Annotated in this window: 44 protein-coding genes and 13 pseudogenes (1 of these 57 running past the window's edge); 25 read left to right on the plus strand and 32 right to left on the minus strand. The window is 68.7% G+C overall.

The window, feature by feature from the left end; translation table 11 throughout:
• Positions 1-472 precede the first annotated feature (472 nt).
• Both ACWD4O_RS42760 and ACWD4O_RS42765 read left to right on the plus strand, forming a co-directional pair.
• Positions 473-1,738, plus strand: coding sequence for a hypothetical protein (locus ACWD4O_RS42760; RefSeq protein ID WP_451288456.1), 1,266 nt, complete (start codon positions 473-475; stop codon positions 1,736-1,738).
• Positions 1,735-4,392, plus strand: a complete 2,658-nt coding sequence (locus ACWD4O_RS42765; protein ID WP_451288457.1) for a Helicase associated domain protein — start codon at positions 1,735-1,737, stop codon at positions 4,390-4,392. Before ACWD4O_RS42760 ends, ACWD4O_RS42765 begins: the two co-directional genes overlap by 4 nt.
• Positions 4,393-4,538: 146 nt before the next feature.
• On the opposite strand, the gene ACWD4O_RS42770 is transcribed toward ACWD4O_RS42765, so the two are convergent.
• The 4 genes from ACWD4O_RS42770 to tap form a co-directional block, all read right to left on the minus strand.
• The gene (locus ACWD4O_RS42770) at positions 4,539-5,474 is read right to left on the minus strand and encodes a Shedu anti-phage system protein SduA domain-containing protein (RefSeq protein WP_451288458.1); all 936 of its coding nucleotides are present in this window, start codon (positions 5,472-5,474) and stop codon (positions 4,539-4,541) included.
• Positions 5,475-6,041: 567 nt separating this feature from the next.
• Positions 6,042-6,755 (minus strand): TIGR02391 family protein, encoded by a 714-nt coding sequence (locus ACWD4O_RS42775; protein ID WP_451288459.1) that lies wholly within the window; start codon positions 6,753-6,755, stop codon positions 6,042-6,044.
• Positions 6,756-6,872: 117 nt separating this feature from the next.
• Entirely contained in the window at positions 6,873-7,430 is a 558-nt protein-coding gene (gene tpg / locus ACWD4O_RS42780) for a telomere-protecting terminal protein Tpg (protein WP_365611784.1), read from the minus strand.
• A gap of 10 nt (positions 7,431-7,440) precedes the next feature.
• Positions 7,441-9,663 carry a telomere-associated protein Tap gene (tap, locus tag ACWD4O_RS42785; RefSeq protein WP_451288460.1) on the minus strand — a complete coding sequence of 741 codons (2,223 nt, stop codon included), beginning with the start codon at positions 9,661-9,663 and terminating at the stop codon, positions 7,441-7,443.
• A gap of 269 nt (positions 9,664-9,932) precedes the next feature.
• On the opposite strand from tap, the gene tpg (ACWD4O_RS42790) reads away from it, so the two are divergent.
• The gene (tpg, locus tag ACWD4O_RS42790) at positions 9,933-10,487 is read left to right on the plus strand and encodes a telomere-protecting terminal protein Tpg (protein WP_451288461.1); all 555 of its coding nucleotides are present in this window, start codon (positions 9,933-9,935) and stop codon (positions 10,485-10,487) included.
• Positions 10,488-10,506: 19 nt separating this feature from the next.
• Here the strand turns inward: tpg (ACWD4O_RS42790) and ACWD4O_RS42795 are convergent, their stop codons facing one another.
• Positions 10,507-11,193 (minus strand): hypothetical protein, encoded by a 687-nt coding sequence (locus ACWD4O_RS42795; protein ID WP_451288462.1) that lies wholly within the window; start codon positions 11,191-11,193, stop codon positions 10,507-10,509.
• On the opposite strand from ACWD4O_RS42795, the gene ACWD4O_RS42800 reads away from it, so the two are divergent.
• Entirely contained in the window at positions 11,180-11,314 is a 135-nt protein-coding gene (locus tag ACWD4O_RS42800) for a hypothetical protein (protein ID WP_451288463.1), read from the plus strand. The genes ACWD4O_RS42795 and ACWD4O_RS42800 overlap by 14 nt on opposite strands.
• Positions 11,315-11,349: 35 nt before the next feature.
• A complete protein-coding gene (locus tag ACWD4O_RS42805; protein ID WP_451288464.1) occupies positions 11,350-12,036 on the plus strand; it encodes a TniQ family protein in 687 nt (228 codons plus the stop codon).
• 1,193 nt (positions 12,037-13,229) lie between these two features.
• Here the strand turns inward: ACWD4O_RS42805 and ACWD4O_RS42810 are convergent.
• Positions 13,230-14,090 carry a zinc finger domain-containing protein gene (locus ACWD4O_RS42810; RefSeq protein ID WP_451288465.1) on the minus strand — a complete coding sequence of 287 codons (861 nt, stop codon included), beginning with the start codon at positions 14,088-14,090 and terminating at the stop codon, positions 13,230-13,232.
• Positions 14,091-15,061: 971 nt separating this feature from the next.
• On the opposite strand from ACWD4O_RS42810, the gene ACWD4O_RS42815 reads away from it, so the two are divergent.
• Entirely contained in the window at positions 15,062-16,708 is a 1,647-nt protein-coding gene (locus ACWD4O_RS42815; protein ID WP_451288466.1) for a hypothetical protein, read from the plus strand.
• 41 nt (positions 16,709-16,749) lie between these two features.
• Here ACWD4O_RS42815 and ACWD4O_RS42820 read toward each other — a convergent pair whose 3' ends face one another.
• Positions 16,750-19,278: an NB-ARC domain-containing protein gene (locus ACWD4O_RS42820; protein ID WP_451288467.1), complete on the minus strand. Its 2,529-nt coding sequence runs from the start codon at positions 19,276-19,278 to the stop codon at positions 16,750-16,752.
• Positions 19,279-19,730: 452 nt separating this feature from the next.
• Here ACWD4O_RS42820 and ACWD4O_RS42825 point away from each other — a divergent pair, with 452 nt between their 5' ends.
• Positions 19,731-19,922, plus strand: coding sequence for a hypothetical protein (locus tag ACWD4O_RS42825; RefSeq protein WP_451288468.1), 192 nt, complete (start codon positions 19,731-19,733; stop codon positions 19,920-19,922).
• 34 nt (positions 19,923-19,956) lie between these two features.
• Here the strand turns inward: ACWD4O_RS42825 and ACWD4O_RS42830 are convergent, their stop codons facing one another.
• Positions 19,957-20,787: a hypothetical protein gene (locus tag ACWD4O_RS42830; protein ID WP_451288469.1), complete on the minus strand. Its 831-nt coding sequence runs from the start codon at positions 20,785-20,787 to the stop codon at positions 19,957-19,959.
• Positions 20,788-21,536: 749 nt separating this feature from the next.
• Here ACWD4O_RS42830 and ACWD4O_RS42835 point away from each other — a divergent pair.
• The 7 genes and pseudogenes from ACWD4O_RS42835 (at position 21,537) to ACWD4O_RS42865 (ending at position 27,379) form a co-directional block, all read left to right on the plus strand.
• Positions 21,537-22,742 (plus strand): NAD(P)/FAD-dependent oxidoreductase, encoded by a 1,206-nt coding sequence (locus tag ACWD4O_RS42835; RefSeq protein ID WP_451288470.1) that lies wholly within the window; start codon positions 21,537-21,539, stop codon positions 22,740-22,742.
• Positions 22,739-23,659: an RNA polymerase sigma-70 factor gene (locus tag ACWD4O_RS42840; protein WP_451288471.1), complete on the plus strand. Its 921-nt coding sequence runs from the start codon at positions 22,739-22,741 to the stop codon at positions 23,657-23,659. Before ACWD4O_RS42835 ends, ACWD4O_RS42840 begins: the two co-directional genes overlap by 4 nt.
• Before the next feature lie 1,056 nt (positions 23,660-24,715).
• A pseudogene (locus ACWD4O_RS42845) lies at positions 24,716-25,100 on the plus strand (NF041680 family putative transposase); the annotation flags it as partial.
• A 174-nt stretch (positions 25,101-25,274) separates the two neighbouring features.
• Positions 25,275-25,520: pseudogene (locus ACWD4O_RS42850) on the plus strand (PadR family transcriptional regulator); the annotation flags it as partial.
• A gap of 80 nt (positions 25,521-25,600) precedes the next feature.
• Positions 25,601-25,780: pseudogene (locus ACWD4O_RS42855) on the plus strand (DUF1048 domain-containing protein); the annotation flags it as partial.
• Positions 25,781-25,856: 76 nt separating this feature from the next.
• A complete protein-coding gene (locus ACWD4O_RS42860) occupies positions 25,857-25,991 on the plus strand; it encodes a hypothetical protein (RefSeq protein ID WP_451288503.1) in 135 nt (44 codons plus the stop codon).
• 152 nt (positions 25,992-26,143) lie between these two features.
• Entirely contained in the window at positions 26,144-27,379 is a 1,236-nt protein-coding gene (locus tag ACWD4O_RS42865; protein ID WP_451288499.1) for a serine hydrolase domain-containing protein, read from the plus strand.
• Positions 27,380-27,574: 195 nt separating this feature from the next.
• Here ACWD4O_RS42865 and ACWD4O_RS42870 read toward each other — a convergent pair.
• Together ACWD4O_RS42870 and ACWD4O_RS42875 are read right to left on the minus strand one after the other, a co-directional pair.
• A pseudogene (locus ACWD4O_RS42870) lies at positions 27,575-28,078 on the minus strand (IS5-like element IS4811 family transposase); the annotation flags it as partial.
• The gene (locus ACWD4O_RS42875) at positions 27,961-28,521 is read right to left on the minus strand and encodes a transposase (protein ID WP_451288472.1); all 561 of its coding nucleotides are present in this window, start codon (positions 28,519-28,521) and stop codon (positions 27,961-27,963) included. The gene ACWD4O_RS42875 and the pseudogene ACWD4O_RS42870, both read right to left, overlap by 118 nt.
• 80 nt (positions 28,522-28,601) lie before the next feature.
• Between ACWD4O_RS42875 and ACWD4O_RS42880 the strand changes: the two genes are divergently transcribed.
• On the plus strand, positions 28,602-29,855 hold the full coding sequence (locus tag ACWD4O_RS42880; protein WP_451288473.1) for an XRE family transcriptional regulator: 1,254 nt from the start codon (positions 28,602-28,604) through the stop codon (positions 29,853-29,855).
• A 5-nt stretch (positions 29,856-29,860) separates the two neighbouring features.
• On the opposite strand, the gene ACWD4O_RS42885 is transcribed toward ACWD4O_RS42880, so the two are convergent.
• Complete coding sequence (locus tag ACWD4O_RS42885) at positions 29,861-30,127, minus strand: TIGR02391 family protein (protein ID WP_451288474.1); 267 nt, start codon at positions 30,125-30,127, stop codon at positions 29,861-29,863.
• A gap of 324 nt (positions 30,128-30,451) precedes the next feature.
• On the opposite strand from ACWD4O_RS42885, the gene ACWD4O_RS42890 reads away from it, so the two are divergent.
• The 3 genes and pseudogenes from ACWD4O_RS42890 to ACWD4O_RS42900 all read left to right on the plus strand — a co-directional run bounded on the left by ACWD4O_RS42890 (position 30,452) and on the right by ACWD4O_RS42900 (position 34,025).
• Positions 30,452-30,583 (plus strand): hypothetical protein, encoded by a 132-nt coding sequence (locus ACWD4O_RS42890; protein WP_451288475.1) that lies wholly within the window; start codon positions 30,452-30,454, stop codon positions 30,581-30,583.
• 557 nt (positions 30,584-31,140) lie between these two features.
• Positions 31,141-32,281, plus strand: a pseudogene (locus ACWD4O_RS42895) (IS110 family transposase); the annotation flags it as partial.
• A 127-nt stretch (positions 32,282-32,408) separates the two neighbouring features.
• Positions 32,409-34,025, plus strand: a complete 1,617-nt coding sequence (locus ACWD4O_RS42900; protein WP_451288476.1) for an IS4 family transposase — start codon at positions 32,409-32,411, stop codon at positions 34,023-34,025.
• A 183-nt stretch (positions 34,026-34,208) separates the two neighbouring features.
• On the opposite strand, the gene ACWD4O_RS42905 is transcribed toward ACWD4O_RS42900, so the two are convergent.
• The gene (locus ACWD4O_RS42905; RefSeq protein ID WP_451288477.1) at positions 34,209-34,763 is read right to left on the minus strand and encodes a hypothetical protein; all 555 of its coding nucleotides are present in this window, start codon (positions 34,761-34,763) and stop codon (positions 34,209-34,211) included.
• Between the two features lie 343 nt (positions 34,764-35,106).
• On the opposite strand from ACWD4O_RS42905, the pseudogene ACWD4O_RS42910 reads away from it, so the two are divergent.
• Positions 35,107-35,367, plus strand: a pseudogene (locus ACWD4O_RS42910) (transposase); the annotation flags it as partial.
• A gap of 189 nt (positions 35,368-35,556) precedes the next feature.
• Here the strand turns inward: ACWD4O_RS42910 and ACWD4O_RS42915 are convergent.
• The 15 genes and pseudogenes from ACWD4O_RS42915 to ACWD4O_RS42985 all read right to left on the minus strand — a co-directional run.
• Positions 35,557-35,670: pseudogene (locus ACWD4O_RS42915) on the minus strand (recombinase family protein); the annotation flags it as partial.
• A 37-nt stretch (positions 35,671-35,707) separates the two neighbouring features.
• Entirely contained in the window at positions 35,708-37,045 is a 1,338-nt protein-coding gene (locus ACWD4O_RS42920) for a DUF4241 domain-containing protein (RefSeq protein ID WP_451288478.1), read from the minus strand.
• A gap of 124 nt (positions 37,046-37,169) precedes the next feature.
• Positions 37,170-37,715: pseudogene (locus ACWD4O_RS42925) on the minus strand (excinuclease ABC subunit UvrA); the annotation flags it as partial.
• A gap of 273 nt (positions 37,716-37,988) precedes the next feature.
• The gene (locus ACWD4O_RS42930; RefSeq protein ID WP_451288500.1) at positions 37,989-38,225 is read right to left on the minus strand and encodes a hypothetical protein; all 237 of its coding nucleotides are present in this window, start codon (positions 38,223-38,225) and stop codon (positions 37,989-37,991) included.
• Complete coding sequence (locus ACWD4O_RS42935) at positions 38,111-38,758, minus strand: DNA/RNA nuclease SfsA (protein WP_451288479.1); 648 nt, start codon at positions 38,756-38,758, stop codon at positions 38,111-38,113. The genes ACWD4O_RS42930 and ACWD4O_RS42935 overlap by 115 nt, the downstream gene beginning before the upstream one ends.
• A 91-nt stretch (positions 38,759-38,849) precedes the next feature.
• Entirely contained in the window at positions 38,850-39,713 is an 864-nt protein-coding gene (locus tag ACWD4O_RS42940; protein WP_451288480.1) for an NAD(P)H-binding protein, read from the minus strand.
• 246 nt (positions 39,714-39,959) lie between these two features.
• Positions 39,960-40,538, minus strand: a complete 579-nt coding sequence (locus ACWD4O_RS42945) for a TetR/AcrR family transcriptional regulator (RefSeq protein WP_451288481.1) — start codon at positions 40,536-40,538, stop codon at positions 39,960-39,962.
• Between the two features lie 44 nt (positions 40,539-40,582).
• On the minus strand, positions 40,583-41,449 hold the full coding sequence (locus ACWD4O_RS42950; RefSeq protein ID WP_451288482.1) for an NAD(P)H-binding protein: 867 nt from the start codon (positions 41,447-41,449) through the stop codon (positions 40,583-40,585).
• 165 nt (positions 41,450-41,614) lie between these two features.
• Complete coding sequence (locus ACWD4O_RS42955) at positions 41,615-41,980, minus strand: nuclear transport factor 2 family protein (protein ID WP_451288501.1); 366 nt, start codon at positions 41,978-41,980, stop codon at positions 41,615-41,617.
• 422 nt (positions 41,981-42,402) lie between these two features.
• Positions 42,403-42,645: a DoxX family protein gene (locus ACWD4O_RS42960; RefSeq protein WP_451288483.1), complete on the minus strand. Its 243-nt coding sequence runs from the start codon at positions 42,643-42,645 to the stop codon at positions 42,403-42,405.
• Positions 42,646-42,712: 67 nt separating this feature from the next.
• Positions 42,713-43,576: an FAD-dependent monooxygenase gene (locus ACWD4O_RS42965; protein WP_451288484.1), complete on the minus strand. Its 864-nt coding sequence runs from the start codon at positions 43,574-43,576 to the stop codon at positions 42,713-42,715.
• A gap of 82 nt (positions 43,577-43,658) precedes the next feature.
• Positions 43,659-44,119, minus strand: a pseudogene (locus ACWD4O_RS42970) (FAD-dependent monooxygenase); the annotation flags it as partial.
• Between the two features lie 352 nt (positions 44,120-44,471).
• A complete protein-coding gene (locus ACWD4O_RS42975) occupies positions 44,472-45,086 on the minus strand; it encodes a LysR substrate-binding domain-containing protein (RefSeq protein WP_451288485.1) in 615 nt (204 codons plus the stop codon).
• The gene (locus ACWD4O_RS42980; protein WP_451288486.1) at positions 45,028-45,408 is read right to left on the minus strand and encodes a LysR family transcriptional regulator; all 381 of its coding nucleotides are present in this window, start codon (positions 45,406-45,408) and stop codon (positions 45,028-45,030) included. The genes ACWD4O_RS42975 and ACWD4O_RS42980 overlap by 59 nt, the downstream gene beginning before the upstream one ends.
• 99 nt (positions 45,409-45,507) lie before the next feature.
• Positions 45,508-46,458: an NAD(P)-dependent alcohol dehydrogenase gene (locus ACWD4O_RS42985; protein WP_451288487.1), complete on the minus strand. Its 951-nt coding sequence runs from the start codon at positions 46,456-46,458 to the stop codon at positions 45,508-45,510.
• 411 nt (positions 46,459-46,869) lie between these two features.
• Between ACWD4O_RS42985 and ACWD4O_RS42990 the strand changes: the two genes are divergently transcribed.
• Together ACWD4O_RS42990 and ACWD4O_RS42995 are read left to right on the plus strand one after the other, a co-directional pair.
• Positions 46,870-47,898: a helix-turn-helix transcriptional regulator gene (locus ACWD4O_RS42990; RefSeq protein WP_451288488.1), complete on the plus strand. Its 1,029-nt coding sequence runs from the start codon at positions 46,870-46,872 to the stop codon at positions 47,896-47,898.
• A gap of 213 nt (positions 47,899-48,111) precedes the next feature.
• Positions 48,112-48,636 (plus strand): hypothetical protein, encoded by a 525-nt coding sequence (locus tag ACWD4O_RS42995; protein ID WP_451288489.1) that lies wholly within the window; start codon positions 48,112-48,114, stop codon positions 48,634-48,636.
• A 299-nt stretch (positions 48,637-48,935) separates the two neighbouring features.
• On the opposite strand, the pseudogene ACWD4O_RS43000 reads toward ACWD4O_RS42995, so the two are convergent.
• Together ACWD4O_RS43000 and ACWD4O_RS43005 are read right to left on the minus strand one after the other, a co-directional pair.
• Positions 48,936-49,436, minus strand: a pseudogene (locus ACWD4O_RS43000) (Tn3 family transposase); the annotation flags it as partial.
• Positions 49,437-49,850: 414 nt separating this feature from the next.
• On the minus strand, positions 49,851-50,402 hold the full coding sequence (locus ACWD4O_RS43005; RefSeq protein ID WP_451288490.1) for an RICIN domain-containing protein: 552 nt from the start codon (positions 50,400-50,402) through the stop codon (positions 49,851-49,853).
• A 253-nt stretch (positions 50,403-50,655) separates the two neighbouring features.
• Between ACWD4O_RS43005 and ACWD4O_RS43010 the strand changes: the two are divergent.
• Positions 50,656-50,742, plus strand: a pseudogene (locus tag ACWD4O_RS43010) (IS5/IS1182 family transposase); the annotation flags it as partial.
• 33 nt (positions 50,743-50,775) lie between these two features.
• On the opposite strand, the gene ACWD4O_RS43015 reads toward ACWD4O_RS43010, so the two are convergent.
• Positions 50,776-51,315, minus strand: coding sequence for an RICIN domain-containing protein (locus tag ACWD4O_RS43015; protein ID WP_451288491.1), 540 nt, complete (start codon positions 51,313-51,315; stop codon positions 50,776-50,778).
• A 321-nt stretch (positions 51,316-51,636) separates the two neighbouring features.
• Between ACWD4O_RS43015 and ACWD4O_RS43020 the strand changes: the two genes are divergently transcribed.
• Together ACWD4O_RS43020 and ACWD4O_RS43025 are read left to right on the plus strand one after the other, a co-directional pair.
• On the plus strand, positions 51,637-52,242 hold the full coding sequence (locus ACWD4O_RS43020; RefSeq protein ID WP_451288492.1) for a TetR/AcrR family transcriptional regulator: 606 nt from the start codon (positions 51,637-51,639) through the stop codon (positions 52,240-52,242).
• A 10-nt stretch (positions 52,243-52,252) separates the two neighbouring features.
• The gene (locus tag ACWD4O_RS43025; RefSeq protein ID WP_351917384.1) at positions 52,253-52,618 is read left to right on the plus strand and encodes a VOC family protein; all 366 of its coding nucleotides are present in this window, start codon (positions 52,253-52,255) and stop codon (positions 52,616-52,618) included.
• On the opposite strand, the pseudogene ACWD4O_RS43030 reads toward ACWD4O_RS43025, so the two are convergent.
• A pseudogene (locus tag ACWD4O_RS43030) lies at positions 52,602-53,563 on the minus strand (IS701 family transposase); the annotation flags it as partial. The gene ACWD4O_RS43025 and the pseudogene ACWD4O_RS43030 sit on opposite strands and share 17 nt — an antisense overlap.
• 486 nt (positions 53,564-54,049) lie before the next feature.
• Between ACWD4O_RS43030 and ACWD4O_RS43035 the strand changes: the two are divergent.
• Positions 54,050-55,490: pseudogene (locus ACWD4O_RS43035) on the plus strand (NF041680 family putative transposase).
• Positions 55,491-55,830: 340 nt separating this feature from the next.
• On the opposite strand, the gene ACWD4O_RS43040 reads toward ACWD4O_RS43035, so the two are convergent.
• Positions 55,831-56,588, minus strand: the 3' portion of a protein-coding gene (locus ACWD4O_RS43040) for a helix-turn-helix transcriptional regulator (RefSeq protein WP_451288493.1). Its footprint extends 94 nt past the window's final position; only the last 758 of its 852 coding nucleotides appear in the window; its start codon lies off the right edge, out of view; its stop codon occupies positions 55,831-55,833.

Below are 56,588 nucleotides of genomic sequence, written 5' to 3' on the forward strand. Positions count from 1 at the left end.
GTCCTTGTACCAGGACAGCGCGACGGCGGTCTGGTTCGCGAACTCGGGGTGCGCGGCCTTGGCGGCGTCGAGCTTGGCCTGGATGTCCGCGATCAAGCCGCGCTGCGCGCTGCCTGGGTTGACGGTGTGCCAGGTGCGGCTATTCGGGTTTCTGGTGTGGGAGTTGGGGAGTGCTTCGCACTCCTGGGCGGGTCCGCTGCGCTCCCCCGCCTGACGGTCCTTCCGGCTGCGCCTCCAGAACCCTGGGGCCCATTGGCGCGGGCGGGGCTGGCTACGGGGGTGGGGGTCGCTCGTTCGTTTTGGGTTCTAGTGTAGCGCGTACATCGGGTTGATGCAGCATGTATCGTTGGCAGAAATATGGGACACCCCCCAACTGCATGGGCGGGGCGCGGGAAGCGAGGACTCATTGAATTCGTTGGGCTTCGAAAAGCGCTTTGAGGCGCGGAAAGAAATCCATCGTGAGGTTTCCGGGATGACGGTGGAACAGATTCACGAGCTCTGGGTGGCTGCTGGTGGCCTGGAGAGCCGAGAGGACCAGCCGGGTCCGCTCAGTACGGAGGACCGGCTGGCGGCGGTCCGGCGTAACGAGCTGAAGCGCATCTGGACGCTGATGACCGAGGACGGGCGGGTGACCTACTCCCCTGAAAGCGACCCGGACGTACACCGCTGGCACCAGGCTCAGCAGGAGCGTCAGGCGCGCGAGAGCGGCGAGGTCATAGAGCCGGCCCCCGAGCGGATCCGCTACCGGATCGTGGCGCAGCGGACCGATCCGGAGCACCCGGGCGCCGCCCTGCTGACGAACTACGCCTACGGGCGGTCGGTTGAGGAAGCAGTCGCCAAGGTCTGGAAGGCGCTGGAGAAGCCGGATGGTCTGTACGGGGACCAGGGCATGTACCGCGTGGTGGAGGTAGTTGAGGAGAGCTGGTCCAGCGCGGCACAGCAGCAGGAGGAAGCCCGCCGGCGGTACCTGACCACCATCCTGGAGAACGCCACCGCCACCGTGCGCGGCCGTGAGCCGGAGAACCCGGATGCGGACCTGGTCAGCCGCCTGGACGACTTCTTCACCCGTGCTGTCACCTTCCCCGACCCGCACACCAGTGGCGTACAGCCGCGCCCTCACCAGGCCACGTTCGGCTGGACCAGCGAACAGCCCTTCATCGAGCACGCCAGCGACCCCGGCCGCTCCCTGGCCCTGTTCCTCCTGGCCTACCTGGACCACCACGGCCTGGCCCTGGAGGCGTCCGTCCGCACCGGTGACCGTCCCGATCTGTCGCCGGTGGGCGAGGGCCGGCCTTCGGCCCGTGCCGCAGAGGAGGGCGCGCCGTCGGCGGAACTTGTCGAACGCGTCCTGGACATCTGCGCACTGCACTACGCGGCCGTGACCGGCACCAACTCCGAGCAGTGGGACCAGGAGTCGTCCCGGGAGGTCGTGGACATCGCCCTGCGGACCGTGCACCTGGCGGAGCCGGACACCTACTACCCGCGGGCGCTAGAGACCTACCTGCAGACGCACCGGGCGCGGCTGGAGCGGCTGTGGCGCCGCTACGGGCCCGACGGCATGTTCGCGGGCGAGCTCGTACTGATCGACCTGCCCGCCTGCTTCATGCTGTGCGAGAGGATCGACAACACCCCGGCCTCGCCCGAAGGGATCTGGACGCGGGAGGGCCAAGAGGAAACTGCGCTGGAAAGGCTTCACAACAGCTGGCTCTACGACACGAGTGAGGAGGACGGACGATGAGCAGGATTCCGCTCAAGAAACACCAGATCAACCAGAAGTCGAGTTTCCGCCGGTGGGTCGGATTCCCTGCAAGGTCATCCGTGCCCCCACAGGGCGCCCGTGGCACGATCGTGTCAGCGACCGGGTCAGGGAAAACGATCATGGCTTCTGCGTGCGCGCTGGAATGCTTCCCCGAGGGCCGGATCCTCGTGACCGTGCCGACCCTGGACCTGCTCGTACAGACCGCCCAGGCATGGCGGGCGGTCGGTCACCGCTCCCCCATGGTCGCGGTGTGCTCGCTGGACAACGACCCCGTGCTGAACGAGCTCGGGGTGCGCACCACCACCAACCCGATCCAGCTCGCCCTGTGGGCCGCCCACGGGCCGGTCATCGTGTTCGCCACGTACGCCTCCCTCGTGGACCGCGAGGACTTCGACGCAACGGGCCAAGGCAAGGTTCGTGGACCGCTGGAGGCCGCCCTGACGGGCGGGGAACGCCTGTACGGGCAGCAGATGGACGGTTTTTCGCTCGCCATCATCGACGAAGCCCACTCAACCGCAGGCGATCTTGGCAGGCCATGGGCCGCGATCCACGACAACACCCGCATCCCCGCCGACTTCCGGCTCTACCTCACCGCCACCCCCCGCATCCTCGCCTCCCCCCGCCCGCAGAAGGGCGCGGACGGCCAGGAACTAGAGATCGCGAGCATGACCGACGACCCGGACGGCACGTACGGCGCCTGGCTGCCCGGGGCTGAACTCGGGCTCTCGGAGGCGATCGAACGCGAAATCCTCGCCGGATTCGAGATCGACGTACTGGAAATCCGCGACCCCTCCCCCGTCCTCGGAGAATCGGAGGAGGCGCAGCGGGGCCGGCGCCTGGCCCTGCTGCAGACGGCTCTTCTGGAACACGCCGCAAGGTGGAACCTGCGCACCGTCATGACCTTCCATCAGAAGGTGGAGGAGGCCGCCGCGTTCGCGGAGAAGCTGCCCCAGACGGCCGCGGAGCTGTACATCAACGACGCCTCCGACGAGGACCTGGCGGCCGCGGACCGGCTGCCGAAGTCGTCCATCGACGCGGAGTTCTACGAGCTGGAAGCTGGCCGCCATGTACCCCCGGATCGGGTGTGGTCGGCGTGGCTGTGCGGCGACCACCTCGTGTCCGAACGGCGCGAGGCGCTGCGGCAGTTCGCAGGCGGCATCGACGCGGCCAGCCGCCGGGTCCACCGCGCGTTCCTCGCGAGCGTTCGCGTGCTCGGGGAAGGCGTCGACATCACCGGCGAGCGGGGTGTGGAGGCCGTGTGCTTCGCGGACACCCGCGGCTCGCAGGTCGAGATCGTGCAGAACATCGGCCGCGCGCTCAGGCTCAACCGCGACGGCAGCACAAAGATCGCCCGCATCATCGTGCCGGTCTTCCTGGAGCACGGTGAGGACCCGACCGACATGGTCGCCAGCGCCAGTTTTCGCCCTCTTGTAGCGGTCCTCCAAGGACTCCGCAGTCATGATGAACGACTTGTCGAGCAGCTCGCCTCCCGTGCCCTGAGCAGCGGGAAGCGCAAGGTGCACGTACGGCGCGATGAGGAAGGGCGGATCGTCGGGGCCAGCGGTGAGGGCACGGACCAGGAGCAGGACAACACCGACGCCGCTGCCGAGTCAGCCCTGCTCCACTTCTCCAGCCCGCGCGACGCGTCGACCATCGCGGCCTTCCTGCGCACCCGCGTCTACCGGCCGGAGTCCCTGGTATGGCTCGAGGGCTACCAAGCCCTCATCCGCTGGCGGAGGAAGCACCACATTACCGGCCTCTACGCCGTCCCCTACGACACTGAGACGACAGTGGGCGTGACGGAGGATTTTCCCCTGGGGAGGTGGGTGCACCAGCAGAGGAAAGCCCTGCGGGCCGGGGAACTGGAGGAACGGCGCAAGACCCTGCTGAACGCACCCGAGGCCGGGATGGTCTGGGAACCCGGCGAAGAAGCCTGGGAGAACAAACTCGCCGCACTGCGCTCCTACCGGCGGGCCACCGGGCACATGGCCCCGCGTCAGGACGCCGCGTGGGGCGAAGGCGAGGCGATGGTGCCGGTCGGCCAGCACATGGCCAATCTCCGTAGGAAGGGCGGTCTCGGGAAGGACCCGGAACGGGCCGAGGAACGCGCGCAGCAGCTGGCCGCGATCGACCCGGACTGGAACTGCCCCTGGCCGCTCGACTGGCAACGCCACTACCGCGTCCTCGCCGACCTCGTCGACGCCGACGGCACCCTCCCCGACATCGCACCCGGCGTGCTCATGGACGGCGACGACATCGGACGGTGGCTGGAGCGGCAGACCCAGCCGGGCACCTGGAAGTTGCTGTCCACCGAGCAACAGGAGCGGCTGTCCCAGCTGGGCGTCAAGCCCGTCCCGGCACCATCTCCTGCGGCCACGCGTACGGCGAAGGGCCCGGGCAAGGCGCAGCAGGCGTTCCAGCGCGGCCTGGCGGCCCTCGCACAGTGGGTGGAGCGGGAAGGCGCCCACCGGCCTGTACCCCGCAGCCACGCTGAAGAGATCACGGTCGACGGCGAGACCGAGCCGGTAGTCGTCAAGCTGGGCGTGTGGATCTCCAACACCAAGACCCGCCGCGACAAGCTCGCACAGGAGCAGCGGGCCGCTCTGATCGAGCTGGGAGTGGAGTGGGCGTGAAAGTCGGCGGTCGGCTGGCAAGAGGCCGGGGCGTCGTCACCTTGCAGCTATGGCGTTTAGGGGAATGTTGAACCGGTCTGGCACGCAGATCAGGGGCGGACGTTTCCCCTGTCCGGCCTCACCAGCGCCCACGTGCGAAGAAAGAGCTAGGCAGTCAACTGACTCGGCTGGCCCTCGGCATTCTCATCGATAGCGGTGACGTGACTTAGCAGCGCGTGACATTGGGAAAGCAGCTGGTCATAGGTCATGACGGTGATCCCGTGCATCCTGCTGTTGAGCCCGTGCAGAGCACGCAGTTGCGTCTCCTCCCAGGTGTGTGACCGCCCGATGATGACGACGGCACGCGGGTGGTAGGCGACGATGTCGGGCCGCGCAGGTTGCAGACCGAACTCCGCAGCGCGATGCAAGGTATCGAGGTAGCGGTGACACTGCCCGATCGCCTTCGCGGTATGCGATGACCAATACCAGTTCTGGTGCGTGTCGTCGTACAAGATCACGTCCTTGTCCGGGCGCTTCAGCTCGTACACATCACGCAACCCGCTGGCGGTGGACTTCATCAAAAGATCGACGTGGTCGCCGATCCCGATGACTCGTTGGTCGTCGCGAGCAACATATGCGTTGCCGAAGGCCCAGGAATGGCGCTCACACCAGTCCTGGTAAACGTCCTCTCGATTGCGCCCCTCCGCAAGGTGCTCTTGCAGTTCGGTGACGGCGGCTCTCAGCTCACCGATCCTGACGGCAGCTGAAAATGCTTTGGCCAAGGTCTCGGGGCTCACCTGGTGGGCGAGTTGGGCAGCGAACCGGCGGTTTTCCAGGGCACTGCCGATCGCGCCGACGGCGTCATCAGAGGCGTCCAGTTGCGCTCCGAACCCATCCGTTCGTAGCACGAGGTACTGACCATCATCGTCTTGCTCAGATACGGATAGCGCTTGGGCGATGTGGCTCTTGAGCATGTACAGGTCCTCCGACTTGAGCGTCATCTCACACTGCTCGCCAGTCCGCTTGTCTGTGCGGACAAGCTTCATGGACAGCTCAGTCGATGAGTTCCTGTGGGGGATGAAGAAGGGGATGGCCTCGATCAACACATGAGTCGTATCCCTGACTACCAGTCGGCTCCCGTACGAGAGTGCTCCCGACGCAGCAGGACGCCGATCAAAGAAAGTGGGCTCATTCCCGTCCATACCGGCATGTTGGGCCACTGCATCACTCTGTGTCCCAACTTTCCCGAAAGTAGATCACTTATTCGATTTATGGAGCATGGCTCCCGGGGGCATGCCTGGGCTGACTCCACAACCGCCCGTGGAAGTACGGGAGTCGGCATCAAGCTGGGCGATGGCGTCGCTCTACAGCGGTCCACCGTCTACGGGGCGGCTTCCAGCTCAGAAACTTTGTGGCTGGGTGCTCCGCGGTCGTTGACAAAGTTCGTCGGCTTACCGCAGTGCCAACAGGGGTGGGGCTGGGAGGACCAGTGCGAGCTGCAGCCCCCGTCAAGAAGGCCCGCGGCGCTGTCAGGCACCGCTGTAGTACGTGGGGCAGCGGCGCGGGAATGGTCACGACGGAAACATCGAACCGTTGACCGTGGTCGAAGACCTTCCGCGGAGTGCTCTGTGTACGGTTTCCTGTCCATACCGGCAGATCCGCTCCAGCTCTCAAGTGGCGCGTTCCACCGTGCACTGTTCGATCCAGCGGGCGAGGACGCTCAAGGTCGCCAGGTGCTCCAACGCTTCCTGTTCGGTCCAGGTCACCTCATCCTCGTGAGCGGCAACGTTCCGCAGGGCGAGGAAGGCGCCGGCCGCGAGGTATTTGGCGCCTTCCTGGCGGGCGCGCCAGGTAGGTGTGTTGTGGTCGCCGTCGAACCGCAGGCGCGGTTTCCCTGCGACGGGGTCCTTCATGTCGAAGGCCTGCATGCACAAGTCCATCTCGCCGATGTCGTGGCGGCCCAGCTTCTGCTGGAGTCGGCGGTTGACGGTGCGGGCAGCAGCCAGGACGGCGTCCTGTCGGGCCTCTGCGCCCCACAGTGGGGCGGCCGGCTCCCACACCCAGGGATGGAACTGGTCGGCGGGCAGGGTCGGTGCATCTGGTACGAGCCGGGCGGCCCATTCGTCCATGTCGGCCAGAATGCCCAGGCCTCGGTGAACCTCATGGCGGGCCATGGCTTCGCTCGCCATCTGATCGAGGTTGATCTTTTCGGCAAGCTGCGGGTCCAGGAGCCGCAGGATCTGCTTGACCGTGGGCTCTGCGCGGTGCAGCTGCTCATACAGCGCCGGATCACCCAGGTAATCGCCCGGCCTTGTACTGCGTTCGTAGCGCAGGGCCAGGTCGACGAACGCCTCAAGCTGCTGCCGCATCCAGTCTCGATCCACGGGCCGCATCCTAGGAGCGAGGTCTGACAATCCCTGTCTCAGGAGGCTCGGCATCGCCAGGAGCTGCAGCAAGGGCCGGAACCCATAAGGCGGTTCGGGCCCTTGCTGCTGGGAGATCTACAGGTCGAACTCGAGGTGCTCGATGTCCGTGAACCGGACCTCCTCCAAACTTCCGGCGCGACGGCCGTTGTCCTGGAAGTACACCTCCTTGAGCGCTTCGGCGGCGATCTCCTGGAGCTGCTGGTCGGTGGCGCCGGCCTCTTGGGCTTCGAAGAGGCGGGCGGCGTAGCGGGGCGGCAGCGCGATGGTCAGGTGGCGAATGCGGTCCTGGTCCGTGGAGCCGATCGGTGCGGTGTAGCCCATGCGGGCGCGGGTGTCGATGACGATGCCGCCGGTAGTCGCCGCCTTCTCGCGGGCCTTGGCCCGGATCTGCGGCTGCCACCGCTTCTTCACCTCGCGCTCCAGGCGCACGGCGAGGTCCGGGCGCGGCTTCTTGATCTGGTCCTTCACGTACCGCTCGACGGTGCGCTGGGAGATCCGCAGCATCTGGGCGACCGCCTTGGTGCCCCCCAGCTGCTTGACCAGGTATCGCATCTGCGGGCCCGCGTTCTTGGGCGCCGGGCGGGTGAACGCCTTCTGCACCGCGGCGTCCAGGCCGTTGCCGAACAGGCTCATCGCGCTCTACCTACTCCCCGGTGTCCTGGTCGGTGACGGTGCCGTCCTTGATGTACCGGGCGAGGTTGAGGTCCGGGGCGTTGAACTGCTCTCGAACGCCCTCGCCCCACAGCACGCTCTGGGTGCCCTCCCACTTGACGAGGCCGGGGTTCACGCCGAGCTTGAAGCCGCCGGGCAGGGGCTTGCCGTCCCGGTAGGGCAGGAAGTCCAGCGGCGACGGCCCGTCGGAGGCGTAGACGGCGCAGTCCGAGAGGACCGCGACCGGGTACTGCCCGGTGAACGCCGCGTGCTTGACGATCTTGCGGTGCATGTTGATCCGCGTGCGGGAGATGACGGCGGCGCGGATGTCCGGACGCCACGTCGGCCGGGCAAGGGCCCGCCACGACTGCCCGGGCTTCCAGCCCTCCCCGCGCGGGCGCTCACGCAGCTTGCCGATGCCGCCCTTCACCGTCGCCTTGACCGCGGACACCACGATCGCCAGTTGGGGGTCACGCTGCCGGTAGCCGTCCATCGCCTTCAGGAACTCCTCCGGCGACAGGTCGGCGCCCACTCCGAGGTCGGCCATTGTGGCGAGGTACGCGTCGCGCAGCCGGTTGTACCAGCCGTCCAGGTAACGCCCGTTGTCGTAGCGCACCCACGCCTCGACCGGGCGCACCTCGTAGCCCAGTTCGACCGCGTACGCGACGGTGGGCGTGGCGTACCAGGCCGGGCCCTGGGGCCGTTCGCCCTTCGGCGTGAACGGGCTGGGCAGCAGAGTGGCGTCCAGGTCCGCCCACGTGTCCTTGGCGACCTTCACCCTCGACAGGTCGATATGGGACAGGTCGACCAGCCAGGAGCCGGGCAGTTTCGCGTCGAAGACGGGGTTCTTGACGTGCGTCGGCGCGCACAGGCCGACCGTGAGACCGTTCGCGCCGGCGGCGAAGGCCATGTTCACATCGATGCCCACCAGGTGAGGGCGCAGGCATTCGGCGTCGGTGAGCGGGCGCGACCAGTCGTACGCCTCCTCCACCAGGACCTCTGCCGGAGTGCGGTGGTGGAAACGCGGCAGGCCGGCGAGCAGCGGGTGGCCGTCGGGGGCCTCGCACGGCGCGCAGTCCACCGGATCCTTCCCCAACGAGCCGGGGTTGCGCTCGGAGTGCCGCTTCCCCGTCTCGTCAGGCTCGGAGGCGCGGGTCGGCGGATGCAGGGCGGTCATCAACTCCAGGCCCGTGACGGCGGTGGAACCGCGCGGCGTCATCACCCGGGCCGCATACGTGCCCAGCAGCCGGGCCAGATCCGCCGGTGGCAGCTGCCCCGTATTGGCCCAGTGCCGGGTGTCGAGCGCGTCCCACGACGGAATGCACAACTGCACGCACGCCCGCTCCGAACCCTGCGCGGGGCGGTAGATCCTCGCCCACGGCCCGAACCCGCGCTTGGTCAGCTGCCAGTTGGCGCGCGTCAACTGCTTGATGACCTTGTGGCCCTCCGGGATCCGCCCGGCCAGGCGCTCCTCTTTTGTGAGCGTGACCGGCAGGCCGTAATGCTCCAGCGCAGCCTCCGTGAGCACGAGCAGCGGATCGCCGTCCTTGCCCGGCCCGGACAGCTTCGGCTGCCCGAGCCGCCCCTCGCTCAGCGTCCACTCCACCACGGCCGGAACGGACTTCGCCGGTACGTCCAGGACCAGGCCGCCGACGCAGTACGCCAGCACCTGACCATCTGCGTCGACGTCAACGACCGCGAGCGGCCCGTTCTCGAACCGCGCATCGACACCACCGGCTGGGCTGCCGACGGGGGCGGCCTTACGCGCGGGCGGCCGACGCGACGTCGGCCTGGTCGTGGCCACCGGATGCGGCACAGCGGCGGGGCGCAGCGCGGTGTCCTCGGAAACAGGCTCCGGAATCCGCTCTGCGGGTTCGGTGCGAGCTTGGGCCGGTTCAGCGACCGATGGCGCAGGAACGGCAGGGACGGCAGGCGTCTCGGGGACCGCCGTGTCCTCAGAGGGCACCGGGGCGTTGGCGGGGTAGAGCTGGGCGAGCTGCTTCAGCATGCGGGCGTATGCGTCGCGCTCCGGCGGCCGCGGCTCGGTCTTGCCGGCCTCCCAGCCGCTGACCGTCGCGCGCCGCACCTGCAGTGCGGCGGCCACCTCGTCCAGCGTCAGACCGTGCGCCTGGCGCAGCCGCCTGCGTTCCGCCGGGAACGGCAACGGGGAGCGGGACGCGATGAGCGCGTCGACCGCGTCGAACAGCTCGGACATACAGCACCTCCTGCCCCAGACCCTAACGTGAAGCGCACGTTTCGCGTACCAAACACGTACGGATAGCGTAAATGGCGGTTGGGGGTTCACGGTTGCTTCGGGAAGGGCGTTCTCGGGCTTGGGTTACTGCTGTCTTTAGCCGAGGGCCGCAGCTGGTGTCCTGGCTATGCCTGAACTGGCCGGGGAGAGCGGCTTGGTGTGAGAGATCTGGGAGAGCAGACGGCCGCCGTGCACCGGTCATCGCGGTGGAGAAGCGCTCGGGGGCGGGCATGGGTGAGATCGTCAAAGGGCTCGAGCGGGCGTTGCTGACCCGTCCCGTGCCTACGAAGGATGCCGCTGTGCGTTTCCTGCTCAGGGCGGAGAAGGGCTTCACGAAGAACGTGGCTGTCCTCCTGGGTATCTCCCAGCGCACGGTACAGAGGTGGGTCACCACCCGGCCGGGAATGCGTCGCCGTCCCAGTGCTGTGCATGCGGGGCTGATCGATGAGGCCGTCAGGGCACGGTGGCAGCCCCTGGTGCGCGCCCGTTTGCGGGCCCGCACCGAGTCCGACGGGTTTGTCTTCCACACCAGGGCGCGGTTCGGATTCGCCGCTCCGGCAGGCTCGTCGGACGATCCGCGGGTACGGCTGATCACCCAGTACCTGTCGGGAGAAGTGGCCCGCGAGCTGTTCGCCGCCCGGGACGCCGGCGGGGGCGAGCAGCAGCAGATGGTGATCCTCGCCCGTGCTCTGGGCCATGCCTACTTCCGGGACGGAGGCCGACGTGCTCACGGCCTCGGGATCGCCTTCACCGACGTGGAGTTCGCCGATTTCTCCATCGACTGACGTGCACCTGGCTCCGGGCTCAGGACGAGGGCGGGATCTGGTGCCGTGTCAGCATCGCGTCATAGCGTCGTGCTTCCTTCCGTTCGCGCCAGTCCCACTGGATACGGCCGGTGCTCTGGCCGGCGAACGGCTGGGGCGGCCGGAGCCGGGCTGCCTCCGCTACGCGCAGCAGGTGGGTGCGGTCGTGAGGGCCGGCCAGCAGATGCTGGTCCTGGCCAGGCGCGAGCCGGGCGAAGCAGACAGCGGCCCTCAGGAAGACACGCGCCCACGGCGGCACGCGGTGAGTGGCGCAGCCGTCGGTGTAGCGAGCGCGGTCATGCAAGGCCAGAGTGGCCGCGGCGTCGTCGTAGTCGCCGGGACGGGCGGTGGCGAGCTGCTGGAAGGAGACACCGGTGAAGAGCGCGGCAGCAAGGGCTGCGGCCAGGCGGGGGTGGGCGGTCACGGTGGCCAGGCGCCGGGCGATTTCCCGGGCTGTCTGTTCGGTGAGGGGTGCGGGTGGCGGGCGGTGCCGGAAGGCGATCGCCGGCGGGGTGCACGGGGCGGTGCATGGAGCGGGGCTGTCATAGGAGACGAGGCGGTCCAGCACGGGCAGGGTGAGCCACCGGTTGGCCGACCGGGCGGGCTCGTCAACAAGCGGGGATGCGGCGGCCGGTGTGCCGTAGTAGTGACGGCGGGCGGCCTGGAAGTCAGCGGTGACAGAAGCCATCCTCGACAGCAGCGAACGCATCACCAAAGGGCTGCTGGACGGCATCCCGCTCGACCATCTCGCCGAAGAGCACTACCGGCCCCGCACCCCCAAACGCCGCGCCCGGCCCGCCGACCGGTGACCGCCCCACCGCGCCCCGCTCTACCAGCCGGCAGCATGTGGCCCACCCAGCCCGGCGCCCTGCACGTGAGGCCGCTGCCCAGCGAGGCCACCGCCTCCTACCTCACCCGCCTGGCCGCCACCTATCGCCTCACCCCCGCCCAACTCCTCGACGGACTCGCAACCACCGTCACCGGCACCGAGCACGCCCCGCCCGCCGCCGAGATCCGCCTCAGCGCCGAAGCCGCCCGCCGCCTGTCCGGCTTCACACGCATCCCCCTCACGCACCTCACCCGCGCCCTGCCCCACCTGCGCCCGCCCGCACCCTCGCCGGCCAACACCGGCGCGCACGGCACGGCCACCGCCCACTGGCACGCGGTCGAGACCGCCCTGCAACCGTTGCCGGCATGTACCGCCTGCACCATCCGCCGCAGCCCGCACACGGCAGCCCCCGCGCGGGTCCACCCGTCGCCGGGCCTGGCCCGGATCATGATCTGCGCCCGCCACCAGCAGGCATCGAGCGACCCCCGGCATCCCGCGCCCCTCGGCATCCGGGCTGTCCCCGAACTCACCCAAGCCCACCTTCGCTCGCGGCGCCCGGCGACACCGGTCTCCCTGAGCTGGGCATCGACGATCACGACACGCTGGTACGACCACCAACAGCACGTACACGAACGCTGGCACACACGCCTGCACCGGCTCACCGCCGCCAGGCCCGGCCTCCCCCGCCCTGACCTGCCGTGAACTGATCACCTACCCCGAGACCCTCACCCTCGCCGCGGCCCTCGACCGCCTGCCCCCGCGCCCTCTGGCACATGCACAGCAGACCGCCTTCCTCCATCAACTCGCCGGCCGTCTCCAACTGCCCCGCCTCGCACCCGCCGACCACGACCTGCTCTGGAAACGCCTCGCCACCCGCTGAACCGACCCGCATACCCGTACCGCCCTGACCTCAGCAGACCGGCCGACAAGCCCTCGTACCTATAGGCGCGCCAACCACACTGCGCAAAAACTGCCGCCCCATCCAGCTCACTGCGCAACACCGAACAACCAGCTCAACCCACGTATCCTCCGGCGCCGGACAATCGACTCCGCGTAGACCCCACCCACGGAACAGACCCACCACTCAGAACAACTGAGCAACAGCAGGCCACAACCAAGATCATTAAGCAACCACGTCAGCTACGCCACACGGACCGTCCAGCAGCGGCCCACGCTCCTTCGGGACGTCGTCAAACTCGCCTCCACACCCCTTGGAACATTCAGTGATATTCCAGGCAACGATCACCGGTGGAGCCGGGTGCACTCTGCCATCCGTTCGGGCGCACGTGCCCGCCCTCGCGCGCGGTCCGGGCGTGCCGCCGCGCTCGCGGACCCGTACAGGAAGGGTGTGGACACCTTCCCTCCCGCGGGCGGGCGGGCGGCTGAACGTTCCCGCCCCGCGCCTTGGCGAGAGCGGCCTGCCGCCCGTGCACCCCCACCTGTTCTGTTCGTCGCCCGTGCAGGACGTCACAGATCCCACCGGCATGTTCGGCGCCGATCTCCAGGAGGAGTTGGAACGGACGGGACGGCACGCCGCGGGCATGCCGGTCGCGGGATTCCTACACACGATCATGTTGTCCTGCGCAGGGCGCAGTGCCGGCTTCGCAGCCTGGGACGCAAGGGCGGTTCGTCGGAACCGCTCTGCGCACGGCCGGACTTCCGCGGCCGCGGCATGTCCGGGCGCACCGGTCTGCACCTGCCCGTGCTGCTGCAGCGCTACGCCGTAGGCGTCATTCAGGCCTTCGTGAGAGCAGATCAGCACGTCCGGCGCACACTCGCCCGCTGACGGCCGCGCCCCGGCTGCAGGCAGGTTCACCGAGTCGACGGAGCGGAGGGACCGCGTGGCCGGCATCCCCCTGGGCCGACGGCGGGAGCCCGGCGGCCCTCAGCGAGCCTCAGCCGCTGACGGTCTGCACCGGCATGGCGGCATCGGCCCTTTCGATATGAAAGATCTTGCGCCGTTTGCCGATTGCGTCCCTGCACGGTTCGGCAGCCTCGGCACCGCAGGTCGGGCACGGCCGGGCGGTGATCTCAGCGGTGCGGTCAGCGGTGGACAGCCACAGTTTCCTGCGCGCGGCAGCCATCTCGCGCCCGGCCGCCTCACGCTCTTCGGCGTTGCGGCGCTGCGTGGCCGCCTCGGTCTGATCATGCAGCGGATCACCGAGGACCGCGCGCGGATCCGCGTCCAGGGGCGGCTCATCGACGCGCTGGGTGCAGAAGTCGGACGCCTCGATCACGTAGTCGCGCGGGCCCGGCACTCCGGCGAGCTGGCGCCGCGCGCGGTGAAGGCTGCGCGTGGTGAGGCCTTTCGGTGTGGAGCACAGCGTGGCAGCCGATGCGCTGCAGTGGGGGCAGACGACGGAGAGGATCTCGATCAGATTACGGCGGCGTTCCTCGGTGTCCCGCTGACGCTCGAGGTCGGCCTGGCGTTTGCGCTCCTGCTCGGCAAGCCTGTGCTCTTCCTGCCGTTTCAACGCTTCTGGCGTCGGGTGCACGCGGCAGGGTTCCCTCAGGGTGTCCCATCGGCAGGGCTCACCGTTCTTCTTCGGCTGGCCGCGCAGGTGCGGATCGTGCAGGCCCACGGCCTGGCCCAGTCGCCACGAGCCGTGATAGGCGCCTGAACAACTCGAGCATGACGGAGCTTCATCGGCTGTCACGGGGACCGCCTGGTAGGGAAAGGCGCCGTTGACTGTCACCACCAGCTGCGGACGGGCGCAGGCACATGCCCCGTCGGCGTGGGATTCCTGATGCGTCATGCTCCTTCTAACGCGCGCCCTACAGGCCCGGGCGACGCCTGGACAGGGGACCGCCCGTTCAGCGTAACGACGGGACGGCGTGCGCAGCCTCGCCTGACGGTGCAAAGGGCGGCCTCTTCTCGTTGTGTCCGCCCGCGTCGGCGTGCCCGTCGGCCGCAGTGCCCTCGGCGGCGCACGACGCCATGATCGGCCGAGGCCCGGCGCGCGCCGGGGGGGGCAGAAGACGCATCAGGGCCTGTCCGCTCGATTGGACCGGGCACGCTTCCTCCGGCATTCCCGCCTGCAGGTCACAACCTGGCGAACCACTCCCCAGGCAGTTCCGCCCGTGCCTGCGGGGATGCACCAGCCGAGGACATCGCGACGATCCTCGAGCAGCTGGTGCAGGGCATTCGGCCTGCTGCCTCTACACGCTTTCGGCCGCCTCCACATCGGTGACGTCGGCGCCGGGCAGTTGCTGCAGAGCGGGTTCAACGGCTCCGGCCTGCGCCGGGACGACTTGAATGCCCAGGCCGGAAGCGGAGTACGTCGCAACCGGCCGACTCCCCCTGGCCGGTCAACGGCGGTCAGCGGCCTGGCAGGAGTCGGCCGGTACCTGGACTTCCGGGAAGCAGCGGCGGAGGCCCGATCGCGGGACGAGAAGCAACGCAACAGGCTCCTCATGCAGGCCCGCAGCAGGCGTTCGTTACCGTGTAATGCGTCCTTGTTCAGGGTCATGCTCGCTGCGGCAGGAAGGTTTGTGTTTCACCTTGAAATCGGATAGAGCAGCATGGCCGCGAGCCGCGAGCCGCGAGCCGCGAGCCGCGAGCCGCGAGCCGCGAGCCGCGAGCCGCGAGCCGCGAGCCGCGAGCCGCGAGCCGCGGTAGGGGTCTGTTTTGTTAGAGGCGGCCGCCGTGTTCGGTAGTAGGCCTATTCGTGTGCCTGTAGGGCCGGACGCCCATCGGTGGAGCACTTTCCGGGGGGAGCGGACTCTGGTGGTCGCCACTCGCACGGTCACTTCGACCGTACGGATCCTGGAGTGCTTGCCGGCTCTCCTGCGGGATGACCACCGCGTCTCTGTTGTCTTCACCCAGGATCCGAGCTCTGCTTTCAGCGCTGGTGTCCTGGATGTTCTGCGGGATGCCGGATGCAGGGTGATGCCATGGGAGCAGTTGCGGGACATCACACCCGATCTCGTCCTCACCGCCAGTGAGAACGTGGAGATACCGGAGGGTGATTTCCCGATTCTGGTGCTGCCGCACGGGGTGGGTTTCCATAAGCTCGTCCCGGATTCGCGCGGCCCGAACGTACGGTTGTCGGGGGTGGTGCCGGACGCGCTGCTGGAGTCCGGACGTGCCTGGCTCGCGCTTTCGCATCCCGCGCAGGAAGAGCAGTTGATCGCCGCGCACCCGAAGGCCAGGGGGCGCACGCTGCTGGTGGGCGATCCCTGTTTCGATGAACTCATGGCCAGCAAACCCCTCAAGGAGATGTACAGGGATGCCCTGGGGCTTGCGGAGCATCAGCGTCTGATCGTCGTTTCCTCCACCTGGGGGGCCACCTCTGTTCTGGGCCGCAGCCCCGACCTGCTCGCGCGTCTGCTGGGCCAGCTCCCCTGTGACGTGTATCGCGTGGCCGCCGTCCTCCATCCCAACGTGTGGTCGGCTCACGGGGCTTGGCAGATCCGTACCCTGCAGGCGGCCGCTGTGGATGCGGGACTGCTGCTGGTGCCTGCCGTGCATGCCTGGCGGCCTGCCCTGGTCGCGGCGGATGCCGTGATCGGCGACCACGGGTCCGTGACGCTGTACGGGGCGTCGACGGGCAAGCCGGTCCTGCTGGCCTCGTTCGGCTCCGACGCGGTGCCCGGTACAGCGGTCCATGACCTGGCGGCTGCGGCACCGCGCCTGGACACGGGCGGAGACCTTCTGCGGCAGATCGAGGATGCCGTGCGGGAACACACTCCCGACCGGTACGCAACCGTCGCACGGCAGGCTTTCGCCGATCCCGGGAGTGCCCTGGCCCGGCTGCGGACCGCTCTGTACGGCCTGCTCGACCTGCCGGAACCGTCCGCCTCGGTGCCTTCCCTGCTGCTGCCCCCCGCGCACGTGCCCGGGGAGACGGTCACCTCCTGGCAGGTGTCCACCGTCGTGCGCGGGGACGGGGCGCAGCCCACCGTGGAAGTATGCCGTTTCCCGGCCTCCGTGCACGGGCCCGGCATTGCGGGCGCCGACGCGTCCGGGGACGCGTCCGGGGACTTCACCCACCTTGCCTGCTCGGACAGTGAGCGCGACACCCGGCTGGCCGAGAGCGCCTCGGTGGTCGTTCGCCGGCAGTCCGCTCCCAGCGCGGTGGCGGCGCTGCGCTGGATCCGCGACACCCTCGCCCGGCTGCCCGGGAGCCTTCTGGCGGCCTCGGCCGTAGGAGGCGGCGGCCTGCTGGCCGGGCTGCGGGACGGCCGCGTCGTGGAGGCCACGGTCACCGGCGCGGGAAGGGATCCGGGGCTGGCCGCGGCGGTCGTCTACGCCTGCCTGCGCGCCGGGCTGCCGCTGGACGACGCCTGGGTACTGCTGCGCGTTCATGAGGATGTGCCGGACGAGGATGTCATGCTGCGGCTGCGGCCCTCCCAGCCGTCCGGCGTCCGTTGACGGTTGCGCTGCCCCCCCCGCCGACAAGGGCAGCGCAACCGTCAGGGGCCGAGTTGTTGCAGTTGCTGCCGCACGGCGTCCGCCAGCGGGCTGCCGTCCGCCTCATGGATGGCCAGAGCGCGGGACAGCCACGCCCGTGCGTCGTCCGGCCGTTGCGGGTGGCGCTGCGCGATGCCGGCGAGTGTCATCAGGGCCTGTGCTTCGTAGTGCGTGGCTCCGGTCTCGTGCAGGGTCTGTGCCGCCTCACGGAGAGCGCGGACTGCTTCCGCCGTGTGGCCCAGGTGATCGTGCGCGACGCCGATGGCGGCCATGGCCCGGGCAGCCATGCGCCGGTCGGGCTCAGGCAGGTCGCGGAAGGACTGATGGGCTCTTTGCAGGGTGACGAGGGCCTGTCCGTGGTGTTGCTGGGCGTCTTGGGCGCAGCCGAGGAAGTAGGCGGCGAGGGCGGCGCCGCGGGCATTGCCCGCACGGGTGTTGAGATCGAGGGAGAGCCGGTAGGCGGTCACGGCGCCGGGCAGGTCGGCGCGCTCGAGATGACGGCCGAGGAATTCCTGCACGGAGGCGCGCAGGACGAGGTGGTCGGTCACCTCCGCCCGTGCAACGGCTCTTTGCAGTTCCTCACCTGCCCGGTCGTGTCGGCCGAGGTCCGTCAGCGGTCGGGACAGCAGGCTGCGCAGCCGTGCCTCGGCCTGCGTGGCCTGTGCGATCTCCTGCGCGGTGTGCGCGGTTGCGGCCGCGTCGGCGGCGGCCTCGGCGCCGAGTTCCAGCGACTCCTTCCATGCGGCCAGGTGACGGCGATGCAGGAACAGCACCGTGAAGGCCTCGGCCAGCTGCCAGGTAAGGGTGTGCAGGCCGTGTCGTGCTGATGCGCGCAGGACGCCGAGGATCGCCGGGCGTTCCGCCTCCAGCCATTCCAGCGGCGGCGGTCCGCCGACTGTGACGAAGGGGGTGTCGGTGCCGCGCAGCAGTTCGGACAGGTCCGCGATGCGCAGGCGGTCTGCTCTGAGGGCTCGGTCGGCGAATGCGGTCAGGACGAGGTAGTGCGTGGCCACGCGCTGGAGCAGTGCGCGTTCCTCGTGGCACGGTTCTTCGTCCGCCGCGCGTTCCCGTGCGTGCAGTCGCACCAGGTCGTGCATGCGGTAACGGCCTTCGGAGGTGGCTTCCAGCAGGCTCGCGGAGATCAGTGCGCCCAGCAGGCGACACGTCTGGCGGCTGTCGAGCCGTGCGGCGGCCGCTGCCGCCGCGGCGTCGAAGGTGGCCATGGGCAGCAGGCCCAGAAGCCGGTAGAGGCGGGCCGCGTCGGGCGGCAGCAGCCGGTACGTGGATCCCAGGACCGCTGACACGGAGTACTCCTCTGTCTGATGTCCGTCGGCCGGTGCTGCCCCTGGCAGCGCCATGCCGGCCAGCCGTGCCGCCTCGTCGGCGAGTTCCGTGGCCAGGGAGGCCATGGTGAGGTGGCCGTCGGTGAGCAGGCGGGCCGCGACGATCTGCAGGGCCACGGGCAGGCCGCCGCACAGCTCGGTGAGGCGTTCGGCGGCCGCGCGGTCACCGGCGACGGCCTCCTGCCCGCAGCGGTCGGACAGCAGCGCCAGGGCGCCTTCGGTCTCCAGGGGTCCCAACGGGACCAGGCGGGCGCCGTCCAGTACCAGTTCCCCCAGTCTGCTCTGGCTGGTGACGAGGACCGCGCTGCCCCGTCCCTTGGGAATCAGCGGCCTGACCTGGGCCGGGTGGCTGACGTCGTCGAGCACCACCAGCAGGCGTCGGCCCGCCGAGTGCGACCGGTACAGCGCGGTCCGCTCCGCGAGCGACGGCGGGATGAATTCCTCCCGGACCTGAAGCCCTCTCAGGAGCATGGCCAGAGCCTCGGAGACGTCGGCGCCGCCGCCTCCCGCAGCAGACGGTCCGCGCAGGCCCGCATAGTCCACGTAGAGCTGCCCGTCCGGGAACAGGTCCTGCTGCTTGTGGGCCCACTGCCAGGCTGTCGCGCTCTTGCCCACTCCCGGGAGTCCGCCGAGCACTCCCACCGCGACCTGCGGACCGCCACGGCCTGCCGTTCTCGCACCGCACACGTCGTCCAGTGTGGCGAGTTCGGCCACCCGGTTGCTGAACTGCACGGTGAGCGCGGGTACTTGGTCGGGTCGCGCCCCGGGGGTCCGGGGCAGCGGCGGCTGGACGTTGAAGGTGATCGGGCCACTGATGTGCGATCCCTGGAAGGCGGGGCCGTGGTTCACTCCCCCGCTGATGACCGTGTGCTGCACCATGGGGGCCAGTTCGGCCAGCAGACCGCGCAACTCTGCGGCAGCGTCCGGCTCCGCCTGGAGCAGCTCGAGCAGCCGGCTGCGCCAGTCGGCTTCGATTCCGGCAACGGTCTCCTCGTCGCCCGCCCGCCTGGCCCTGCCGAGCTCCTCACCGGATTCCTCGAGTCCGGCCTCCACGCCCTGGCCGGCACGGCGACGCCGGGCAAAGAACCCGGCCAGCCTCTCCCTCGCCTGGGCCCAGGACTCCGAAACCATCAAGGCCACCAGAGTCGTCGCCCCTGACGCCGCGAGCGCCGCCAACTCGGCTTCCACCGATCCCCCTTCACGTTCTCCTGCCGCGGCCAGGACAGACCAGGCCCGGCCCACGGTAGAACGATCTCCCCGACAATCCCAGCCCGCCCCGCGGGCGTTCGCCGATGACACCGTTCGACGCGACGTCACCGCCGTCCCGACGGCGCACTCTCACAGCGCAGACCCTCACGTCATCAACATCCGCTCCAGCCGATCCGTACAGCAGATCGCTTCCCCCTGTATCCGGCGAGCCCGTCGGCGCCCCCATGCAAGTGCGCCTTCCCAGGGGACCCCACAGACTCTCCCGAGATACTTCCGGAGACGGTCCGGATTCGAGGTGACCCGTGGGACAGCGGGCCGGACCCGGCCCAGGAGCAGACGCCCCACACACCAACTCCCGTGGACAACAAGCGAGTTCCACACCCGCCCCCACGCCGCCGAACCAGCCTGAGCCCTGTCGGCCCGGCCCGTTCATGACACAGCACACCGCCGTCATCCTCCTGACGGCGGTCGTCACCGGCCTGGTCGTCGGCGGCATCGCGTTCCTCAGCGGCGCTCCGGCCGCTGGTGCGGTGCTCGCGGGTCTGCTCAGCGCCGGAGGCAGCATGCCGGTGGGCACACTTGCATCGGCTGACACCGCCGTACACGCAGGGCGGCCCACCTGATGTGGAGCGTGATCGTGCGCCTGCCCGGCACCGGTCAGACGTCGCCCACGTGTCCCATACCGGCGAGGCGCCCCCACTCTCCCGTGGTGCGCCACCGCGCCGCTTCAGGCCAGATGAGGTCCACTCCCATATAGAGGGCGGTCTCCCGCAGATCCCGTCCGGGGTCCCGGGGAAGCAGCACGGCTTTACGGAGCACCCCCGGCAGGTGGCGTGTGTAGTGGCCGAGTTGTCCCAGCGCGTATCGGACGTCGTCGACCGGGTTCTTGCCCGCCTTGGCCTCGATGAGCAGGCCCAGCTGAGCGACCCAGACATCCGTGACCAGAGGCGAGCAGCCTGGGGTGTGGCGGATCGCGAGGCGGTGCACGGCGTAGCCCTGGCTCATCACGAAGCGTTCGAAGGCCTTGGACAGACGCGTCTCTGGTCGCGCATCGTCCAACGGGTCCTCGCCGGCGTCCCGGCGAAGCAGATCGCACCGCTCGACCCGACGGACCTGTACGCGGCAGGGGTCGCCCGGGGGGATCAGCCGGCCTGGATGGCGGGTGACGTTGTCGATGCTGCGCAGACGGTAGACCGGATAGCGCAGCGCAGCGCCCTCGGGGCTCAGAGTTGTGCGCTCTCCGGCGATGCCGTCCAGCATGAAGGAGTCGACGAAGCGCCACAGACCCCTTGCCCTTCCCCGTGGCGCTTCGAGGAGCCGCAGCCGCCACCCCCTGGTCCAGGCGGCTTCAATCGCCTCGTTGACCGGCGTCTTCTCCCACGCGCCGGTTCCGAGGGAGGTGGCGCCTGCGTAGTAGTAGAAGCCGTCCTGGTGCCATCCGCCGCCAGGCAGACATCCCGCGTTGAAGAGGAGCACGTGGCTGCTCATCGAGGAAGGCGCGATCCCCGTGATCGTAGAGCCGCCGTACTGCTGGTACAGCAGTCTGCGTGACGTGAAGTCCCCATGGGTGTAGTCCCACCGATCCGGCGCGTGAGCCGCCAACTGCCCTGTCCTTCCCCTCGTGCGAACAGCACCACGTTAGCCAGCCCCACTGACAGCCGGATTCTGACGGGGGACTCATCCTGCGTGGTTCCACGAGTGGAGGCGTCTGCGTCGGGGCCGTCGTCAGCCGTGAGCCCCGGGCACGGTCCGGCTCCCACACGCCTGTCCGTGCGCGGCCGGGCCCGTCACCGCCGCCTGGTCTCTCAGGCAGCAGCAGGTCGACGGCAGCCAGCAGGACTTCCCCCATGCACAGCCAGACGCTGTCCCCACCTGCCGGCCACGCACTTCAGCCTGTTGCCGGTCCGGTTTCTTGCACATGAGGAGGAGTCCGTACGGGCACACACATGGCTGTCCATCCGTGCAGAACCCGCCTCAGGCCGCGTCCCTGATGGCGCCGGCCGACTCTCCCTTGCGGCCTGCTGCCATCTCCAGCGGCTGGTGATGCGGCGCAGCTCGGCCTGCAGAGCCTCATCGTGCACATGCCGGCGTAGACGAACGTGGCGGGGAGGTGTTGACCGGAGACCTCCGGCGGACATCGATTCGGTCTGTGGTGCGCATCACGTCGACCTCGTGTCACGGACGGGCGGTCCGCTTCCATCTGGTGGTCGTCGGCAGCGATGGAGGAGGACGGAACGATGAGCACACAGCAGGAGACCGGCATGACGGCCACACACCGTGTGGTGGTCCTGGGGGCCGGGTACGCGGGCATGTCCGCGGCCATCCAACTGGCGGCCCGGGGCAAGCGGCGCGAGGGCGTGCAGGTGACCGTGGTGAATGCGCAGGAGCGGTTCACCGAGCGCATGCGGCTGCACATGACGGCGACCGGGCAGCGGCTCGCCGAGCTGAGCATCCCGGAGCTGCTGGAGGGCACGGGGGCGCGATTCGTACGGGGCTGGGTGACGGCGGTGGATGCGGACGCCAAGACTGTGCGGATCGACGACGACCGGGTCCTGCACTACGACACGCTGGTGTACGGGTTGGGCAGTGTGGCCGGCATGTCGGCGGTGCCGGGGGTCGAGGACCACGCGTACACCCTGACCAGTGCCCAGGACGCCGAATTGCTCGCCGGCCGGCTGGGGCGGCTCGGCAGCGGCACGGTGGTGGTCGGCGGCAGCGGGCTGACCGGCGTCGAGTCGGCCGCGGAGATCGCCGAGCGGCACCCGGAGTTGGACGTCGTGCTGCTGGGCCGGGCCGAGCCCGGTGCGGCCATGAGGCCCAAGGCCAAGGCGTACGTGCACGCCGCACTCGACCGGTTGGGCGTCCAGGTACGCGCCGGGGTCGAGGTGGTGAAGGTGCTGCCCGAAGGGGTGGAACTGGCAGGCGGGGAGAGCATCGCCGCCGACGCGGTCCTGTGGACGAGCGGTACGCGGGTGTCACCGCTGGCGGCCGCCGCCGGGCTGGCCGTCGACCGGCGCGGACGCATCGTCACCGACGGCGCACTGCGGTCGGTGTCCCACCCCGACGTGTACGCGATCGGCGACGCGGCCGCGATCCGCCAGGGCTACGGCGTGATGCACGGCACCTGCCAGGGCGGCATGCCGACCGGGGTGCACGCCGCGCTGTCCATCGACCGTGTGCTCAAGGGCAAGCAGCCCAAGCCGTTCCGCTTCGGCTACTACCACACGCCGGTGAGCCTGGGACGCGGCGATGCCGTGGTGCAGTTCACCCGCCCCGATGACAGCCCGCGCCGGATCTGCCTGACCGGCCGCATCGCCGTCCGGTACAAGGAGACGGTGACCGCCTCGCCCTGGCCGACCTACGGCCGTATGAAGAAGATGCCCGCCTCGGGCGCGTTCTGGCCCCGCGGGGGCCGCTTCACCCGTGTCCGGGAGGCCCGGTGACCAACCTGCCGGCCCACCCCGACCAGCAGGTCTTCCACCAGCACCGCAGCCTGCTGTTCTCCGTGGCCTACCGCCTCCTGGGCACTGCGGCCGACGCCGAGGACGCAGTCCAGGACGCCTGGATCAAGTGGTCCGCCGCGGACCGCTCACAGGTGGCCGACCCCAAGGCGTACCTGACGCGGATCGTCTCGAACCTGGCGCTGGAACGGCTGCGCTCGACCCGGCACAAGCGCGAGACCTACGTGGGCCCGTGGCTGCCGGAGCCCATCCTCACCGTCGGGGACGCCTCCGAGGTCGTCGCGAACGCCGAGTCCGTGTCGATGGCCATGCTGGTGGTGCTGGAGACGCTCAGCCCGCTGGAGCGCGCGGTGTTCGTGCTCAAGGAGGTCTTCGACTTCAGCCACGCCGAAATCGCCGAGGCGGTGGAACGTTCCGAACCCGCGGTGCGTCAGGCCGCGCACCGGGCCCGCGAGCACGTGCGGGCCCGGCGGCCACGCTTCGCAGCCGACCGGACCCGGCAGCGCGAGGCCACCGAGCGGTTCTTCGCCGCCACGACCGGCGGTGACCTCAACACCCTGATGGACCTGCTGTCCCCGGACGTCACCCTGTGGACCGACGGCGGCGGCAAGGTCCGCCAGGCCCTGCGCCCGGTTGTCGGCGCCGACACGGTGGCCAACTGGTTCGCGGCCATCGGCACCGTCACCTACCAGGGCATCGAGCCCGCCGACATGAAAGCCGAACTCGTCGAGATCAACGGCGGGCCGGGCATCGTCTTCAGCGCGCCGGGACGCGTGATCGCCACCGTCACGTTCGACTTCGGCGCCGACGGCCGCATCACCGCAATCCACAACGTGGCCAACCCGGACAAACTCCAGGCCGTCGCCGACGGCACCGCCTACGACATCGGGACGCCGTGAGCCTCGTCACCGCGAGCTGTCGCCGGGCGCGAGCAGGCTGGTGAGCGAGCCTGCTCACGCCGGGAAGCAGCGGCGCCGCCACCGTGTCCGGCACCCAGCCGCGCCCGGACTTCTCCTCGCACGCCCGCACCGTCTCCAGCACATCGAGGACCCTCGCCGCCCGCACCCCGCCCGCACCCCGCCCGTCCCCTCGCCGATCCCACCGTCTCCGTGCCGGCCGCACCCGGCGTTCCCGGCACGAACACGAGGGCGCCGTACACCGTACGACCGGCACGACCGGCACGACCGGCACGACCGGCACGACCGGCAACGGTTCACAGCGAACCCGCACGCCACCGCACCCCCGCAGGCCGTCCGAGAGCCAGAGCTCCCCGCAACGGCCGACGCTCCGTCTTCCCGCCCCACCGCGCCCGCCGCGCCCGCCCGCAAGGCGATCATGTGACTCAACGCCCGAGCGGGTGACAGGACACCCCACGGCCGGGCACGGCACGCGCAGGAACCGCTACGAAGATCACCGACGGTCTGCGATCTCCGGAAAGGGACCCTGTGCGCACCCGCACCGCGGTCGCGGCGGCCGCCGCGCTCGCCGCCCCGCCCACCCCCACCACCGCCGAGGCCCACACCCAGGGGCCGGCCTCCGCACCGCAGCGGCACACCCCCGGCGACACCATCACCCTGCCGGCCCGCGGCGCCCTGACCGCGCTCACCGTCCAGGACGAAGACCGCACCGGCTACAGCCGCGCCCTGTTGCGCCACTGGACCGACGCCGACCCCGACGGCTGCAGCACCCGGGCCGAGGTCCTCCTCGAGGAAGCCGTCACCGCCCCGGAACAAGGCCCCGACCGCACCCAGAACGGCAGCGCCCGGCACCCGCCCTACGACGACACCGCCCACACCCAGACCCGCGCCCGCGCCCTCGACATCGACATCGACATCGACCACCTGGGCCCCCTCGCCGAGCCCTGGGACTGCGGCGCCTCCGCCTGGACCCCCGCAGAACGCCAGGCCTACGCCAACGACCTCGACGACCCCCGCACCCTGATCGCGGTCTGCGCCCGGTTCGCGAAGCAGACCCTCGGATGGACCACCCCAAAACTCCGCACCCCCGAAGCGGCGGACCGTTGGACCTGGATCCTCATCGTCGCGCACACCCACCTCCGACTTGCCCGGCCCCTCACTGCGGACCTCCGCCGGCCCTGGGAGAGGCCGACCACCTCGGACCGGCTCACCCCGGACCGGCTCACCCCGGCCGGATCCGCCGGGGGTTCAGGAACATCCGCGCCCGCCTCGCCTGCCCGGCCCGTGTTCCCACACCCCGAGGCGCCGGCCCCGGACGGCCACCCGACGCCAAGAACAAACACCAGGCACCCCGCTACGACCTCGGCAAGACCGTCAAACGCCCCGAGACCCTCAAGGCCATCGGCAAGCCGGAAGATCTTGGCAGAAAGAACAAGCTCAGCCGGTGACGCTGCCGAACCGGGCGCTTGCGGCGCCCGCCCACACCTCCGCTATTCCGTCTTGCTAAGTACCGCTAGTCAGCGTTACCGTGTACCGGTACTCAGTATCGCCGACTAGTGCAGGGAGGGGGTGTTCCATGACCAAGCTGGAGACGGAGATGGTCAAGGGCACGCTGGAGGGCAGCATCCTCGCGTCCCTGTCCGGCCAGCCCGCCTACGGCTACGGCTACGGCTACGAGATCACGGCGCGGCTGCGGGAACAGGGGTTCTCGGACATGGCCGAAGGAACCATCCACGCGCTGCTCATCAGGATGGAGAGGCGCGCTCTCGTCGAGGTGGAGAAGGCCCCCTCCGAAAAGGGGCCGCCACGCAAGGTGCACTCCCTCAACGCTCAGGGACGGGAGCACCTCGAAGAGTTCCGGAGGACGTGGAGCTTCCTCACGGAACGACTGGAACAGCTCCGCGAAGGGGAGGGCGAGCAACCATGTCCGACGCCGAAGAGACCGGCTTCATCTCTCAGGCGATCGGGCCCAGGAAACGCTGGAGGGCGTACAAGGCGCGCGTCAGGGAGCTTCCCGGGAACCACCGCACGGCGGTCGAGGCGATCGAGCGGCACCCGATGCACTTCGTGCCGGCCGACGGCGGGAGCAACGCGTCGATGCTCGAAGACCTCGCCGGCCTGCTCGAACAGGCCGCGGTGAACGGAACCCCGATCCGCGAGGTCAGCGCGGCAGGACCCGGTGGAGTTCGCCGAGGCGTTCGTCCAGAACTACACCGAGGGCGGCTACGTTCCCGCCCGCGCACGGAAGCAGCCGACCGACGACATCGAGCGCGCCACCGGTGACGAGACCGGAACAGAAGACGAAACGGTCTGACCGCGCCTCAGCACACGGCTCCCCCAGGGGCCGAGCACCACCTTCATCGCCTGTCCGCACCACGCGGCCGCGGGGCCACGCCCGGCCGGCCGCCTCACGCCGCATGCCCGCGGCACCGTCGAGACCGACCACTGCGTGCAAGGAGACTCATGATGGGAAACGGCAGCAACGCCTTGTCGGAAGCCGGGCTGCGCCGACTGCGCGAGGTACTGGAAGCGCATGTCGAGTCCAAGAAGATCCCCGGACTCGTCGCCCTGGTCGGCCGGGGCGAGGAGACCCATGTCGAGGCGATCGGGACGATGCGCCATGACGGCGGCGCGCCGATGCGCCGGGAGACCATCTTCCGGATGGCCTCGACGACCAAGCCGGTCGCGGCCGCCGCGACGATGGTCCTGCTGGACGAGTGCCGGCTGCGACTTGACGACCCGATAGATCAGTGGCTGCCGGAACTGGCCGACCGGCAGGTGCTGAAGAGGCCCGACAGCCCGCTGGACGACACCGTGCCGGCGCGGCGTCCGATCACCGTGCGGGACCTGCTCACCTCCACCTGCGGGCTCGGGCTGGACACGACGGCGATGGGCTCCCCGATGATGAGCGCGTACTTCGAGCAGAGGGTCTACGGCGAGAACGGATGGATGCTGCCGGCGGTGGAGCCGGATGAGTGGATGCGTCGCCTGGGCACGCTTCCGCTGACGTGCCAGCCCGGAGAGCGGTGGCTGTACAACGTCAGCGACGACGTGCTCGGGGTGCTGGCGGCCAGGGTCACCGGCCAGTCGTTCGAGGCATTCCTGCGCGAGCGCATCTTCGATCCGCTGGGGATGAAGGACACCGGATTCCACGTGCCCGCCAACAAGATCGACCGGCTGCCGCCCCTGTACGCCCCCGATCCGCAGACCGCAGAGTTCACCGTGGAGGACCCGGCCGAAGGCGGGCACCACAGCACGCCTCCGGCGTTCCAGTCCGGCGGCGGCGGACTCGACTCGACCGTCGACGACTACCACGCCTACTTCCGGATGCTGCTCAACCACGGGACGCACGGCACCGAACGGATCCTGTCCAGGCCCGCCGTCGAGCTCATGACCACCAACCGCCTCACGCCCCAGCAGACAGCCGCACTACAGGCCTGGGCACGCAGCGTCGTCCATCTGTCACACGGTCAGGGGCAGACCGGCGGCTGGGGCTTCGGGATGACGGTGCGCACCTACCGAGGCGACTACGCGCCCATCGGCCAGTTCGGCTGGGACGGCGGAGCCGGCACCACCACCTACGCCGACCCGGACCATCAACTCGTCGGCATCCTGCTCACCCAGACCGGAATGTCCACCCCGGACTCGGCACGGGCCATACAGGACTTCTGGACCACCCTCTACCAGGCAATCGACGACTGAACCGCCCACCTGGCCGAGCCTGCCGACGCCGGTACCCCCGGCCGGCCGGGCATAGCCGGTCGAGTCTGCCGACGCCGGTTCCCCCGGCCGGCCTGGCGTGGCGCCCTTCCGGGCCAGGCCCCTGGTCACGAGGGTGACGGCAGCCCAGGCGATCAGAGTCTCGGAGTGCCGGACGAGCCGTTCGCAGTCCATCGCGCGGCGGCGGGCACGCATCATCCACACGAGGCCGCGTTCGACGACCCATCGGCAGGGCAGCACCACGAACCCGGAGGCGTCCTTGAGGCCGCCGACGGCCTTGACGGTGAGACTGGGATGCCGCTTCCCCCAGCCGACGAGCCCGCCGGCAGAGACGGAGTCCACCCAGACGATGGTGACCTCGGAGCGCATCAGGCACAGGCGGAAAAGGACTTCCCTCGCCGCCGAAGAGTCGCGCAGGCCGGCGGGGGCAACCCTCACCACAAGGAGGAGTCCGCAGGTGCCGACGACGAGGCGGCGCCTGCGGCCGCTGACTTCCTTGCCCGCGCCGTAGCCGCAGATGGCCCTGAAGACGGCCTCCACAGCCTTCACACCCTGGAAAACGATCACGCTGACAACCACCCGGCAGCCTCCGCCCACGTCACAGCGGACCCCGCCCGCCAAGTGATCACAGACCTGGGCCGATGATCCCCAGCCACCACCCAACAGACCACAAACCCCCACACCGTGCGCCAGGGCGGGAAGTCCGCAGGCAGGGCCCGCCATTTGCTGCCGGTGTCCACGATGCAGCGCATCGCGTCCACGATCTCGCGGCGGGGATGCTTCTCCGGCCGTCCGCCCCGCGAGGTTTCGCAGGCTGGGGTCGGCAACAGCAGCTCGATCAGGGCCCATTCGGCGCTGGTGGTGTCCGAGGGACATCGACAACAGCGCATGGCAGTCGGCCTTCGAACGAGTGCGGCGGGACCGGCCGCCGGGCGGACCCGCCGCAGGTCACGAGCCGGCGATGAGGCCGAGGGTGGACTCGATCGAGTCGAGCCGGGCGACGATGCGGCGGATCCACTTGTCGCCCGGGTGGGTCGACGCACAGCAGTCGCCTCAACTGCCGGGATCGGGCGATAGTTTGAAGGGAGTCCCGTAGGAGTCCCGCGTCCGGCAATCGTCACCATCCATGTGCGGTGAGTGATTGGATGAATGTGTGGAAGAGACCGATCGCCACCCCCTGACCGTTGCGCGGAAGGCGCGCGGCATGTCGCAGGACGCGCTCGCGGCCGGGGTTCAGGCCGCAGCCCGCCGACAGGGCCTGCGTTCGGGCACCGACCGGATGCGGGTACGCAAGTGGGAACGGGGCGTGCGACCGAGCGAGGAGTCACAGGCGTACATCGCCGAAGCGCTCGGCCAGCCCGCAGACATCGTCCGTGCCGACGACTGGCCGAACTGGCTGCCGCTCACCGCCGACGGCGTGATCCCGTTCGGACCCCACAGCTCGGTGCCCGCCCTCAGAGAGGCCCTGCGAACAGCCATGGAACGCCGCACCTTTTTTGCGATCTCCGGCGCCACCCTGTCCGCACTGGCCGCGGACTGGGCCGCCGGCCCTACGAGCGCGGCCGTCCAGGCCCACGAAGGCAAACCGATCGGCGAGAACTTCGTCGCCTTCCTGGAGAACACGACCCAGCAGCTCGCCACTCACGCCACCGAGCAACGGCAGCACACCGCCACGCTGCTCGACGCCCATCTGTCCACCGTGACCGAACTACTCGAACACAGCCGCTACACGCCCGCCCTCGGCCTACGTCTGCACGCCTTGGCGGCCTCCCTGGCCCAGACCGTCGCCTGGCACCGCTTCGACCTGGGACACCACACCCACGCCAGCCAGAACTGGATCGCCGCCCTGCACAACGCCCACGCGGCCGGAGACGAGGACATGGGCGCCGGTCTCCTGGGCGATCTCGCCTACCAGGCCGCCTGGCGTCGCGATCACACCACCGCCGCCCGCATCCTCAACCACGCCCTGACCCGCGCCAGCAATCCCGCCGCCCGCTGCCTCCTCCAACTGCGTCTCGCCCGCACACTCGCCGCACGCGGCGAACGCCGCGCCGTCCTGCGCGCGCTGTCCGCTGCCGAGCAGCATCTCAGCGACGCCGGAACGGAGCGACCCGCAGGGTGCGCGTGGGTATCCGAGGCGGATCTCGCCGTGGATTCAGGCCAGGCACTCCTGGACCTCGGCGACACCGGCCGAGCCCACCAACTCATCACTGAAGGAGAACGTCTTCTGCCCGCCGCACGGGACAAAACCCGCGGCGTGTTCTTCGCCTACCGCGCGGCCAGCTACCTCGATCTGAAGGAACCCGAGCCCGCCGCAGCCGCCGCCCAGTCACTGATCCTGGCCCGACGCATCGGCGCACCCCGCTGCGTGAACCTCGTCGACGACCTCCTCCCCCGCTTCCAGCCCTACGCCCGCGCCGAAGGCGTTCCAGAGCTCCTCCACCTTGCCGCAGCCTGAGGCGTCTACACCTCTGCGGTTGCCGTGCCAGTGGTCGCGGTGCCGGAGGGTTTCCGCTGTTCCGCGCGGCGCAGGATGCGCAGCAGGAAGTCGGCGACCTGGATGATCTCGGCAGCCTCCATCGGGTCCTCGAGGGTCACGGTCCGATGGCTCGTCAGGTTCTTGAAGGCCCCGATAGCGCCGGTGAACAGCTCCATCACGGCAGTCTGCTCTCCAGGGTGGGCACCGGTGTCGGTGAGAACCCCGCCGTCGGGCTTGAACTCCTGCCGCATCAGCTGTACGCCCAACAATGAGGAAGCAGCAGCCCGCACCAGAACATGTCGTGCCCGTGACGGCGGCGGAAGGCGTCCAGCTCGATCGCCTCCAACGGCAGCATCAGCGGCTCCTCCGAGTTCGCACCGCCCAGAACCGCCGTCTGAATCTGCCGCCTGTCCCCACGCACGAAACCCCGCCTTTTGGCTGTGTCACCTTCTCCGGGCTCTGGTCCACTTCGTGTGGTTGTGCACGCAGGGTGACTGTTGATCTTCGTGTGATGGCAGGTGAGGTCGCCCGAAAATCGCCCGGCTGGACGGTGGCGTGGCCTACAGTCCTTCGCCGTGAGCGAAGTGCTGCCGCAGTTGGATGAGCTGCTGTTCTCCTCGGTCGAGGGCGTGTCGGTGGAGTCGGTCGAGGTGACCGACACGGTCGTCCGGGTCGAGGCTCGGACGACCGCGAGGCGGGCGGCCTAATCCGGAATTAAGAGCGGTCCGTTGGGGCGACATCCGCGACGGAGCGTTCGAGCGGTGGCGGCCCGTGCGGTGCCGAGTGGATGCAAGCGGGCGGCTTGGCCCTTGAGGCCTTCGGACAGACGGGGCACGTCTCTGCCCGCATCGGCCGCCACCGCGACCGATGGAAGCCACGGAACGCTGGACGTACGCCGAGCCGACGCCCAGCTCACAGCGAATCCGGATGGTGTTGGCGCCCGCTGGCGCTGGGCGGACGCCTGACGTCCCTCCCGGCCTGCGATGCCTACCGAAAGATCGGCGACGCCCAGCGCCACCGAGCGTCAACACCATTTCGAACATCACTCGTTGGTGTTGGTGGTGCGAGCCCACTCCACGGTGACCTCTTACAACGCCCGAGCACCGAGCTCCCGCGAAGACCGAGGCCCGCGGGGCGAGCTGGTGCCACGAACAGCTACTGAGGTGGCGGACCGGCCTTGACGGGCTGAGTCCTGGGATTAGATCGCTGCGTGGCCCGCGCGAGCTCGCGAACGTTCAGCCTGAGCACGGTGGAGGGGAAAAACTTGATCTACTGCGGTATCGACTGGGCCGAGCGCACGCACGACGTCGCCCTGGTCGACGACAGCGGCCAGCTGCTCGCCAAGCGGCGCATCACAGATGACGCGGCTGGCTACAAAATCCTCTTGGACCTGCTTGCCGACTACGGTGACTGTGAGGACAACCCGATCCCGGTCGCGATCGAAACCTCCCGCGGACTGTTGGTTGCCGTGCTGCGAAGCGGTAAGCGGCAGGTGTTCGCCATCAATCCGATGGCGGCTTCGCGCTACCGCGACCGGCACTCCGTTTCCCGCAAGAAGTCCGACCCCGGCGACGCCCTTGGTCCTGGCGAACATCTTGCGCACTGACATGCACGCCCACCGGCCTCTGCCACAGGACAGTGACCTGGCCCGTGCCGTCGCAGTTCTTGCACGTGCCCAGCAGGATGCCGTCTGGAACCGCCAACAGATCGCCAACCAGCTGCGCTCCCTGCTCCGTGAGTACTACCCGGCTGCCCTGGCAGCCGTGGAGACGTGGAAGAAGGGCCTTTGCCGGCCCGAGGCCCACGAGCTTCTCCGTCTCGCTCCCACGCCGAGGCGAGCCGCACGATTGACCCGTGCGCAACTCCGTTCGGCCCTCAAGCGGGCTGGCCGCCAGCGCGGCATCGAAGCCGAAGCCGACCGCCTCCACGAGGTCCTACGAGGCGACTGGGCTCATCAACCGCCGCTCGTCGAAGACGCTCTCGGTAAGCAGATGCTCGCCCTTCTCATTCAGCTTGAAGCCGCCTCCAAGGCAGCCACCGACCTCGAGGAGGCGGTGGACGAAGCATTCCCTCAGCACCCGGACGCTGACATCATCCTCAGTTTCCCCGGCCTCGGCGTCCAGCTCGGCGCACGGGTGCTGGCCGAGATCGGCGACGACCGGCAGCGCTTCTCAGACGCTCGTGGGCTCAAGGCGTATGCCGGCGCATCACCCATCACTAGGGCGTCCGGCAAGAAGTCCAGCGTCACCAGGCGCTGGGTGAAGAATGACCGCCTCAACCATGCCGGCTACCTCTGGGCCTTCTCCGCCATCAGCACCTCCCTTGGCGCCAAGACGCACTACCGCAAGCGCCGTGACGACCATGGCGACTGGCACGCAGCGGCCCAGCGAAACCTCTTCAATCGCCAATGCCGCGAAGTTAACGCCGCGGCCGTCAAGTCAAGCCGGTGCGGAGATGGATGGTTCCGGGGTTCCAGGCCGCGGTTCCCTGATAGGAGAAGGTCGACCAGCACCTTCTTGACCAGGGGATCCGTTGTCGAGTCAGCTCTCCACCTGCACCTTGACCCGTACCACCACCGTCGCAGCGGGCGCCTTCGCGCCGGGTCATCTGGGCGGGCTGACTCAGCACATACCCTTCGAGCTCGTCGATCACGTCCTCGAAGAGACCAAGACTGTTCAGGTCCGGGTGCGTACGCTCCCGTCCCGGGTCGGGATCTACTTCGTCCTGGCCCTGGGACTCTTTCCGTCGCTCGGATACCGCCGCGTGTGGGACAAGCTCGTGGCTGGCCTGTCTGGCATCGACCACGGTCTTCCTTCAGAAGCTGCACTGCGGCAGCTGCGCCGGCGTCTTGGGCCGGAGCCCATAGAGGCGTTGTTCGAAACTCTCGCAGTACCACTGGCACGGCCGACCACGACTGGTGCCTGCTACCGGCACTGGCGGACCGTTGCGTTCGACGGCTGCAGTTCGCTGAAAGCCCCTGACCTGCCGCGCATCCGAGCTCTGCTGGGCAAGGTTCGGCACCACTGGGGCATGTCGGGCTACCCCTCTTTGCGACTGACCGTTCTGTGCGAGACCGGGACTCGGGGCCTGCTCGGGGCAGTCTTCGGCCCGTCCGAGAACGGGGAGACCGTCCAGGCGGCCGAGTTACTGCCCCGGCTGACACCGCAGATGCTCCTGCTCGCGGACCGGGCTTTCGACGGCGACGAATTCCTGCGTGCTGTCTCCAACACCGGTTCTCAGTTCCTGATCCGGCTGTGCGCACACCGGCGCCCCGCGGTGCTGGCAGTCCTCCCTGACGGCTCCTACCTCACCCGCTTCCGCAGCCTGCGCGTCCGCATCATCGAAGCCGACATCACTCTCACCGCCAGCAACGGACAACGCATCACGGGCCATTACCGGCTCGCGACGACGCTCCTGGATCACCGCCACGACCCGGCCGAAGCCCTGATCCGTCTCTACCACGAACGCTGGGAAATCGAGTCTGCCTTCTATTCACTGCGGCACACGCTCCTGACTGGCCGGGTCCTGCGGTCCCAAGATCCACGCGGACTTGAACAGGAAGTCTGGGCTCTGCTCACGCTCTACCAGGTGATCCGCATGGCTATGGTCGAGGCCGTCGAGTCTGTCCCAGGGGCTGACCCGGACCGGGCAAGCTTCACCGTTGCGCTCCAGGCCGCCCGCGACCAGGTCATCCGCGCGGACCACATCCTGCCGACCTCATCGGGCTTCACCACGAGCGGCATCTCCACTGCGGTCCGGTCCGCTCTGCTGCCGCCCAGGCGCGCACGCACCAGCGCCCGCAAGGTCAAGTGCCCGACCTCCCGCTATCCGGCGAACCCGACCAGCGAGCACCCCCTGACCAGCAAAAACGTGACCGGTCTCGCCGTTGAAATCCGCGCCCATCCCACATCGTCGGCAGGGCACGGCCGCAGCGGTCAGCGTAATCAGGTCCTCCAGCACATGCGCACCTCACCGCATCGGCCCTGGCACGCACGCGAGCTTGCCACTGCCCTCGCACTCACTCACTACGACAGCTTCTGCGTCCAGTTGAGCCGCTGGACCAGGGAAGGTCTCCTCGAAAAGACCGCGAACGCGACCTACAAGCTCGCCCCTGAATGCCTACTGCCTACAGAAACGGGAGGAGCTTGACTTGGAGGCCGCGGCGCTAACTTCGTGGCATTGCTTCAATCGCATGCTCGGGCAGCTCTACCACTGCCTCCAGCAGAGCCAGCGATATGACGAGGCACTGGCCTTCCCAGCTTCGCCCGACGAGGTGGTCACCGCGGCCGCGTAACCGGAGGCGCTGTCTTACGACAGCAATCAGGAGCGTGCCTACCTGCGGGGCAGGCGCCCCAGCACGGCACGGAGCCTCTCTCGCCCTGCCGTGACGCTCGCGTCCCACAGACCTGAGATGTCATCGCTCAGCGAGAGGAACTGGAGCCGTTGCTCGTCGGCGAGAAGGCTGGCACCCGCCACATTCCGGTCCAGCATCCCCATCGCGGTGAGCGCCGCATGGCCGCAGGACTCCGCGTCATCAGCGTTGCCCGAGCCGTGGGCCAGCAGGGCGTACCTCAGGCAGAGGGCAGCGAAGAACGCGTAGGTGTCGGCGACATCGGTGATCCCCTCCTCGTTCGGCTGAAGCTCTGGGAACCGTTCCAGCAGGCGCACGCGCTCGGTGGCGTGAGCGAGTGGCCGGTCGGCATACCAAAGATCGCGAACGGTCTCCACGTAGAGGTCCAGGTCGGCTTCCCTCCCCGGCATGTTCGCCCGCAGGCCCACGAACAGCGGCGCCATGCGTTCGGCACAGGCAGCGACATACAGGCGGACCGCTTCGTCGTGCCCGTCACGAAGCGCCTCCGCGACGGCCCCCTCCACCAGCGTCTCCACGTCTCACTCTCATCCCGTTCGAACAGATCGACAGGCTACACAGTGATCCGAGGCCCTCAACTTGACGAGTTACATGCCTGAGGTGTCTGTCCGGAGTGCGATACAGGTCGGGGCGAATACATGGCTCCTATCTGCGTTCTCCTCGTGATCTGCCGACAGCGGCAAGCTGGTCGTGGTGTCGTTACGAGTGCGGCGGTTCGTCTGCGCGGAGGACTCCTGCACGCGCAAGACCTTCGCTGAGCAAGTCCCTGGGCTCACGCGCCGGTTCGGACGACGGACCGAGCGGTTGCGATCGACGCTGGTGTCGGTCGGTCTCGCGCTGGCAGGCCCGGCAGGCGCCCTCATGACGGATGCTTTCAAGATCCCGGTCAGCAGGAACACCCTGTTGAGGCTGATCGCCTCGCTTCCGGACCCCGTCACCGCCACACCCCGTGTGGTCGGCGTGGACGAATACGCCCAGCGCAAGGGCCGTATCTACGGAACCGTGCTCGTCGACGTCGAAACACGTCGCCCGATCGACCTCCTTCCCGACCGGGAAGCAGGCACGCTCGCGGCCTGGCTCGCCGAGCGGTCCGACATCGAGATCATCTGCCGTGACCGGGCCCCCTTCTTCACCGAAGGCGCCACCCGCGGCGCCCCGCAGGCCCTCCAGGTCGCTGACCGACGGCAGTGCGATCGACCCGTCGACGCCGCCCACAACCGGCGTAGCCCCGCCCGATGGGCGGCCTCCGGCCCGTCCGCGGGCGGCGTCCAAGCCCTCGCGAGTGCCGGAGACGATCAGCTCCCGGATGAACTCCGCCAGCGAGGCGAAGGCGTGGAACACCAGCCGCCCGCCGGGCGTGGTGGTCTCGCGCCGCTCGTGCAGCGAGGCGAACCCGGTCTCCCGCTTGCGTAGTTCGCCGACCATGGTGGTCCGGCGGCCCCCGAACTACGTGTACGCCACGTCAGGCGCCGGCGGGGGCTCCGCCTTCTGGGAGCAGTTCGGGCATCCCCTCTACCAGCACTGCGACCCCGACCACTTCGCCGGCCTCGGAACGGCCGACCCAGACGGGATAGGTGCCGTCACCTGTCGTCGCGAAGGCCGCCAGTTCGCCGCCGGAGACCTGGTCCCGGGTACGCAGGAGGTACATGGAGTCGCTGATGTCCTCGTAGACGCCCGGGTCAAGGTCCGGGTCTCCCTGGACCAGCCCTTTCTCGAAGAGCGCGAGGAGGGGTTCCCAGGCTCCGGCATCGGCGAAGCAGCCGGTGGCGCCGTCGGTGTCGAAACCCGAGATCTCGTTCTCGATGAACAGCCGGAGGTCGTCGTCGGGCCTGAGCGCCATCTCCCAGGTCGCGGCGGGAGCCTCGCTGACGAGCAGGCGGACGGCCATGGTGTCGGTGCGCGTGACCTCGCTCCCCTCCCACTCGCAGTGGTAGGTGTGTCTGGCCTGCGCCTCCTCCAGTACGTACTCCCCGGGCGGGACGGGGACCGTGACGTGCGGGCCGTCTCCGTTGTCGATGTCCGGGCCGGAGACGGCGAGCAGCCCGCTGGGTACGCGCAGGGTGCCGATGCGGCGCGGCTCCACGGTCGTCATCTCGGGGTGGTATCCGTCGGTCACGCGCAGCCCGGGCCGGAACAGCTCACCGATCGGTCCGGGCTGCGCGGGGCGGGGCGGACACCAGCAGGTGGTGGGCGCGAGCCCGCTGTCGGAGCCGGCCGCCACGGCCGACTCGATGATCTCGAAGACCGGCGGCTCCGTCAGCCCGTGCGACCCGGCGGAGAACAGCGGCCATTCTCCGAAGACGGGCCGGTCCATCCAGCGCTCGTCATCGCCGACCCTGGGCACGGTGATGTAGGACCCCCCGCGCCTGTTCTTGGACTTCTCCTCTCGCCGTCCCCTTCCGTCCGGGAAGAGTTCCACGGTGATGCGCGGGCACGCCTCGTCGAATTCCGTCATCTCCGGGTCGGTGTAGTGCCAGCGGACGATGAACCGGCACAGCAGCCGCGTCGGGTCGTCCAGCAGCCGCATGTCGAGCTCGCAGGTACGGCGGCCCTGCGCGTCGTAGATCCACAGCCCGACATAGTGATCCCGCCAGGAGACGAGCCGGACCTCCAGCGGAGCCTCCCGGCCCGCAGCCCGGTACACCACCACGTACGGAAGCCCGGCGGCATCCCGCTCACGGGCCTCTTCCACGGATACCGGCCGCCAGGGGACGCGAGCCTCCAGATCCCACGCCTGCGCGTACCCCACCTCGACCAGCATCGTCGCTCCCCCGCTCATGTACGTAACGAGCTGCAACATAGCCGCCACCTGTGACAACGCCCCTACCGGGCCGGGCGTGAGCCACCCCGCCCGCGCCAACGGCCCAGCCAGATTCGCGACCACCTGGCAGCGGATCGTCACACGGGGCCTGACGTCAGTGATGGCCGTCCACACAGACGCGGCTGAACCCGTCGGCATTCAACTGCCGGAAGACCTCGCCGTGTTCACCCTTGCGGTCGCGTACGACCGGGGCGAGGATCTGCAGACGCGTTCCCTCCCCGGCCTCCAAAAGCACGTCCACGATCTTCTGGGGAGTCTGGCGGCTGACGGGCTCGCCGCGCTCAGGACAGTGCGGGTGTCCGACACGGGCGTACAGCAGCCGCAGGTAGTCGTACAGCTCGGTGATCGTCCCGACGGTCGAGCGGGGATTGCGTCCCGTTGTCTTCTGGTCGATCGCGATGGCGGGCGACAGGCCCTCGATGACGTCGACGTCCGGCTTGTCCAGCTGTCCCAGGAACTGCTGTGCGTAGGACGACAGCGACTCGACATAGCGGCGCTGACCTTCAGCGAAGATCGTGTCGAACGCCAGGCTCGATTTCCCTGATCCGGACACGCCGGTGAAGACGATGGGCGCGTCTCTGGGCTGGTCGACGCAGACACCTTGAAGGTTGTGCGGGCGTGCGCCCTTGCTGATGATGCGGTCTCTCACGGCGCTTCCTGGGACTCTTTCCTTGTTGCTGGGCCGCATTTGGGCAGGCCGCAGAGACTGGTGACGGGTCGGGTGGCGGCAGCGCCCGGAAGGCCGCTCACCCGGTAGGAGCGCATACAAGGCCACGGGCGTCATGCTTTTCTGGCGGTGGCTCAGGCCACTCGGGGGGGGCGCCCCGGTGCCCGAACGCCGTGCTTCACGGTCGGCGTGCGCGGGTGGTGGGCCGGGACGGCCAGTGCTCGGGCGCTCCACGTGGGTGTGGCCGTGCTGGTGTCACGCGAGGAACTGTGAGGTGAGCTCGTGGTGGCGCAGCACGCGGACCCCGGTGGGATCCAGCTGGAAGTTGACCTGCCACAGTTCGACGCCCTGTCTCAGGGCCTGGGATACCTGGGCGCTCACTTCGCTGTGCCGGGTGCTTTTGAGGACCTGGAAGCCGGGGTTGTCGTAGAGGAAGCAGACCAGCATGATCGCCCGCTCGTGCTCCTGCAGGCTGTCTCCGAGTCCGCTGATGTGTCTGACCAGCCGGTCGGTCGACTTGATCGGGGCTGCGGCCGGGTCTTGACGTGGCTGCCCAGGGGCACCTGGAGGTTTTCCAGGGGTGTCTTGACCTCGACGTAGGTGTCGTCGTTGACGAGAAAGTCCAGCCGTGAGGGCCCGAGGAACTTCTCGCGCTGGATGGTGTGCACGGTGACGATCTGCGAGAGAAGACCGCCGGTCAGCGCGTGCTCGACGTAGCGGTTGGCGGCCGTCTGGTTGATACCGATCCAGGTGAGTGCTCGGCCCTGCGGTGCGTCGACCGAAACGGCTTCGACGGTGTAGGGCGTCTTGCGGGCGGCGTTGGTGCTGCTTGACAGCAGGCATGGGAGCCCGTCCAGGACGAGGTTGCCGATCCGGCCGGTCGTCGGGCAGTGGCAGGCGACCTCGGCCCCCTCGACATCGACGTCGATGACGAACCGGTTGCGCCGCCGGACGATCGTGGCCTGCGCCAGGGGCTCAGCGAAGCAGATCTTCTTGTTCCGCATCTGCAGGGCATGGACTGTCATGGTGTGCCGTTCACGCTGGTCGGTACGTTGGCGGCCCGGCTGGCCCACCAGGGGAGGAGCCGGACCGCTGCGGATCGGTGTGCCGGGCCGGCTACGCCGGCTGCTTCTTCAGCGCCTCTGCCACGGCCGCGGACAGGGGCGTCGAAGGCCGGCCCAGAAGCTGCTCAAGGTCCTTGCTCTCGGTGTACCAGCCGCCTCGTGCGGCGCCGGCACTGTTGTCCGCGATGGCGTCGGCGAAGAAGGGCGGCAGGCCCACACTGGCCAGTGTCTCGGAGTACTGCGCAGGCGGCATGTCCATATAGGTGACTGCGACGTTGCTCTGGGCGGCGGTCTCGGAGGCCAGGTCACTCATCGTGAACGCGGTGCCGCCGAGCTCGTAGGTACGGTTGTCGATCGGTTCCTCGGCCACGACGGACGCAGCGGCGGCGGCCAGGTCCGCACGAACCGCTCCGGAGATCCTCCCCTCACCGGCCGAGCCGATGATGGTGCCGTACTGCAGCCACATGCCGATGTTGTCGGTGTAGTTCTCGATGTAGGAGCCGTTGCGCAGGATCGCGTACGGGACGCCGGACTCCTTGATCAGCTCCTCGGTGCGGGCGTGCGGTCCGGCCATGGTGATACCGCTGGTGTCCGCGTTGAGGTAGCTCGTGTAGATCAGAGCCGAGGCGCCGGCGTCCTTGGCGGCCTGGATGGCGTTGGTGTGCTGCTCGATCTGGCGGGCGAAGTTGCTGGAGGAGATGAGCAGGATCCGGTCCGCTCCCTGGAACGCGGCGGCGAGGGTCTCGGGCCGCTCGTAGTCGGCCTGGCGCACCTCGATGCCGCGTGCAGTGAAGTCGGCCGCGTTCTCGGGGTCGAGGACGGCCACCACGATCTCGCTGGCGGGCACGCCACGCTTGAGGAGTTCATCGACGGCGATGCGTCCGAAACGGCCGGTGGCCGCAGTCACAGTGATCATGACGTGTCTTTCTCGGGGGCGAGGGATGGGGCCTCGCCTGCAGATTCAACGCAGCATGGCGTCAGGTGTTCCACAGGCCGGGGCTGTCGTTCGAGCCAGCGTTCTAGCTTGCGACCCTTGAATCATCCCCTCGATACATGACAGCTTAAGTCATGTATTTAGGGATTCTTGGCAACATTCCGGTACACCCGATCTGGGCGGCGATCGGGTGGCGAGGCGCCGGTCGATCTCGTCGGCACGGGCATTTCACCTCTGTTGCACGACCCGTCGCACGAGGTCCGACCAGGCGGCGTGCAGGCGGGTGACCGGCACGCCGTGTGTCTGGCGCAGGTAGTCCGACAGTTCGGTGCTCACGAAGCCGAGGAGGGCGTAAGCGAACATGTCGCAGTCCCCGTCCACGCCGGATACACGCAGGAGCGACGAGAGGTGGCTGTGGAAGTCGGTCCATGCTGCGGAGGAGTAGCGGCACTCGGCAGTCAGCTGGCGCCCCAGGGCCGCACCTAGGTCGGCCGAGGCTGCTGTGCGGTTGATCAGCGCACACCCGAAGGCCGTCAGTCTGACGTCGGGAGGCGCTCCTGGCCCCAGCGGAGGCGGGCCGGTGGTGTAGGCCTCGCGGAACTCACTCTCTGCCTCACTCAGCAGGGCGAGCAGGAGTCCGTTCCTGTCGCCGAACCGTCTGTAGAGGGTGGCTTTCCCGACTCCAGCGGCTTCTGCGACCGCCTGCGTGGTCACGTGCTCGACTCCCCGTTCGGCGACCAGCCGGGCAGCGGCATCCAGCAGACGGGCCCTGTTGCAAGCCGCGTCGGAGCGCTCTGCAACGGTCATGTATCTGGCTGGATTTCCTGACTGGGACTCCAGCAGGATTCGCCTCACATCGTCTTGAGCACGCCGGTCACGACGTCGGCGAGGGGGGTCGCGGTACGTCCGATGAGCCGCTCCAGGTCGGTGCTGTCCGTGTACCAGTCCCCGCGGGTGATGGCGAAGCTCGTGTCGGCCAGCAGGTCGGCGAAGGGCTTCGGCACGCCCCATCCGGCCAGTGCGGCCGCGTACTCCTCGGCGGGCAGGTCCTGGTAGACGAGCGGCTTGCCGGTCTGTGCGGCCAGTTCGGCGGCCACGTCAGCCAGGGTGAACGGCGTGCCGCCGAGTTCGTAGGCGGTGTTCGTGTGGCCGTCACCGGTCAGGACGGCGGCCGCGGCCGCCGCGAGGTCCGGGCGGGCGGCTCCGGATATCTTGCCGTTGCCGCCCGAGCCCAGCATCACCCCCGACTGCAGCGCGGGGGCCAGGTCCCCGAGTTCTCCGCAGTACAGCTCGATGTACGCGCCGTTGCGCAGGAAGACGTGGGGCAGGCCCGACTCCTGGATGAGCGCCTCGGTCTGCTTGTGCTCGTCCGCGAGCCGCAGGGTGCTGGTGGCGCAGTTGACGAAGCTGGCATAGGAGACCAGCGAGACCCGCGCGGCAACCGAGGCCTGTACGGCGTTCTTCATCAGGGGGAAGCGCTGTCCGTACACGGCGGAGGGGATGAGCAGGAGTTTGTCGGTGTCGGCGAAGGCAGGCTCCAGCGTCTCCGGCTGGTCGTAGTCCGCGTGACGGACCTGGACCCCGCGCTCGGCGAGGTCGGCCGCCTTCTCGGGGCTGCGTACGGCGGCCACGATCCCGTCGGCGGGCACACCGCGCTCCAGGAGTTCTCCGATGACGAGACGGCCGAGACGGCCGGTGGCTGCGGTGATGGTGATCATTGTGAAACGGCTTTCCTCGTGATGAAGGGATGACGGCAGCGGTAAGCGGCGAGTGCCGGGAGTGCTGATGAGCGGGGCGGAGGTGCGAAGACCCCGTCCGAAAAGGGGCCGGCGGGCCCACACCGCCGACGGCGGCAGTGGTGGGCCCGCCGATGGCTGCACCGGTCAGTGCTGGGGGTTTCCGCCGGACTGGATGAGCGGAGAGAGGTCGAAGTGGCTGATCACGCGCGTGATCTTGCCGTTCTTGACCGTGATGTAGTCCATGCCGCGGAAGTTGCTCGCGAAGGGCACCTCGGTGGTGTACACGGCCGCGGCGTTGGTGTCGTCGCCCAGGACATCGATGACGGTGGCACCGGTCATCGCACCCACGAAGGGCGCGAGGAACTCCCGGAAACCGCCCTTGCCCTCGAAGGTCCCGTTCGGGGCCTCACACACGGCGTCGTCGGCGATGAAGGTCAGCGCCTTCTCGACGTCCTTGCTCGTCCAGGCCTTGACGAAGCCCTGAGCAGTCTTCTGGGCGAGCCCGTTCATTGCGGTCACAGTACTGTTCCTTTCATGGTGCTTTGTCCCCCTGTGTGCGACAAAAGCGGCAAGGAAGGCCACAGGCCGCAACAGAGGGGATGAAGGGCGCTCTTCCGGCGACCCAGCACATTCATCATCCCTGGGATACATGACAGGCTCCGTCATGTATCTGGGAAAGCTTTTTTGAAGCTGCACCAGATGACCCGTCCCTCGCATCAGCAGGACCGCCGGTGCGAGGGACGGGACACGCCTGCTCATGTACAGGGCCCTCCGCGGCGGTGCGCCGCCTGATTCGCTGCCAGCGGTCTTTGGCGGCTTGGGTTACAGCAGCCTCAGGTCGTGGGCGGCATGGCATCCGATCGGGCCGGGGCGGCACCACGGGCTGGGGCAGGTGGCAGCCTGCCGGCCCTTTCCTCCCGCGGAACGCAGGTTCAGAAGTGGTACGGGCCGAACCGGCCCCAGGCGATGAGGGCCAGCAGGGCAATGAAGAGGACGTTGACGGTGGCGGGTTGCGTCTCCGAGCGGCGCAGGTGCACCGCGGTTCCGCCGAGGGCCAGGGCGAGGCCGCCGAGGGCGGCCCGGGCAACGAGTACGGGGGCGATGACCGTGGCTGCGGGCAGGACGAGGCCGATGCCGACCAGTACCTCCAGCAGGCCGAGGGCTGGATTCTTCACGGGCAGCGGCTGTGTGTCGTCTGCGCTGTCCGGGAACTGGGCGTGCGGCACGTGGGGTTGTCGGACGTCAGACGGTCTGGTGCGGTCCTGTGTTGGGTGCGCCGCACCAGTCGGTGAGGTTGAGCGGCTCTGTGCCGTCCCACGCGATGTAACCGTCGGGACGCACCAGCATCGGCGAGGGGCCTGGCACTGCCTGGATCCGGTCTTCCCAGCCGGTGATGTCGGTCGGGCCGATGAGGACGAATTTGCCGCCGCGCAGGGCTTCGTAAAGGCGGCGGCCGTCGGCGAGCTGGGTGTCGGGGGCTCGTCTCGTCGTGGTGCCGTATCCGACGCCGATGCCGCTGATCTGGCCGGACGTCTTGCGGGCGATCGCTGGAATGCGCAGGGCGATGCCGCCGATCAGGCCGCGCAGTACGCGTGCGGGCGCTGATTTGAGCGTGGCCATGCGGACGAGGGCGCCGCTGCTGCGGACCACTTGGCGGCCGACGGGGTGGCGTTCGGTGTGGTAGGCGTCGAGGAGTTCTTCGGGGGCGCCTCGCAGGACGGCTGCGAGCTTCCAGCCGAGGTTCGCCGCATCCTGCAGACCGGTGTTCATGCCTTGCCCGCCTGCCGGTGAGTGGCAGTGCGCGGCGTCGCCGGCGAGGAAGACCCGGCCGATGCGGTAGTGCGGGACCTGCCGCTCGTCGCAGTGGAAGCGGGACATCCAGCGGGGGTCGTGCGTGCCGAAGTCGGAGCCGAGCGCGTTCCGTGCCACTGCGGCGACCTCTTCCGGCGCCAGCGGCGTGCTGTCTGGGACCTGGTGGCGTCGGTCCCCTGCGAAGACGCGGTACCAGCCGTCGCCGAACGGTGCCTGCAGCGCGAAGCAGTCTCCCGTACCGTTGGCCGTGATCGACCGCGGCGGCTCCTCGGTCAGGCGCACGTCGGCGAGCATGATGGACTTCAGGACGGCCCGGCCCCCGGCCCGTATAGGGCACCTCCAGCGTCCTGCGGACGGCGCTGCGCACTCCGTCGGCGCCCACCACGTAGGAAGCATGACGGGTGGTCACGGCTCCGTCAGGACCTCGCGTGTCGACCTGCACAGCGGCGCCGTTCTGCCGCACCGCGATGACCTCGCAGTCGTAGGCGAAGTCCGCACGGCCTCGGCGGCCCGCTTTTGCAGGAGTCCTTCGATGTTGTACTGCCCGGTGAGAGCGAGGAAGGGGAAACGGCTCGGGAGGCGGGCGAGGTCGATGTCCATGTGCCCGAACATCCGCAGGGCGGACAGCTGAGCTGCGCTGGTCGCCAGCAGGGGGTCGGCGAGTCCGCGGGCGTCGAACTGTTCCAGGGTGCGGGCGTGCACGATCAGGGCACGTGTCATGTTGGACAGTTCACCGCTGCGGCGTTCGAGGACGGTGACCGCTACGCCGGCCTCCGCCAGGTCTCCGGCCAGGAGCAGCCCGGTCGGCCGGGCGCCCACCACGATCACGTCGGACATGGTTGTCCCCCGTCAAACGGTTGTCGGGTCGAAGAGGAGTGCTGCGCAGCCGCTGCTTGGTGAAGCGCGTTCGAACCGGGTTCCGCTGACGGGGAATCAGGGTTCTGCTGCCGGTGAATTCAGTCTTGTCCTGTGGGAGGTGACAGGGAAATGGACTGTCCCCATGCCCTTCATCGACTGCCTCGATGACCGTGACCGGCCAGCCCATTCCCCCGGGGCCCGGCGTTCCGCACAGACCGCAGCGCGAGGCGGCCGTCACACTCACGTTCTCGTGTCGTCCGGCCGGGCGAGCGAGCCGCTGTCCCGCAGCGCAGTCCTGCAGCCGTACTGCAGTGTTGGTGGGCTCGTGAAGTCAGCGGGCCGTCTGGGCGCTGTGTCTTATCTGCTTGTGTCCTGTTCCCGGATAGCGGAGGCCATGGTGTCCGCACAGCCATCGCAGACCGAGATCGCCGCCGCGGGCCGGGTGCCAGGCCGCCGCTTCGGTGAACGGAGCGCGGTCCTCGCCGGGAAGCTCGCGAATGATGAACGCACCGGCCTGGGCGGCCCAGGATGCTATCCGGCGAGGGAGCACGGCCATCAGGTCGGTGCCGCGCAGCAGCCAGGGCAGGGACACCCAGTCGTCCGCGAGCAGGGCCACGTGCCGCTCGACGCCGAGGTCGTCGAGAAGGCGGTCCGCAGCGGTGGGCACCCCGTTGACGAAGGCAGCGGCGGCGTTCGGGAGCTGGCCCAGCACCTCGGCGGTCATCGGCAGCGTGGCAGCAGGATGCCCGGCGTCCACGAGACAGACGAAGTCGTCGCTGAACAGGACTCGGCGGGAGCCGGGAAGGTCGAGTCCCACCGGTTTGATCACCAGATCGGTCTCGAGCAGGTCCCCCTCGGCCAGCAGGCGTCGGGGCATGGGGCGGAACTCAACCGAGACCCGCGGCGCCTGTCGCGCCAGGCCCGTGCGCAGCGGCGGACCCACCACGCCGGCGGCGTAACTGGAGGCCGTGACCAGGAAGCGCCCGTTCGCTGTGCAAGGGAGTGAAGCCCGATGCGGCGCTCAGGGCGTTGCCGGCCGCCCACATCGCCTCATTCACCAGCGGAACCAGGTGTTGCCCCAGCGGTGTGAGCGGGTAGGAGGAGCCGGAGCGCACCAGCAGTTCATCGTCGAAGTGGTGCCGAAGGCGCGCGAGGCTGCTGCTCATCGTGGACTGCGTCAGATGCACCCGCTGTGCGGCGCGAGTGACGTGCCGCAGCTCCAGGAGTGCCTGGAGAGGGACGAGCAGGTTCAGGTCCAGGCCGGCCATGTTCATCGGGGTACCCCCCGTGCAGCTCACCATCCGTGTTCTCCTGCACGGATGGCGAGCCGCGGCGCGCTCGGTCGCGCTCTCGCGCGGGGGATCCGCTCACGAGGTTGTGTCGACAAGGATCAGTCCCTTGCCGGGGATCTTGCGTCCCTTCTCCAGATCGCTGATCAGGTCGATGGCGGAGTCGAGGGACACGGTCTCGCCGACCGACATCCGGATCTTCCCCTCGACGGCGGCGCGGGCGGCGTGGGTGAGGATCTGCGTGGTCGGCGTACAGAAGAAGATCTTGTGCCTACGGATCAGCGCCGAGTGCAGGAACTTGCCCGGCGAGGCGTTGATGTCGAGGAAGACACCGCCCTTGTTCAGCAGGCGCATCGCCGACTTCACCGGCAGCGTGCCGGACGTGTCGAAGACGACGTCGAAGGAGCCTCGGAACTCGTCGGTCTCCGACGGGTCGGCTCCGGCATAGTCGTGGATGGTGTCGACGCCCAGTTCACGGGCCCGGGACACCGACGCGCTGCTGCAGCTGCCGGCGACCCAGGCGCGGTGCATCTTGGCCACCTGCACCACGGCTTCCCCGACTCCGCCGGTGCAGCCGTTGACGAACACCCGCTGTCCGGGCTGGAGCCGGGCGCGCTCGACCAGCCCGTTCCAGGCCATCACGGCGCCGGTCGGCAGACAGGCCGCCTGCTCGAAGGACAGCCCGCCAGGCTTCAGCGCGAGGAACGACTCGGTCGTGATGACCGCCTCGCCATAAGCTCCGCTCTCCTTCAGCCGTGCGATCCCGAGCACCTCGTCACCGGGCTTGAACTGCGTCACCCCCGCGCCGGCCGCGTGGACCACACCTGCGAAGTCCGACCCCATCGCCCGGGGAAAAGACCGGCCCGTCATCATCTTCAGCTCGCCCTGGCGCAGCTTCCAGTCGATCGGGTTCACCGAGGTCGCCTTCACCATCACTGCGACCTCTCCCGCTCCCGGCGTCGGAAGATCGAACTCCTTCAGACGCATCGTCTCCGGGCCGCCATAGGTGTCGTACTGAATCCTGCGCATGTGAAGCCACTTCCTGAAGATCGCCGGACTGCGGGGTTCAGACCCGCACATCAGCCCGGCCGGGTTGATCGGATACAGCAGGGTCACGACTGAGACCTTCAGGCTCACTCGCTGACATAACGAGTCACGTCCTGCTGCCCCATTAACGTACGACCAGATACTTGACATGTGCCGTCATGTTTGTCGGAAGTTTTTCGGCGGGCCGTTAGAGGAAGGCGTGCGAGATTCCCAGCCGCGGACGTCGCCCTGGAAGACGACGGGCCCTCGCCGCTTCTGCCGTCCTTGGAGACTGGACACTGGTCGGCGATCCCGGATCGCGGCCAGTGCGAGGCTGGCTCTGGACAGCTGTTATGAAGAGCACGCCTCCCATACATGACGTGCGTCGTCATGTATGGGCGTCATCCTGGAGGCATGAAGTCCGATCGACTGCTGTCGCTACTGCTGTTGTTGCAGACCCACGGACAGGTGCCCGCCACGGAGCTTGCCGATCGCCTGGAAGTCTCGGTCCGCACCATCTTCCGTGACGTCGAGGCGCTGTCCGCGGCCGGTGTGCCCGTCTATGCCGAGCGGGGCCGCAACGGGGGCATTGCACTGCTGCCCGGCTACCGCACCGACGTCACCGGTCTGACGGCCGACGAAGCCCGTGCGCTCTTCGTGCTGGTCACCGACCGGACTCACGCCGACCTCGGGCTGGGGCAGGCGATCGGCTCGGCGCTGCGCAAGGTCATGGCCGCTCTTCCGGCACCGTTTCGCGGCGATGCCGATCTCGCAAGCCGCCGCATCCTGATCGACCCGGTGCGCTGGCGCAGCAGTCCTCAGGAGCCCACGGTCGACCTCGGCGTGCTCCAGGCGGCGGTCTTCAACGACCGGCGGCTGCGGCTGCGGTACCGGCACGGCCGCGACGCGCAGGTTCGCTCCTACACGCTCGACCCGTACGGGCTCGTGAGCAAGGCGGGGATCTGGTACCTGGTGGCTGATCACCGCGGCAAGCCCATGATGTTCCGGGCGGATCGGATGCTGTCTGCGACAGTCACCGAGGAACCTGTCCAGCGGCGTGCGGGGGTGGAGCTGGCTGATCTGTGGGAGATCCTGCGGAACGTGGTCGACAAGGTGCCCACGCCAGTGAAAGTGACCGTGAAGGTGCAGCGTCCCATGCTGGCGAGGTTCCTGAGCGTCCACAGCGCGGAGCTCGCTGCCCCGCCGCCACCTGAGGCGCAGGCATCGGGGTCAGAGGGGGCAGAGGGGGCAGAGGGGTCAGAGGGGTCAGAGAGCATGGAGCCTGTGCGCCTGGAGTTGCGGTTCCGATCGGTGGGCTCAGCCGAGCAGCTGCTGGTCTTCGGTCCCGCAGTGGAAGTCCTGGAGCCGGCCGAGCTGCGTGAAGCCCTGATCCGCAGGGCCCGGGAAACCATCACCCTCTACGCGGGCGTCCAGGCGGATTGACAGCGAAGACGCTGGTCACCGCCTGGGCTCGTAGGTGAGCTCCTTGACCTGACGCAGCATGAGCGCCGTTTCCACCGACCGCACGCCCCTCCAGGGCCCCGATCTGCTCGCTCAGGTAGCTGTAGAGGTCGCCGGTGCGAAGGAGGAAGCCGGGCGTGCGGCGGCCCACGGCGGGGTGCTGCGGCTCCTGGACCAGGCGCACTGGGCCGAGGGGTGGCTCCCCACCAGCTCACCGGCCGCGCGTCCCGCAGGGTGGACAAGGACGCCCTGGACAACACGGCCTGGCTCCTGGGCAAGATCCTCGCCGACTGGTCGCAGCGCGCCGCGGAGGCCGTCGCCGCCGACCGCGCGGAAGGGCACGGGCCGCCCGTCACCGCCGAAGTCACCCGCGTCCTGACCCGGGTCGTGCTCTCCTTCAAGGACGAGCTGGTGCGCGACAGCCCGCTCGCACCCTTCGCCCCCGCCTACAAGGAACTGCGGCTGCCCGTGGTCCCGGACGGCAAGGGCCCCTACGGCCGGGCGGACGTGGTGGTCCGGGTGCCCGGCGGGCCGAACTTCGTGATCGAGATCGACTCCGCGCCCAACCCGGCTTCCGCCGAGAAGCTCGTCTTCGCCCGTGACGCCGGCGCCTTCCCGCTGTGGGTCCGGTTCGGCAAGGGCGGCGTCGAGACCATCGACGGTGTGATGGTCCTCGACATCCGCGACGCCGTGCGGGATGTGTGCCAGGCGCACGCCTGACGGCCGCTGCTACGGGGTGCCGTCGATGCCCGAAAGCCGTGGCGTCCGAAAGGGCTGCGCGCGGAGCGTTGGCGGCCCAGAAGAGGTGTCCCGGTTCGCCAGATCCGCGGTGTGACTGCGGCGACTCGCGTAGCGCTGGGGCAACCAGGGCGCGTTCTGCCAGATCCGGTGATGGGCTGCGACTGCTGTGATCCTCTGGTGGCGCGAGACTGTCTGGAGGACGTGCTGCTGGGGCTTCCCCGTCGTGCTCGGGCTGACCTCGGTAGGCTCGTTGGCAGGTTGGACGCGACCGCCTGGCTGCGAGCCGGGGAGATGTGCGCCAGGACCGCGTCATCCACCTCGCGGCCAGCGCCGCGCAGCTGGTCGACGGCCAGGCCGAGGTATTTGGTGTGCCAGCAGACCACTGCATTCGTCACCACGGTCAGGCACCACGCCTGCTCGTTCTGCTGCGTGGGCTGACGGCGGGTGACCTTGCCCTCGCGCGCGTAGTGGAGCTGGCGGCGCAGCGCGTGGAGGGACTCGCCTTTGTTCAGCTGGCGTGCGATCTTGCGCCGGTACCCCTCGTCCGACAGGTACTTCGCCGCGTAGACCGTCCTCCTGATCGCCCCGCACTCCTTGAGCGCGGCGTCCAGCGCGTTCTGCCGGGAGGACGTGGCGAGCTTGCCGACGATCAGGGAGGCGGTGGCCTGGCCGTACTTCAGCGATCCCGCAAGACGCAGCAGATCGTCCCAGTGGTCGGCGACCAGGTATGGACATACAGAAGGGCCGTGCCCCCGGATCCCGTGGGCACGGCCCTTCACGTTGCTGCAGCGCTCAGGACCCGTCTTTGAACCCTGATCGCACGGCCGAGCGGGTAGCTTTGGGGGCGGCGGGTCGTTGCGAATGTGTGCCGTACGAACCTCTCGATGTCGCTCCCCGGCAAATGGCCTCGTTCCAGAGCCAGTTGGAGGGCCTCGCTCTGGCTCTCGCTTCCGATGAACTGCTGGGAGACTCAGCGATCAGGAAGCCGCCACTCGTAAGGAATAGGCCTGGGCACTGCGCGGGCACGTCCCGCGGTGCGGGTGCGGGTGCGCGGCCGGGGGCCGGGCACCCGCACGCACTTCTTCTGCGGACTGCACGTCTACCACGCTACGGGGGCGAGCCGAAATATTCGCCCGGAGGAAACGCTGAGTGGGTTGGGCTGAACACAGCGACCCAACCGAGATCAGGCTGCGTCAGTAACCGACCCTCCAATGCTGGTAGTCGTTGTCACCACAAGGCGTGGTGTACACGTCTCCGGCATAGTTGCTGTCCAGGCACCAACCGTTGATGAGCTGAACATTGTCCCAGCTCGTCCCGGCACCCTCCCAGGCCCGCGCCCAACCGCAATACTTCAGATAGTCACCTGTAAAGATGTTATGCCCATTCGCCTGGTAGAGGTCCTTCGGCTCAGCGGCTAGACAGAGTCCGGTCGCCACGTTCATGATGCTGACCCGGTCATGACCGTCAGTATAGCGGTAAATAATTTTCCAGGTCTGGTAGTTATTCCCCTGCTGACAGGGAAGCGTGTACACCTGACCGCTGGCGTTGCTGTCCAGGCAGCGCCCGGTCTGCCAGCTGCGTATGAAGTTCGTGGTGATGAGGTCGCCGTCATTGAGGGCAGCCGCGGAACCGGCATTCAGGAATAAGAACCCCATGGATACGGCCAGAGCGAGCAACGCGGTCGTCGCACGGCTCACGAGACCCCTCATGACCGAAGCGCGGGTGCCATCTTCCATGCTTTCCATGCTTATACCTCTTTCTATCGTCAGGCTTTACGGGTCTCGCGACCAAGATTGACGTGTACACAGGTAAGCACCTGCTGCTTGTCGGCTTGCTGTCTCGACATTGCCGGCGACCCGTCACCCTCGGGTCGTGGCCGCCGCGCGCCCGACACCGGGCAACAGGGGCCGACGCCCATACGTGACGCGATCTTGACCGCCGGACGCCGCCGCCAGGGCGTCACCGCGCCCGGTGACGGCGCCTACATCAACACCTTGACTGTCCGGCTACCGCAGACTCAGCCGCCACGAGCGGAATCCTCACAACGACCTGGCCTTTCTCGGACTCGCCGCCGCCCCCTGCTGCGACTCGTCCGCCTCACCGCATAGGACACGCTCTCTAGTAACCCAGCTTCCAATGCTGGTAGTCGTTGTCTCCACAAGGCGTCGCGTAGGCGTCTCCGGCGTAGTCGCTGTCCAGGCAGTAACCCCCATGCGGCCAAGACGCGCGTGCCAGCTGGACGTTGTCCCAGCCCGAACCCATTCCATACCAATAGATATACGCAGTACTGCAACTAGTGGCAAGAAATCCGTAGTCGGGGTGTGTCGCCAGGCACAGTCCGGTCGCTGAATTCTTAATGGAGACTATGTCCCAGGTATCGTGGCCTTGGTACTTAATTTCCCAGGTTTGGTATTGGTTTCCCTGCTGGCAGGGAAGCGTGTATACGTCGCCGTTGGAGTTGCTGTCCAGGCAGCGCCCGGTTTGCCAGCTGCGCAGGAAGTTCTTTCCGATGACGTCGCCGGAATTGATGGCGGACGCAGAGCCGGCATTCAGGAATAAGAACCCCATGGACACGGCCAGAGCGAGTAGTGCGGTCGTCGCACGGCGCACGAAGTGCCTCTTAATCGAAGCGCGGGCGCGCGCTTCCATGTTCACCATGCTTATGCCTCATTCTATCGTTCGGGCTTTACGGGCCTCGCGGCCGCTCCTGTCGTGTACACACCTAAGCATCTGTTGCTTGCAGACTTGCTGTCTCGACGTTGTCGGCGACCCGCCGACCCCTCCGTAAACGTGCAGGTCGTCGTCGATGCCGACACCCGCCTTATTAATACTCCAGCTGTAGATCGTGATCTTCAGACGTCCGGCAGCATGATCGAGCGGAGTTGATGCTCCGTGTCGGCGACCCCTTGACCGGAGTGAGCACTCACTCCGATACTTGTCTCCATGACGACCGCACCCAGTCGACGAAGAGCACCGGCGATGGATCCCGACAGCCGCCGGGAGATGATCGTTCGTGCCGCGCTTCCGCTTGTGATCGAGCACGGCAGCGCGGTGACGACACGCCAGGTCGCCCGGGCCGCAGGCATCGGGGAGGGCACCATCTTCCGCGTCTTCGCGGACAAGGAGGAACTCCTGGACGCGTGCGTGACCGAGGCGCTCAGTCCGGCCCACGCCCTCGACGAACTCGCTCTGGTGTCTATGGATCAGCCGCTTGCCGACCGGCTGACCGAGGCTGCCTCGGCGCTGCACGCCCACCTGGACCGGGTCGGCGCGGTGGTCGGGGCGCTTCATGCGACGGGCGGGCGGGGACGAAGCGGTCGTCCCGGCAGCGCAGGGGCCCCGCCTGATCGTGCGGCCGGTTCCCTGCCCGTTCGGGAGGCGCTGGCCGAACTCTTCGAGCCTGAGCGGGAGTCGCTGCGGTTGCCTCCTGAACAGGCAGCATTGATCTTTCTGGGTTTCCTGTTCGTCGGGGCCGGCAGGCCGCCGACCGGAGGCGAGCCGACGGATCCGGCGCCGCAATTGGGAGTGCGCGACCTCGTCGACGTCTTCCTGCACGGCGTCCTGTCCCAGCCAGTCGAGATTTGAGAGACAGAGCATGTCCATCACGCTGAACCACACCATCGTTCCCGCCGTCGACAACGAGGCGGCAGCGCGTTTCTTCGCCTCCGTCATGGGACTGGACTATCGAGGAGCAGACCGGCATTTCGCGCCGGTGCAGGTCAACGATTCCCTGACGCTGGACTTCATGTCCGTCGAGAATCCGGTCGGCCACCACCTGGCCTTCGACGTGGATCCGTCGTCCTTCGACGGGATCCTCGCCCGGCTCAACTCCGCCGGGGTGCCCTATGGCAACGATCCCAGCGAGCCCGACAACGGCCGGATCGACCACCCGCTGTGTCCTCGCGGCCTGTACTTCACCGATGACGCCGGAAACCTCTTCGAGGTCATGTCCCCCAGATAGCGGCCATCCGGCTTCGTCGGCGGCAATGGCCGGCGCGGGCTCGGGCTTGATGGCGGCGCCGCCAGGCGGACCAGCTGAGCCGGTGGGCCGGGCCGTGATCGGGCTTGACAGCGACAGTGATGAACAGGTGCTGGATCTCGTTGCAGGTCAGCGGGATCAGGTCGTCCGATGTGGAGCGGAGTGCGTGTTCGTCGGCGCGGACGACGGCGAGGAACGCGTGGGCGAGCATGGCGAGGGTGACCCAGCGGGCCCAGGACGGGTAGCGGCGGACCTGATGCTCATCCAGCCCGGCCAGCCCTTTCTCACATTGGAATGTCTCCTCCACCCGCCATCTGGAACCTGCGTCCTTGCCCAGAGTGGCCAAGGACGCCGGCGCGGTGGAGTGGCAGCGGTAGTAGGCGAGTTCACCTATGGTGCGGTTGCGGCGGATCAGCAGCTGGTGGCGGCCCGGTGCCGCTTCGGTGAGGTCGATGACGGCCCAGTCGTAGAACCGCTGCCCCTTTGCGCCGGGTCCGGCCGAGAGCTTCTGCCAGGCCCGCTTCGGCACCTTCTGCGCCAGGGCATCGGCGCGGGACCCGCCTGCGGCGGTGGGCACTTCGGCCGAGCAGGCCACCGCGAGGACGTAACCGATGCCGTGGTTCTCCAGAGCCGTCCGCAGTTTCGGGTTGCCGCCGTAGACCTCGTCCGCCGTGACCCAGCCGACGCGGTGTCCGGCGTCCAGGAACCGTTCGATCATCACCTGGGCCAGTTCAGCTTGGTCGCGAAGCCGGTGTCCTCACTGAGCCCCGCGGCCCGGCAACGGTCCGGGTCGCACGTCCAGGAGCGCGGGATGTACAGCTCCCGGTCTACCGCCGCGTGTCCGCGCTCGCCGGCGTAGACGAGGTAGACGGCGACCTGGGAGTTCTCGATCCGGCCGGCGGTGCCGGTGTACTGGCGCTGGACCCCTTCGTCAGTCCACACAACTCACGATGATCAACGGTGGCCGCACCCGTTCCCGCACCGGCTCCCACCAGCAAGATCACGATCTACAGCTGGAGGATTAAGAGGCAGCCTTGCCGAGCAGTGATGCCGGGACGACCATCACCTCGGGCCCGAACCTCGGCCGAGCACGTACACCGGGCCGAGCAAGTCAGCATCAAGCCAAGGCTCGCCTGTCGCCAGCGACCCCGGCGGTTCCGACAGGCTCAGGATGTCGCCGAAGCCGCTCTGGCATGCCCCCTTCAGCAGCAGGTTCCGAGGACGGCACGGCCATGGCGGCGATCAATGCGAGCCTGGCGAAGGGACGTGCGTACCTGGCGATCAGCTTGTTCCTTGACCTCGGTCCCGGCCGCATGGTCACTCTTTGGAGTGATCGCCGGGCAAGAGGGCGGCCTTCCTCGTGATCCTGAACTCTGCGACGAGATACCGGAGTTCACCAGGAAGGCCGTGAGGATGAGTGTGCTGATGTCGGTCGGCCAACGGGACAGGTTCGCCGAACTGTCACGCTTTCGGACGGCCTCCTACGAGTGTCTGTCGGCACGAGCGGACGCGTTCTTCGAGCTGGCCGACGCGTTGTTATGTGCCGATGGCCCGACCAGGACCCCCGTCGAACTGTCGCTGTTGGCAGAGCACCAGCGCGGCTACGGCTCGCTGTACGGAGCCCTGAACCACAGCAGCCTCGACACCGACGCCTTGCGCGACCTGCTGATATCCCTGCCGCTGCCGCGCTTCGACAGACGGATCGTGCTCACCGTGGATGTCTCCCCGTGGCTGCGCTCGGATGCTGCCTGCTCGCCGGATCGGCTGTTCTGCCTGGTGCACGGCCGCAACGGCCGCTCATCGGACCACGTGGTGCCGGGCCGGCCGTACTCGTTCGTCGCCGCGCTCACCCCGGACCGCACCTCATGGACGCAGGTCCTGGACGCGGTCCGGTTGGGGCCCGCTGACGACGCCGCGGCGGTCACCGCCGACCAGCTGCGGGCCGTGATCGAGCGGCTGATTGCGGCCGGGCAATGGCAACAGGGCGACGGGGACGTCCTGGTCGTGATGGATGCGGGCTACGACGTGATACGGCTGGCCTCGGTCCTACGCGACCTTCACCGTCGAGTTGGTCGGGCGTCTGCGCTCGGACCGCGTCCTTCGGCTGCCGAAGCCGCCGCGCGTCTACGATCCCAGGGGCGGCCGGCCGCCCCGGCACGGCAAGGAGTTCAGCCTGGCCAGGCCCGCCTCGTGGCCGGAACCGTCCGTGGTCACGGTGAACGACACAGCCCGATACGGCAAGGCCGAAGCCCGTGCCTGGGACCGGCTCCACCCACGGCTGCAGCAGCGGTCCGCGTGGATCGACCATGACAGTGAACTCCCGCTCATCGAGGGCACGTTGATCCGTCTGAGCGTCGATCACCTGCCCGGCGCTCGCGAGGCGCCACCGGTCTGGCTGTGGTCCTCCGCCACCGGCGCCACCTCGGTCGACGTCGACTTCGTCTGGTCGTGCTACCTGCGCAGATTCGATCTGGAGCACACGTTTCGCCTGTTCAAACACTCCCTCGGCTGGACGAGGCCACGGCTTCGTGACCCACGGGCGGCGGACCGCTGGACCTGGCTCGTAATCGTCGCGCACGCCCAACTCCGCCTTGCCGCACCACTCACGGCGGACCGGCGCAAGCCCTGGGAGAAGAACATTCGCCCTGGCGAAGCACTCACGCCGACTCGCGTCCGGCGCGGGTTCCGGCACATCCGCCCACACCTCGCCTGTCCGGCCCGTGCGCCGAAACCCGGACGCCACCGCCCCGGACGCCCGCCCGGCGTCAGGAACCGGCACCCCGCCACCCGCTACGACGTCGGCAAGACCGCCAAACGCCCCGCGACCATCACCCAACGTGACCAGCGAGGTTAAGGAACAAGATCAGAAGCTGTGTCAGAACCGGTGATCAGTGACGTTCTGCGACTGCTGGACCGGTCGGGGTTAGAGCTGCCCGGCTCGCCGGAACGAGCCGAGGGGTGTAACAGGGGTCAGAATCGGCCACGCTGACTCGCTGTCTGGTGATGTTGGTGCTGTGAGGTAGGTCTTGGGCGCATCACCGGGCCGGGGCACACAGCCTTCGGCACCCACAGAGCGCGCTTGGTGGGTGCCGGAATAGCGACAAGAGATCGCCACCTGGACGAGTAGGCGACGGCCGACCGGATCGACACGTCATCCCTGCCGGCGTTGGTGTTCGCGGTGGCTGGCTGTGGCGCTATCGCGGGTAGTGACTGGCCTGTGCTCCCAGGACGTTCAGCAGAGCGAGGGCTTCGGCGCCGGGGGATCCCGGCGGCGCGCTGTAGAGCACGAGGTGCTGGTCGCGGTCGGTGAGGGTGAGGGTGTCGCAGTCGACGACGACCTCGCCGACGGTCGGGTGGCGGAAGGTTTTCGTGAGCATCGGCGCGGCCTGTACGTCGTGCCGTTCCCAGAGCCGGGCGAAGTCGGGGCTGGTGTCGCGGAGTTCGCCGACGAGGCCGGTCACCGCGGGATCGGTGGGGTAGCGGGCGAGGGTGGTGTGGAGCTGCATCACGACGCTGAGGCGGAACTCGGCGGCGTCGGAGATCCCGTAGAGCGTCGTATCGGTGCGCTGCGGCCCGGGGAAGGCCCGGCGGGCGAGGTTGCGGTCCTCGGGGGCGAGCGGGGCGAAGTCCTCCATGAGCGCGGCCGCGAGGTCGTTCCAGGCGAGGACCTCGAGCGCGGCGGACATCACGAAGCCGGCCGTCTGCGGCAGCCGCTCCAGGAGCGCGAGCACGCTGGGGCGGACGTCGCGCCGGTGCAGTCCGGTCCGGTTCGGCGCGGTGCCCGCGAGGACGTGGAGGTGGCCGGACTCTGCGTCGGTGAGCCGCAGCGCCCCCGCAATCGCGGCCAGGACGTCGCCCGAGGGCCGTGGCGCCCGCCCCTGCTCGAGCCGGATGTAGTACTCCGTGGAGATGTGCGCGAGGACCGCCACTTCCTCGCGGCGAAGACCTGGTG

It is taken from the genome of Streptomyces sp. NPDC002623 (genome assembly GCF_053592635.1).

Excerpts from the sequence above, each read along its gene's own strand:
- ACWD4O_RS42795 (WP_451288462.1), bottom strand. The coding sequence starts at position 11,193 with ATGGCTTCTGTCACCGCTGACTTCCAGGCCGCCCGCCGTCACTACTAC.
- ACWD4O_RS42990 (WP_451288488.1), top strand. The coding sequence starts at position 46,870 with ATGAAGTCCGATCGACTGCTGTCGCTACTGCTGTTGTTGCAGACCCAC.
- ACWD4O_RS42885 (WP_451288474.1), bottom strand. The coding sequence starts at position 30,127 with ATGCGGCAGGAGTTCAAGCCCGACGGCGGGGTTCTCACCGACACCGGT.
- ACWD4O_RS42945 (WP_451288481.1), bottom strand. The coding sequence starts at position 40,538 with ATGACCGTTGCAGAGCGCTCCGACGCGGCTTGCAACAGGGCCCGTCTG.
- ACWD4O_RS43020 (WP_451288492.1), top strand. The coding sequence starts at position 51,637 with ATGGATCCCGACAGCCGCCGGGAGATGATCGTTCGTGCCGCGCTTCCG.
- tap (WP_451288460.1), bottom strand. The coding sequence starts at position 9,663 with ATGTCCGAGCTGTTCGACGCGGTCGACGCGCTCATCGCGTCCCGCTCC.
- ACWD4O_RS42920 (WP_451288478.1), bottom strand. The coding sequence starts at position 37,045 with ATGTTGCAGCTCGTTACGTACATGAGCGGGGGAGCGACGATGCTGGTC.
- ACWD4O_RS42950 (WP_451288482.1), bottom strand. The coding sequence starts at position 41,449 with ATGATCACCATCACCGCAGCCACCGGCCGTCTCGGCCGTCTCGTCATC.
- ACWD4O_RS42940 (WP_451288480.1), bottom strand. The coding sequence starts at position 39,713 with ATGATCACTGTGACTGCGGCCACCGGCCGTTTCGGACGCATCGCCGTC.
- ACWD4O_RS43025 (WP_351917384.1), top strand. The coding sequence starts at position 52,253 with ATGTCCATCACGCTGAACCACACCATCGTTCCCGCCGTCGACAACGAG.
- ACWD4O_RS42765 (WP_451288457.1), top strand. The coding sequence starts at position 1,735 with ATGAGCAGGATTCCGCTCAAGAAACACCAGATCAACCAGAAGTCGAGT.
- ACWD4O_RS42835 (WP_451288470.1), top strand. The coding sequence starts at position 21,537 with ATGAGCACACAGCAGGAGACCGGCATGACGGCCACACACCGTGTGGTG.
- ACWD4O_RS42955 (WP_451288501.1), bottom strand. The coding sequence starts at position 41,980 with ATGAACGGGCTCGCCCAGAAGACTGCTCAGGGCTTCGTCAAGGCCTGG.
- ACWD4O_RS42760 (WP_451288456.1), top strand. The coding sequence starts at position 473 with ATGACGGTGGAACAGATTCACGAGCTCTGGGTGGCTGCTGGTGGCCTG.
- ACWD4O_RS42810 (WP_451288465.1), bottom strand. The coding sequence starts at position 14,090 with ATGACGCATCAGGAATCCCACGCCGACGGGGCATGTGCCTGCGCCCGT.
- tpg (WP_365611784.1), bottom strand. The coding sequence starts at position 7,430 with ATGAGCCTGTTCGGCAACGGCCTGGACGCCGCGGTGCAGAAGGCGTTC.
- ACWD4O_RS42805 (WP_451288464.1), top strand. The coding sequence starts at position 11,350 with ATGTGGCCCACCCAGCCCGGCGCCCTGCACGTGAGGCCGCTGCCCAGC.
- ACWD4O_RS42980 (WP_451288486.1), bottom strand. The coding sequence starts at position 45,408 with ATGGCCGGCCTGGACCTGAACCTGCTCGTCCCTCTCCAGGCACTCCTG.
- tpg (WP_451288461.1), top strand. The coding sequence starts at position 9,933 with ATGGGTGAGATCGTCAAAGGGCTCGAGCGGGCGTTGCTGACCCGTCCC.
- ACWD4O_RS43005 (WP_451288490.1), bottom strand. The coding sequence starts at position 50,402 with ATGGAAAGCATGGAAGATGGCACCCGCGCTTCGGTCATGAGGGGTCTC.
- ACWD4O_RS42830 (WP_451288469.1), bottom strand. The coding sequence starts at position 20,787 with ATGAGCAGCCACGTGCTCCTCTTCAACGCGGGATGTCTGCCTGGCGGC.
- ACWD4O_RS42985 (WP_451288487.1), bottom strand. The coding sequence starts at position 46,458 with ATGCGCAGGATTCAGTACGACACCTATGGCGGCCCGGAGACGATGCGT.
- ACWD4O_RS42935 (WP_451288479.1), bottom strand. The coding sequence starts at position 38,758 with ATGACAGTCCATGCCCTGCAGATGCGGAACAAGAAGATCTGCTTCGCT.
- ACWD4O_RS42880 (WP_451288473.1), top strand. The coding sequence starts at position 28,602 with ATGTCGCAGGACGCGCTCGCGGCCGGGGTTCAGGCCGCAGCCCGCCGA.
- ACWD4O_RS42875 (WP_451288472.1), bottom strand. The coding sequence starts at position 28,521 with ATGGTGACGATTGCCGGACGCGGGACTCCTACGGGACTCCCTTCAAAC.
- ACWD4O_RS42865 (WP_451288499.1), top strand. The coding sequence starts at position 26,144 with ATGGGAAACGGCAGCAACGCCTTGTCGGAAGCCGGGCTGCGCCGACTG.
- ACWD4O_RS43015 (WP_451288491.1), bottom strand. The coding sequence starts at position 51,315 with ATGGTGAACATGGAAGCGCGCGCCCGCGCTTCGATTAAGAGGCACTTC.
- ACWD4O_RS42825 (WP_451288468.1), top strand. The coding sequence starts at position 19,731 with ATGACACAGCACACCGCCGTCATCCTCCTGACGGCGGTCGTCACCGGC.
- ACWD4O_RS42965 (WP_451288484.1), bottom strand. The coding sequence starts at position 43,576 with ATGCTCGCCGACGTGCGCCTGACCGAGGAGCCGCCGCGGTCGATCACG.